Annotated in this window: 53 protein-coding genes and 1 riboswitch (1 of these 54 running past the window's edge); of the genes, 31 read left to right on the top strand and 22 right to left on the bottom strand. The window is 60.8% G+C overall.

All coding sequences use genetic code 11. The features are described from left to right. On the top strand, window positions 1-4 hold the end of the coding sequence (locus ASH01S_RS09585; protein ID WP_067927051.1) for a PspA/IM30 family protein. The gene continues 671 nt to the left of window position 1, outside the view; 4 of the gene's 675 nt are visible here — the last part of the coding sequence; its start codon lies beyond the left edge, outside the window; the stop codon is at window positions 2-4. Beyond that, the gene (locus ASH01S_RS09580) at window positions 1-1,251 is read left to right on the top strand and encodes a TPM domain-containing protein (RefSeq protein WP_067927049.1); all 1,251 of its coding nucleotides are present in this window, start codon (window positions 1-3) and stop codon (window positions 1,249-1,251) included. Before ASH01S_RS09585 ends, ASH01S_RS09580 begins: the two co-directional genes overlap by 4 nt. An 86-nt stretch (window positions 1,252-1,337) precedes the next feature. Beyond that, window positions 1,338-1,610: a hypothetical protein gene (locus ASH01S_RS09575; RefSeq protein WP_067927046.1), complete on the top strand. Its 273-nt coding sequence runs from the start codon at window positions 1,338-1,340 to the stop codon at window positions 1,608-1,610. Between the two features lie 56 nt (window positions 1,611-1,666). Here the strand turns inward: ASH01S_RS09575 and ASH01S_RS09570 are convergent, their stop codons facing one another. Further along, window positions 1,667-2,221 carry a spore coat protein gene (locus ASH01S_RS09570; protein ID WP_067927044.1) on the bottom strand — a complete coding sequence of 185 codons (555 nt, stop codon included), beginning with the start codon at window positions 2,219-2,221 and terminating at the stop codon, window positions 1,667-1,669. A gap of 166 nt (window positions 2,222-2,387) precedes the next feature. Between ASH01S_RS09570 and ASH01S_RS18870 the strand changes: the two genes are divergently transcribed. The 7 genes from ASH01S_RS18870 (at window position 2,388) to ASH01S_RS09535 (ending at window position 9,193) form a co-directional block, all read left to right on the top strand. Further along, window positions 2,388-2,780: a DUF2512 family protein gene (locus ASH01S_RS18870; protein WP_067927042.1), complete on the top strand. Its 393-nt coding sequence runs from the start codon at window positions 2,388-2,390 to the stop codon at window positions 2,778-2,780. A gap of 161 nt (window positions 2,781-2,941) precedes the next feature. Beyond that, a complete protein-coding gene (locus tag ASH01S_RS09560) occupies window positions 2,942-4,753 on the top strand; it encodes an AMP-dependent synthetase/ligase (protein ID WP_169794215.1) in 1,812 nt (603 codons plus the stop codon). A 66-nt stretch (window positions 4,754-4,819) separates the two neighbouring features. After that, window positions 4,820-5,239 (top strand): CoA-binding protein, encoded by a 420-nt coding sequence (locus tag ASH01S_RS09555; protein ID WP_245629018.1) that lies wholly within the window; start codon window positions 4,820-4,822, stop codon window positions 5,237-5,239. 200 nt (window positions 5,240-5,439) lie between these two features. Beyond that, a complete protein-coding gene (locus tag ASH01S_RS09550) occupies window positions 5,440-5,907 on the top strand; it encodes a DUF420 domain-containing protein (protein ID WP_157067075.1) in 468 nt (155 codons plus the stop codon). A gap of 124 nt (window positions 5,908-6,031) precedes the next feature. Next, a riboswitch (cyclic di-AMP (ydaO/yuaA leader) is annotated at window positions 6,032-6,179 on the top strand. 155 nt (window positions 6,180-6,334) lie between these two features. Beyond that, entirely contained in the window at window positions 6,335-7,468 is a 1,134-nt protein-coding gene (locus ASH01S_RS09545) for an ABC transporter ATP-binding protein (protein WP_067927037.1), read from the top strand. Further along, window positions 7,465-8,100, top strand: a complete 636-nt coding sequence (locus ASH01S_RS09540; RefSeq protein ID WP_067927031.1) for an ABC transporter permease — start codon at window positions 7,465-7,467, stop codon at window positions 8,098-8,100. Before ASH01S_RS09545 ends, ASH01S_RS09540 begins: the two co-directional genes overlap by 4 nt. 154 nt (window positions 8,101-8,254) lie before the next feature. Continuing rightward, window positions 8,255-9,193 carry a glycine betaine ABC transporter substrate-binding protein gene (locus ASH01S_RS09535; protein WP_245629017.1) on the top strand — a complete coding sequence of 313 codons (939 nt, stop codon included), beginning with the start codon at window positions 8,255-8,257 and terminating at the stop codon, window positions 9,191-9,193. A gap of 101 nt (window positions 9,194-9,294) precedes the next feature. On the opposite strand, the gene ASH01S_RS09530 is transcribed toward ASH01S_RS09535, so the two are convergent. Both ASH01S_RS09530 and ASH01S_RS09525 read right to left on the bottom strand, forming a co-directional pair. Beyond that, window positions 9,295-9,867, bottom strand: a complete 573-nt coding sequence (locus ASH01S_RS09530) for a GNAT family N-acetyltransferase (protein ID WP_245629016.1) — start codon at window positions 9,865-9,867, stop codon at window positions 9,295-9,297. Between the two features lie 150 nt (window positions 9,868-10,017). After that, window positions 10,018-11,382 (bottom strand): FAD-binding oxidoreductase, encoded by a 1,365-nt coding sequence (locus ASH01S_RS09525; protein WP_067927029.1) that lies wholly within the window; start codon window positions 11,380-11,382, stop codon window positions 10,018-10,020. A 164-nt stretch (window positions 11,383-11,546) separates the two neighbouring features. On the opposite strand from ASH01S_RS09525, the gene ASH01S_RS09520 reads away from it, so the two are divergent. Together ASH01S_RS09520 and ASH01S_RS09515 are read left to right on the top strand one after the other, a co-directional pair. Beyond that, complete coding sequence (locus ASH01S_RS09520; RefSeq protein WP_083517000.1) at window positions 11,547-12,536, top strand: cation diffusion facilitator family transporter; 990 nt, start codon at window positions 11,547-11,549, stop codon at window positions 12,534-12,536. A 144-nt stretch (window positions 12,537-12,680) separates the two neighbouring features. After that, a complete protein-coding gene (locus ASH01S_RS09515) occupies window positions 12,681-13,631 on the top strand; it encodes a L,D-transpeptidase family protein (protein ID WP_157067074.1) in 951 nt (316 codons plus the stop codon). 8 nt (window positions 13,632-13,639) lie between these two features. On the opposite strand, the gene ASH01S_RS09510 is transcribed toward ASH01S_RS09515, so the two are convergent. After that, window positions 13,640-15,685, bottom strand: coding sequence for a penicillin-binding transpeptidase domain-containing protein (locus ASH01S_RS09510; RefSeq protein WP_067927026.1), 2,046 nt, complete (start codon window positions 15,683-15,685; stop codon window positions 13,640-13,642). Between the two features lie 69 nt (window positions 15,686-15,754). Beyond that, window positions 15,755-16,219, bottom strand: a complete 465-nt coding sequence (locus ASH01S_RS09505) for a DinB family protein (RefSeq protein ID WP_067927023.1) — start codon at window positions 16,217-16,219, stop codon at window positions 15,755-15,757. A 169-nt stretch (window positions 16,220-16,388) separates the two neighbouring features. Between ASH01S_RS09505 and ASH01S_RS09500 the strand changes: the two genes are divergently transcribed. Next, window positions 16,389-17,303, top strand: coding sequence for an aldo/keto reductase (locus tag ASH01S_RS09500; protein WP_067927021.1), 915 nt, complete (start codon window positions 16,389-16,391; stop codon window positions 17,301-17,303). Here ASH01S_RS09500 and rbsK read toward each other — a convergent pair. After that, window positions 17,269-18,216, bottom strand: coding sequence for a ribokinase (gene rbsK / locus ASH01S_RS09495; RefSeq protein WP_067927018.1), 948 nt, complete (start codon window positions 18,214-18,216; stop codon window positions 17,269-17,271). The two genes, ASH01S_RS09500 and rbsK, sit on opposite strands and share 35 nt — an antisense overlap. Window positions 18,217-18,319: 103 nt before the next feature. Here rbsK and ASH01S_RS09490 point away from each other — a divergent pair, with 103 nt between their 5' ends. Then, window positions 18,320-18,859, top strand: a complete 540-nt coding sequence (locus tag ASH01S_RS09490) for a methylated-DNA--[protein]-cysteine S-methyltransferase (RefSeq protein WP_067927016.1) — start codon at window positions 18,320-18,322, stop codon at window positions 18,857-18,859. A gap of 76 nt (window positions 18,860-18,935) precedes the next feature. Here ASH01S_RS09490 and pstA read toward each other — a convergent pair whose 3' ends face one another. The 6 genes from pstA to ASH01S_RS09460 form a co-directional block, all read right to left on the bottom strand. Then, a complete protein-coding gene (pstA, locus tag ASH01S_RS09485; protein WP_083516999.1) occupies window positions 18,936-19,844 on the bottom strand; it encodes a phosphate ABC transporter permease PstA in 909 nt (302 codons plus the stop codon). Then, window positions 19,844-20,848, bottom strand: coding sequence for a phosphate ABC transporter permease subunit PstC (gene pstC / locus ASH01S_RS09480; RefSeq protein ID WP_067927013.1), 1,005 nt, complete (start codon window positions 20,846-20,848; stop codon window positions 19,844-19,846). The genes pstA and pstC overlap by 1 nt, the downstream gene beginning before the upstream one ends. A 96-nt stretch (window positions 20,849-20,944) precedes the next feature. Beyond that, on the bottom strand, window positions 20,945-22,141 hold the full coding sequence (gene pstS, locus ASH01S_RS09475; RefSeq protein ID WP_245629015.1) for a phosphate ABC transporter substrate-binding protein PstS: 1,197 nt from the start codon (window positions 22,139-22,141) through the stop codon (window positions 20,945-20,947). A gap of 242 nt (window positions 22,142-22,383) precedes the next feature. Continuing rightward, on the bottom strand, window positions 22,384-23,136 hold the full coding sequence (gene pstB, locus ASH01S_RS09470) for a phosphate ABC transporter ATP-binding protein PstB (RefSeq protein ID WP_067927011.1): 753 nt from the start codon (window positions 23,134-23,136) through the stop codon (window positions 22,384-22,386). 136 nt (window positions 23,137-23,272) lie between these two features. Continuing rightward, window positions 23,273-24,592 carry a sensor histidine kinase gene (locus tag ASH01S_RS09465; protein ID WP_067927009.1) on the bottom strand — a complete coding sequence of 440 codons (1,320 nt, stop codon included), beginning with the start codon at window positions 24,590-24,592 and terminating at the stop codon, window positions 23,273-23,275. Between the two features lie 4 nt (window positions 24,593-24,596). Further along, on the bottom strand, window positions 24,597-25,328 hold the full coding sequence (locus tag ASH01S_RS09460; RefSeq protein WP_281178208.1) for a winged helix-turn-helix domain-containing protein: 732 nt from the start codon (window positions 25,326-25,328) through the stop codon (window positions 24,597-24,599). Window positions 25,329-25,513: 185 nt separating this feature from the next. Between ASH01S_RS09460 and ASH01S_RS09455 the strand changes: the two genes are divergently transcribed. The 3 genes from ASH01S_RS09455 to ASH01S_RS09445 all read left to right on the top strand — a co-directional run bounded on the left by ASH01S_RS09455 (window position 25,514) and on the right by ASH01S_RS09445 (window position 30,656). Then, entirely contained in the window at window positions 25,514-25,981 is a 468-nt protein-coding gene (locus ASH01S_RS09455) for a MarR family winged helix-turn-helix transcriptional regulator (RefSeq protein ID WP_067927006.1), read from the top strand. Between the two features lie 43 nt (window positions 25,982-26,024). Further along, window positions 26,025-29,264, top strand: coding sequence for an MMPL family transporter (locus ASH01S_RS09450; RefSeq protein ID WP_083516998.1), 3,240 nt, complete (start codon window positions 26,025-26,027; stop codon window positions 29,262-29,264). Window positions 29,265-29,420: 156 nt separating this feature from the next. After that, window positions 29,421-30,656, top strand: coding sequence for a multidrug efflux MFS transporter (locus tag ASH01S_RS09445; protein ID WP_067927004.1), 1,236 nt, complete (start codon window positions 29,421-29,423; stop codon window positions 30,654-30,656). Between the two features lie 146 nt (window positions 30,657-30,802). Here the strand turns inward: ASH01S_RS09445 and ASH01S_RS09440 are convergent, their stop codons facing one another. Then, the gene (locus tag ASH01S_RS09440) at window positions 30,803-32,113 is read right to left on the bottom strand and encodes an ammonium transporter (RefSeq protein ID WP_217996310.1); all 1,311 of its coding nucleotides are present in this window, start codon (window positions 32,111-32,113) and stop codon (window positions 30,803-30,805) included. A 184-nt stretch (window positions 32,114-32,297) separates the two neighbouring features. Between ASH01S_RS09440 and ASH01S_RS09435 the strand changes: the two genes are divergently transcribed. Beyond that, window positions 32,298-33,026, top strand: coding sequence for a uracil-DNA glycosylase family protein (locus ASH01S_RS09435; protein WP_067926999.1), 729 nt, complete (start codon window positions 32,298-32,300; stop codon window positions 33,024-33,026). A gap of 99 nt (window positions 33,027-33,125) precedes the next feature. Beyond that, the gene (locus ASH01S_RS09430; protein ID WP_245629014.1) at window positions 33,126-34,535 is read left to right on the top strand and encodes an FMN-binding glutamate synthase family protein; all 1,410 of its coding nucleotides are present in this window, start codon (window positions 33,126-33,128) and stop codon (window positions 34,533-34,535) included. Between the two features lie 94 nt (window positions 34,536-34,629). Here ASH01S_RS09430 and ASH01S_RS09425 read toward each other — a convergent pair whose 3' ends face one another. From ASH01S_RS09425 to ASH01S_RS09415, 3 genes are read right to left on the bottom strand one after another with little or no spacing between them, the layout of a single operon-like run. After that, complete coding sequence (locus ASH01S_RS09425; RefSeq protein WP_169794214.1) at window positions 34,630-35,766, bottom strand: Ger(x)C family spore germination protein; 1,137 nt, start codon at window positions 35,764-35,766, stop codon at window positions 34,630-34,632. Next, on the bottom strand, window positions 35,763-36,866 hold the full coding sequence (locus ASH01S_RS09420) for a GerAB/ArcD/ProY family transporter (RefSeq protein WP_067926995.1): 1,104 nt from the start codon (window positions 36,864-36,866) through the stop codon (window positions 35,763-35,765). Before ASH01S_RS09420 ends, ASH01S_RS09425 begins: the two co-directional genes overlap by 4 nt. After that, window positions 36,863-38,317 carry a spore germination protein gene (locus tag ASH01S_RS09415; protein ID WP_067926992.1) on the bottom strand — a complete coding sequence of 485 codons (1,455 nt, stop codon included), beginning with the start codon at window positions 38,315-38,317 and terminating at the stop codon, window positions 36,863-36,865. Before ASH01S_RS09415 ends, ASH01S_RS09420 begins: the two co-directional genes overlap by 4 nt. A gap of 135 nt (window positions 38,318-38,452) precedes the next feature. On the opposite strand from ASH01S_RS09415, the gene ASH01S_RS09410 reads away from it, so the two are divergent. From ASH01S_RS09410 to ASH01S_RS09380, 7 genes are all read left to right on the top strand, one after another. Beyond that, window positions 38,453-40,090, top strand: coding sequence for a phospholipase D-like domain-containing protein (locus ASH01S_RS09410; protein WP_245629019.1), 1,638 nt, complete (start codon window positions 38,453-38,455; stop codon window positions 40,088-40,090). A 185-nt stretch (window positions 40,091-40,275) separates the two neighbouring features. Then, complete coding sequence (locus ASH01S_RS09405; RefSeq protein WP_067926985.1) at window positions 40,276-41,304, top strand: LacI family DNA-binding transcriptional regulator; 1,029 nt, start codon at window positions 40,276-40,278, stop codon at window positions 41,302-41,304. 325 nt (window positions 41,305-41,629) lie between these two features. Continuing rightward, the gene (locus ASH01S_RS09400; RefSeq protein ID WP_067926983.1) at window positions 41,630-42,901 is read left to right on the top strand and encodes an ABC transporter substrate-binding protein; all 1,272 of its coding nucleotides are present in this window, start codon (window positions 41,630-41,632) and stop codon (window positions 42,899-42,901) included. Between the two features lie 102 nt (window positions 42,902-43,003). Next, entirely contained in the window at window positions 43,004-43,834 is an 831-nt protein-coding gene (locus ASH01S_RS09395) for a carbohydrate ABC transporter permease (RefSeq protein WP_067927078.1), read from the top strand. Next, window positions 43,831-44,649, top strand: coding sequence for a carbohydrate ABC transporter permease (locus ASH01S_RS09390; protein WP_067926980.1), 819 nt, complete (start codon window positions 43,831-43,833; stop codon window positions 44,647-44,649). The genes ASH01S_RS09395 and ASH01S_RS09390 overlap by 4 nt, the downstream gene beginning before the upstream one ends. Window positions 44,650-44,706: 57 nt before the next feature. After that, on the top strand, window positions 44,707-45,051 hold the full coding sequence (locus ASH01S_RS09385) for a CHY zinc finger protein (protein ID WP_067926977.1): 345 nt from the start codon (window positions 44,707-44,709) through the stop codon (window positions 45,049-45,051). A 172-nt stretch (window positions 45,052-45,223) separates the two neighbouring features. Next, window positions 45,224-45,457: a hypothetical protein gene (locus ASH01S_RS09380; RefSeq protein ID WP_067926974.1), complete on the top strand. Its 234-nt coding sequence runs from the start codon at window positions 45,224-45,226 to the stop codon at window positions 45,455-45,457. Between the two features lie 82 nt (window positions 45,458-45,539). Here ASH01S_RS09380 and ASH01S_RS09375 read toward each other — a convergent pair whose 3' ends face one another. Continuing rightward, entirely contained in the window at window positions 45,540-46,082 is a 543-nt protein-coding gene (locus ASH01S_RS09375; protein ID WP_067926971.1) for a 1,2-dihydroxy-3-keto-5-methylthiopentene dioxygenase, read from the bottom strand. A gap of 394 nt (window positions 46,083-46,476) precedes the next feature. On the opposite strand from ASH01S_RS09375, the gene ASH01S_RS09370 reads away from it, so the two are divergent. Genes ASH01S_RS09370 through mtnB form a run of 3 tightly spaced genes read left to right on the top strand, consistent with a single transcriptional unit; the run spans window position 46,477 to window position 49,047 of the window. Beyond that, window positions 46,477-47,703 (top strand): 2,3-diketo-5-methylthiopentyl-1-phosphate enolase, encoded by a 1,227-nt coding sequence (locus ASH01S_RS09370; protein ID WP_067926968.1) that lies wholly within the window; start codon window positions 46,477-46,479, stop codon window positions 47,701-47,703. Beyond that, window positions 47,700-48,371 carry an MtnX-like HAD-IB family phosphatase gene (locus tag ASH01S_RS09365; RefSeq protein WP_067926966.1) on the top strand — a complete coding sequence of 224 codons (672 nt, stop codon included), beginning with the start codon at window positions 47,700-47,702 and terminating at the stop codon, window positions 48,369-48,371. The genes ASH01S_RS09370 and ASH01S_RS09365 overlap by 4 nt, the downstream gene beginning before the upstream one ends. Window positions 48,372-48,378: 7 nt before the next feature. Further along, entirely contained in the window at window positions 48,379-49,047 is a 669-nt protein-coding gene (gene mtnB, locus ASH01S_RS09360) for a methylthioribulose 1-phosphate dehydratase (RefSeq protein ID WP_067926963.1), read from the top strand. A gap of 296 nt (window positions 49,048-49,343) precedes the next feature. Here mtnB and ASH01S_RS09355 read toward each other — a convergent pair whose 3' ends face one another. Further along, the gene (locus ASH01S_RS09355) at window positions 49,344-50,018 is read right to left on the bottom strand and encodes a TVP38/TMEM64 family protein (protein WP_067926960.1); all 675 of its coding nucleotides are present in this window, start codon (window positions 50,016-50,018) and stop codon (window positions 49,344-49,346) included. A gap of 341 nt (window positions 50,019-50,359) precedes the next feature. Between ASH01S_RS09355 and ASH01S_RS09350 the strand changes: the two genes are divergently transcribed. Next, window positions 50,360-51,289: an ABC transporter ATP-binding protein gene (locus ASH01S_RS09350; protein ID WP_067926958.1), complete on the top strand. Its 930-nt coding sequence runs from the start codon at window positions 50,360-50,362 to the stop codon at window positions 51,287-51,289. After that, window positions 51,267-52,223, top strand: a complete 957-nt coding sequence (locus ASH01S_RS09345) for a DUF2705 family protein (RefSeq protein ID WP_067926955.1) — start codon at window positions 51,267-51,269, stop codon at window positions 52,221-52,223. Before ASH01S_RS09350 ends, ASH01S_RS09345 begins: the two co-directional genes overlap by 23 nt. Before the next feature lie 171 nt (window positions 52,224-52,394). Here the strand turns inward: ASH01S_RS09345 and ASH01S_RS09340 are convergent, their stop codons facing one another. The 4 genes from ASH01S_RS09340 to ASH01S_RS09325 all read right to left on the bottom strand — a co-directional run bounded on the left by ASH01S_RS09340 (window position 52,395) and on the right by ASH01S_RS09325 (window position 57,562). Next, entirely contained in the window at window positions 52,395-52,856 is a 462-nt protein-coding gene (locus ASH01S_RS09340; protein ID WP_067926953.1) for a hypothetical protein, read from the bottom strand. 110 nt (window positions 52,857-52,966) lie between these two features. Continuing rightward, window positions 52,967-54,439, bottom strand: coding sequence for a SpoVR family protein (locus ASH01S_RS09335; protein ID WP_067926951.1), 1,473 nt, complete (start codon window positions 54,437-54,439; stop codon window positions 52,967-52,969). Between the two features lie 21 nt (window positions 54,440-54,460). Next, window positions 54,461-55,624: a sporulation protein YhbH gene (gene yhbH / locus ASH01S_RS09330; RefSeq protein WP_067926948.1), complete on the bottom strand. Its 1,164-nt coding sequence runs from the start codon at window positions 55,622-55,624 to the stop codon at window positions 54,461-54,463. 39 nt (window positions 55,625-55,663) lie between these two features. Then, on the bottom strand, window positions 55,664-57,562 hold the full coding sequence (locus ASH01S_RS09325; protein WP_067926944.1) for a PrkA family serine protein kinase: 1,899 nt from the start codon (window positions 57,560-57,562) through the stop codon (window positions 55,664-55,666). Between the last annotated feature and the right edge of the window lie 109 nt (window positions 57,563-57,671).

Raw genomic sequence — 57,671 nt, 5'->3', positions numbered from 1 at the left:
ATGAAAGCCCGCCTGGCCGGTGGCGTCCTGGCCGCTTTGACAGCGGTTCTGTGCTGGGTTCAGACAGCCTGGGCGGCGCCTGAACTGCCGGCCAAGGAGGGCATCGTCACCGATGACGCCCACCTCTTCACCAGCGCTCAGGTCTCGCAGCTGGAACAGCGATTGGCGGCCGACAGTCGCTACCACTTTTATGTGCTGACCGTCCCGCACAACGAAAACTTCACAGCCTTGGCCGACCAGGTGTTCAGCGCTTGGGGCATGGGTGGCAATGATGTCTTAATTGCCATTGATGCGGCCGATAGACGGGTGGAGATTGTCGCCGAGCGCGGTTCTCCGGTGGACAACATCATTCGCAGCCGCGAACCCGGGGCGACCGTGGCCGACAAGTACCGCGCTCTGACCGACCATTACTTCGTGCCGGACGCCCGCTCCGGGAATTACGTGGCGGCGGTGGAGAAAACGGCAGCTGCGCTGAGCGCTCTCAAGCCCCGGTCGCAGGTCATCCTGCCGTACCTTATAGTCGCCGCCGCGGTGGTCGCAGGCATCCTCGGCGCGCTCATTACCCTCTCGCGCCGTCGCCGGCGACTGCAAATGCGCAAACGTGTAGACGCTGCAGAGCGGGAGTTGACAGACGTTCTCAGCTTGTGCATCGAACGAGAGCGACGGCTACAGGATGAGCTCCCGTTTGCAGACGGCGAAAGGCGCGAGCAGCTTGTGACCGAACGGGGGCGAATCGCCCAAGCCCTACCTCAGCTCAATGAGCTGCGTCGGCAACTGGCGCGTCCGGGACTGGGCGTCTTGCAGGTGGACCAGATTGAAGCCGAAGCGCGCCGTCTCCGCCGGTATGTACTGGGTGAAACGGCGTCTGCAGACGCGACAGCCGACCGCAGGGCCACCCTGGACCCGGATAAACCACTGCCCCCTCCCCGCTTCGCGCGTGACGGTTGGGGGGATGATGAACCCTACGAGCGTCCGGATAGGGACACGCACCGGACCATCCGTTCGACAGAGCCGACCACCGTCATCGTGGACAGATCCGGTCCGTCGTTCCTGGAGACCATGATTGGACTGGAGATGGCAGAGGCCATCTTGAATGACGACCGGCGGCCAGACGGATTTGCTGGCGACAACGGCGGCTGGGACGGTGGCGTGGACGCGGGCGGATCGGATTGGGGCGGCGGGTCAGATTGGGGCGGCGGGTCAGATTGGGGTGGCGGAGGCGATACCAGCGGCGGTGGATCCGACTGGTAGTCGAGCCCGTCTAAGCGTTTGTGGAAGAAAGCCACACATCACGTCCATACTAGCGGGTGACAGTTAAGACGTGAGGAGGAACAAGTGTGGCACACGACTCGACCAGTTTGCAAGCCCAGAGTCCGTTGGCGCAAGCGCAGGATTCCGCCGACAAAGCTCGCCGCGCGGTGGATCAGGCATTGTCTTACTCCAGCCGGCGGATGATTGAGCAAGCGGACAACGCGCTCGACAAGGCTTGGCGGGCCGCCGCTCAAGCAGAAGGGAGCGAGACGTGGCAGGCCGTGGAAGAAACCAAGGAACGCCTGCAAACGGCTGAGATGGATTTGGACAGAGCCCGCGCAGACAAGATGAAAGAATGAAACGGCAATCACCCCTCCACCTGCCCGGCGGAGGGGTGATTTGTCCGTCGACGAGCTTAGTGTACGCCCGCCATCTCGTGCACCGGTTGGTAGATCTTCGCCAGCTGAAGCAGATACGTGTTGCTAGCTGCTTCCGTCGGATAATACCCCTTTTGCGTCATCCACTGCGATACCTCAAGGGCATGGCGCGAACTCATGCGAAACGCGTCTTCGAGGAACTGGCGCAGCTGCGGATCGCTCATCTCAAAAGCCGCCCAGGCGTATTCCCGGCCCGCCCGTTTTAGCGTCAGCAGGTATGAGGTGGCAATCGCCCGGTCGTCCAGATTTGAGGCGTCGGGTTTTGGGGTTACCGGCTGCGGCGTTGGCGGCTGTGCCTGCGTCATTTTGGCCGGCATGGCCGGTACCGACAACGTTTGGTTGCACTGCTGCTTCGTCGCCCACTCGACCTTCATGTTGTAGTCCCTGATATGAGCGTCCATGTGCTTCTCCAGCATCCGCTTGAGCTGCGCATCGGTCGCGTGGTTCTTGAAAAAGCCCATGCAGTTGATGCTGTTCACACAGCTCAATAGCAATTCATTGAGATCAAACGCCTCATGTCCCTGCAGCGGCATACGCTTTCCCCCTTTGCCCTGGTGGCGCCGTGGCAACCGCCTCGACGCTTGGCCCCGCCGGTCACCCGGCGGCCGACCGTTCCTAGTGTCAGCCGCCAAAGCGGAGCTTATCCTTGCCATCAAACGGGTACACTCCAGGCATGCTGACAAACGAGGAGGGAGCAGTATGCCAACCGCGTTTCGCAGTTGGACCGTGTTCAATGCCGTGATGAAACTGTTGGGATATGGAAGCATATTCCTAATCGCAGACACGCTGCTGCCCAATCTCTACACCCGGGCTTGGGTCCCCGTTATCACTGTACTGTCATTGACGGCAGTGGGATTGGTGGCGGATTTGACTATCGTACCACGCCTCGGCAACCTGCCCGCACTGGGGCTTGGCTTTTTCGGCATGACGGGCATCATCTGGGCGGTCGCCCAGTTTGCACCGGGCAATCGTCTGGGCTGGGTGACGGCGCTGGCATTGGCGGTGTGCCTGGGGCCGCTCGAATACGGGTTGCACGAGGTGGTGCTGCGCGCCTTGGGATATCGCAGGTCGAAAGATCAATCAAGCATTTGACACCGCGTCCCATAGCAGGAAAACGGATTTGCATGGGGAATTCATTCATAGTGGGCAGGTCATAAAGGCCCTGGTGATTTCGTACCATTTTGATAAGCCTCGTTGCGATTGATCTCGCAGACAGAACCGAAATAGATTCCACGCAAAGGAAGTCGATGGCGGTGAATCTATTGGAACTGATGCACGCCGCGGTGGAACAGTTTACGAACCGAGAGTGTCTCCGCTACAAGCGGGACGGACAGTGGCATGCGCTGACCTATCAAGAGGTCTGGAACCTCGCCGAGCAGTTTGCCACCGGTCTGCGCCAGCTCGGCGTGAAGGCGGACGACAAGGTAGGCTTGCTCGCCACCAATCGTCCCGCCTGGCCCATCAGCGACCTCGCAATTCAGCGCCTCGGTGCTGTTGTTACCCCCATTTACCCCACGCTCCCGGCAAACCAGGTCCGTTTCATCCTGGAAAATGCTGATGTTCAATTATTGATTGTCGAAGACAAGGCACAGTTGGAAAAAGTCGAGCAGGATGGGCCACCCGTGCTGCAGCGCGTCATCACCATTGAACCGTTATCCGAAGAGCATGGGGACCGCGTCGTCTCCTTTCGGCGAGTGCTCGCTCTGGCCGACAAACCATCGACCCGCCGCGAACCCCTGCCAAACATCCATGATATTCCGGATGATCGCGTGGCAACCATCGTGCACACTTCAGGCACCTCCGGACAGCCGAAAGGCGTGATGCTCTCCCACGCTAACCTGGTCAGCAATGTGCAGTCCAGCCTCACCCTGGTTCCTGTATCGATGGACGACATCAGCCTCTCCTACCTCCCCCTCTCGCACATCTTTGAGCGGACCGTGGGACAGTTTGCTTCCTTGGTTAGTGGCTGCACCATCGCGTATGCAGAAGGGATTAACAAGATTCAGGAAAATCTGCTTGAGGTACGCCCCACCATCCTGATCACGGTCCCTCGGCTGTTGGAGAAGGTCTATGCCAAGGTACAGGAGCAGTTGGCCCGGGCTCCCGGTCCCGTCCGGCAGATGGTGCAGGCGACCCTGAAGAGCGGAAAAACCAACGGGATCACCTACCGACTGGTCGATACATTGGTGTTCAGCAAAGTCAGAGGAGCTCTCGGCGGACGGTTGCGGCTCATCGTTTCCGGCGGCGCCGCGCTCAACGCGGAGATAGCCTCGTTCTATGCGCAAGCCGGGATTCCCGTCTGCGAAGGGTATGGTATGACCGAATCGGCTCCGGTCATCGCTGTCAACCCGATAGGGGCCCAGCGCCCGGGAACCGTCGGCAAACCCATACCTGGGGTCGAAGTGAAGATCACTCAAGATGGGGAACTGCTGGTTCGCGGCCCCAACGTGATGATTGGGTACTACCGGCAACCGGAAGAAACCAAATCTGCGCTGGACGAGGACGGCTGGCTGCACACGGGAGACATCGCGGAGATGGACGACGGATACATCCGCATCATCGACCGCAAGAAACACATTCTCGTCCTGACAACCGGAAAAAACGTCGCTCCGCTGCCGATAGAGAGCGCGCTTTCCCTCGCTCCTCACATCGCCAGCGCCGTGGTCCTCGGCGACAGACGCAAATTTGTAAGCGCACTCATCGTTCCCGATTTTGAATCGATGCAGGGATTTTTGCGCAAAAGGGGAATCTCCGGCCCCGCTCAGGTCTGGATCCGCCATCCCGAGGTCGTATCCCTGTTTCAGAAGGAAGTCCGCGAGGCCGTGCAGGGGTTTGCTGACTTCGAGCAGCCGAAGCGGTTTGCCCTGCTGCCGGAGGATTTCACCATCGAATCGGGAGACCTGACACCAACCCTGAAGGTTCGCACCCGCATCGTCTACGATAGGTACAGGGACCAAATCGAGGCGATGTACGAGGGCGACGATTACATCCCTGTCTTTCCTGAATTCAACCAGTCCGCGCCACGACTGGCCTCGGATGGCCCCACACTGCCACCGCATGCGTAGCGGGCTTGATTTTCGCCCATACTGAAACGGAAACCGACGCATCGTCGACAAGGGAGGGACTGTCCTGTGACCGTAAGCGATGCCGATCTCACCCAGATCATGGGTTCTGCTCATACGATTGCTGTCGTGGGATTGTCGGACAACCCGGCACGTCCTAGTTACGAAGTCGCATCCTATCAACAGTCACAGGGATACCGAATTATTCCGGTAAACCCCAACGTGAATGAGGTGCTGGGCCACAAGAGCGTGCCGTCCTTATCCGCAGTTTCGGACCCCGTTGACATTGTGGACGTATTCGTGCGCAGCGACCGCGTCCCGCAAGTGGTCGACGACGCGATTGCCAAGGGTGTGCGCACCCTCTGGCTGCAGCCAGGGGTCCGCAACGAAGCAGCTGAACAAAAGGCGGCCGCCGCTGGCATACAGGTCATCCGGGATCGGTGTTTCGCGCGCGAACACCGGCGCCTGCTCGGCCGGGCCCCCATGTGATGGAGCCCTCGCGCCCACGAAATGTGGCGAAAAGCCAAAATTCATTCGTCCCTCCTCGGCTCGCCCACCGTCGGCCTAGCTCCGGTATCCCGCGCTCTGGTACAATACGGTCAGTATCTTTTTCCATCCAGGGACAACCGATAGAGCCTCGGCTCACGAAGAGGTCAGCGGTTCCAAGCGGAAGGAAGGCGACGGGCGATATGACCATCGTGGACAAAGTTCTGCCTTGGCTGAATGAGGCCTTCATCATTTCCAGCGCCATCGTCATGGCGTTTGGTTGGCGCGCAATTCGGAAGGGCCGACGGGAAACGCACCGGCGCCTGATGCTGACCGGATCGGTCCTGGCGGCTTTGTTTTTCATCAGCTATGTCGTCAAGACGGTGGTCGTCGGCGACACCTCGTTTGGCGGGCCCGCGCAGTGGCGCACACCGTACCAGGTCTTTTTGCAGGCTCACTCCATTCTCGCCACCGTGGCGGCGATTCTCGGCGTCATCACACTCGTGCTGGCGTTTCGCGCGTCGTTCCGGCGTCACAAACGGGTTGGGCCGTGGACGGTAAGTGTTTGGTTTGTCACAGCGGCCACCGGTTTGATGGTTTTTCTTTTGTTGTATATCATCTTCCCTCCCGGAGAAACGACCAACGTGCTGCGCGCATGGTCCGGTCATTGAAGGGGGCCGCGGGCCAGCCCATGGGCGGTGACTGTGCGCACAGGCACGCTTCGACGAAGTGTGTTATACTACACGCATACAGGGATTTTCCAAGCCCAAATTCCATTTTGACCCTAGGCAGTCTCGGACGGAAGGGCCGAATCCCGCAACATGCGGGAGCGGGGGAACCAGATTTTCGGGGTGAATTGGTTTTGGGCGCGCCCGCGCCCGGCCATAGGCGGCATCGCTGCCGAACCCGTCAGCTAACCTCGCAGGCGACTACGACGGATTGCGGATGTAACTCTCCATCTTGACCGTCATTCACATCCAGCGCTCGTATCACGGGCAACTGCATTTCTGTCTCCTTCCCCGCTGGGCCTGAACAGCCGCCCTCGCGGCCGGGCCGTTTGGCGCCTTGTCCGGGCTTGGGTCATGAAAGGAGACTGACATGACGCAAGCGGCCGTTGAATTCGTGAACGTCACCAAGACGTATGGATCGCACCATGCCGTGAAGGAACTCAATCTGACCCTGGAAAGCGGCAAATTGACGACGCTGATTGGACCGTCCGGGTGTGGCAAGACGACGACGCTGAAGATGATCAATCGGTTGATTGAGCCCAGTTCCGGGAAGCTGTTGGTGGCTGGACAGGACATCGCCAATCTCAATCCGGTGGAACTGCGCCGCAACATCGGGTATGTCATTCAGCAGATTGGTCTGTTTCCGCACATGACCATCGAAGAGAACATTACCCTCGTGCCGCGCCTGAAAGGCCGGGTGACCAACCAGTTACGCCAGCGGACAGAGGAACTCCTGGACCTGATTGGGCTCGATCCGTCCGTGTACCGCCACCGCTACCCGCGTGAGCTGAGTGGTGGACAGCAGCAGCGTATCGGGGTGGCACGGGCCCTGGCGGCCGATCCACAGCTCATCCTGATGGATGAGCCGTTCAGCGCGCTCGACCCCATCAGCCGCGAGCAGCTGCAGGACGAGTTGATCAAACTGCAGGAAACGGTGCAGAAGACGATTGTCTTCGTCACCCACGACATGGACGAAGCGTTGAAAATCGCGGACCAAATCGTGCTTATGAAGGACGGTTCCATCGTCCAGGTGGCCAGCCCGGAACAGCTGCTGCGCCACCCGAAGGACGATTTTGTCCGCGAATTTGTCGGCGAGAAGCGGTTCCAGTCGGCCGCCCTGCAGTCGGCCAAGGATGCCCTGACCACTGCGGTGACCGTGCGGCCGACGCGGGGCTTGGCGGAGGCCGTCAACCTGATGCGCCGGCACCGGGTGGACGGTCTCATCGTAACCGACCGCGAGGGCAAGTTCCTGGGCGTGGTGGCGACTCCCGAGATCTACGAGAACTACGGCAACGAATCGGCGCGGGTTACCGACGTCATGCGCGCGGACGTGCCGATTGTCCGCGAGGAAACGCCGATTCGCGAGGTGTTCCAGCACATGCAGAACACCGGCCGCGGGTTCCTTCCCGTAATCGCCAAGGACGACCGGCTGGTTGGCGTGGTGACCCGGGCGAGCATCCTGAACGCCATGGCCAACCCGTATGAACAGGAGGGCGTGAAATGAGTGTCTGGCAGATTTTTTTGAACCAATGGCCTGAGATCATCGCCAAAACGGGGCAACACCTGTACCTGTCCCTGATTGCGGTGGTCATCGCCTGCATCATCTCCATACCGCTCGGCGTCTTCTTGACTCGGCACAAGCGGTTGGCCACGCCCATCATCACCGTGGTCTCCATCATCCAGACCATTCCCAGCCTGGCCCTGCTTGGTTTCATGATCCCGCTGTTTGGCATCGGCACCACACCGGCCTTGGTCGCTCTGACGCTGTACGCCCTGCTGCCCATTGTCCGCAACACGTATACGGGCATCCTTGAGGTGGATGCTTCGCTGATTGAAGCCGGTCACGGTATGGGCATGACGCGACGGCAGATCCTATGGATGGTGGAGCTGCCGCTGGCCCGCAGTGTCATCATGGCTGGCGTGCGTACGGCGGCCGTGTTGACCATCGGCGTCGCCACCCTGGCCACCTTCATCGGCGCGGGAGGCCTCGGGGACCTGATTATCCGCGGCATCGACATGATTGACACGCCCATGATCTTGGCCGGCGCGATACCGGCGGCCGTACTGGCCATCGTGTTCGACTACCTGCTGATGTGGTTTGACCGCCTGCTCACGCCCAAAGGACTGCGCTCGTAACAAGACGTCGAAGCATCCAGTCTGGCGCGGACACTGGGCGTGGCGGCCTGTGCGCGAACCCATTCAAACGGAATGAGCATCGTGCAAACGGATCCTGAAGGAAACGGGCGTTGAGGAGGTTGTACGGCAGAACAAAACGGAAAGAGGGGATAGATTGAACGGCTTGCGGAAGTGGCACGCGGCGTGGATAGGGCTCCGCCGCTGTTGGTTGCGCGCGGCGGCCGCTGTGCTGATGGGTCTGGGTCTCACAGCCGCCACGAGCGGATGCGGCATCGGCGGCAACCAGGATACCATCGTCATTGGCGGCAAGAACTTCACGGAACAGGACATCATGGTGGACATCATGCAACTGTTGATTGAGCACGATACCAACTTGCACGTCAAGACGTTCACGTGGCTGGACAGCAACGTGATTTGGAACGCGTTCGAAAACCATAAGATTGACCTTTACGTCGAGTATACTGGGACCGGCCTGGTTAACATTCTAAAGCACAAACCGGTGACACAACCGGACGAGGCGTACGACATCGTGAAGCGCGAGTTTCAGCAGAAATACCAGGCGACTTGGCTGAAGCCCATAGGCTTCAACAACACCTACGCCATGGCGATGACAAAGCAAGAAGTGAAAAAACTGGGCATCCACACCATCTCCCAATTGGCGGCCAAATCGGGCAGTATGACGCTGGGTACGGAACAGGATTTTGTCGTTCGTCCCGACACCCTGCCGGCCATGGACAAACTGTACCACACCCACTTCAGAAAAGTGGTAACGATGGATGTGGGCCTCAAATACGAAGCCTTGGTACAGGGGAAAGTCGGCGCGATTGACGTGTTCTCGACCGACGGAAAAATCCCGGAGTACCACCTGCAGCTGCTTCAGGACGACAAACATCTGTTCCCGCCGTATTACGCGTGTCCTTTGATTCGCGACGACACGCTCAAGGAGCACCCGGAGCTCAAGGGAGTGCTCAACAAGCTGGCCGGTCGGATTTCGGACGAGGAGATGCAGAAGCTCAACATGCAAGTGGACGTGGAGCACAAACCGGCGATGCAGGTTGCGCGGGCGTGGCTGCAGCAGCAAGGATTGATCTAGCTGGTTTCATGACATGACGCGAAAGTCCCACGATGAGCCGGTGGACACCCGTCCACCGACTCCATGCGTCCAGCAACCGACAGAGAATCCGCGGCCCCGGCTCACGGCTCCCAATCCAGCACATCCTCCGGATCGGCCAGGAGACGGCCGTAGTACTTCATCGCCCTAAAGTTGTGGATTTCCCGGCAAACCTTTGCCATGTCAAACATCACCTGGCGTTCGGAAACCAGGTCCGGGTGCCAATAGTAGATGTCCATCGCATAGGATTCACCATCCTCGTCTCTGCGGGTGTAGACGATGTTGTCCGCCCGGTGAAACCCGTTCTTTTCATAGAAGCGAATGCGCCGCCTGTTGTCCTGGTCCTCGGCGTCCGGTGGTTCCACCTCGAGGATGATGGGTTTTCCCTTGCGTTTGAACCAGGACAGCAGTTTGCTGCCGATTCCCCTGCTACGGGCGGCCGCATCGACGAGCAGGTAGTCGATGAAAATGAAATCCGGGAATTCAGCGTAGGTCGCCAGATACTCCGGGGTCTCCAACTTCCGGTAGGCTGTATGGTGACTGAGCAGGTCCTGCATCTGGCGCGGGTCCTTCAGCTCATGTTCGGGAAAGTAGGCGGCGAGACGCGAAAACCAAGGTGGCTCTGCATACGGATGGTCGTCCATCTTGGGCTCCATGGGGCTGTGGTTCACCTCCGGCTCCAGATGGGCATAGTCTGTCGCCGCCTCTCCCCGCTTACTCCCAGAACTGCAGACGGTTTTCGGCGGATACATAGGATCCGCTGTGGACCATGCCCACTTTCGCGGTGCCCGGTGGCTTTGCACAGCTCAGATAAACACCTTGCCCGGGTTGAGAATGCCGTTGGGGTCCAAAACCGCTTTCATGGCCTTCATCAGCGGCAAAAGATCAGCGTGTTCGCGGGCGAGGTGTTTGATCTTGCCCAAACCCACCCCGTGTTCGCCGGTGCACGTGCCGCCGACCGCCAGCGCGTACTCGACAATCTCATCGTTCACCTGTTCGGCCACCGCCACCTCCCGCTCGTCGTCCGGATCCACCATGAAGCTGACGTGATAGTTGCCGTCCCCGACATGGCCCAGGATGGCGCCGTAGATGCCATGACGGTCAATCGTCTGCTGAGCGAATCGTATCGCCTCTGGCATTTTAGAGAGTGGCACGCAGACGTCGGTCGCTTTGTGCCGTTTGCCGGGAGCTGTCTGCATGATAGCCAGGGCGGCGGCGTGGCGAGCTTCCCAGAGGCGAGCCCGAGCGTCCCCCTCCGTCTCGAACACAAACGCCCGGCATCCTTCTTCCTCGCAGATCTCCTGAGCCAATTGAACCTCCGCTTGGACGGCAGCGCGGCTGCCGGAGAACTCAAGAAACAGGGTGGGGGTTTCCTCATAGGCGGTTTGCTTGAACCGGTTGACTGCAGCCACCGTCCGCTCATCGACCAACTCCACCCTCCCCACTGAGATGCCGGCGCCGATGATGCCATAGGCGGCCTGACAGGCAGCGTCCAGATTGGCAAACACGGCCCGGGCGGCGACGGTCTGCTCCGGGATGCCGTAAACGCGCAGGGTCAACTCAGTGATGACGCCCAGGGTTCCCTCCGATCCGATGAACAGGTGTGTGAAGTTGTAGCCAGCCGACGTTTTCATGGTCATACCGCCGGTGCGCACCACGCGTCCATCCGCCAGGACCACCTCCAGCCCCAGCACCTGGGTGCGCATGGCACCGTAGCGCACCGCGGTCGTGCCGCTGGCGTTGGTGGCCGCCATGCCGCCCAGGGAGGCGTTGGCGCCCGGATCGACCGGGAAAAACAGGCCGTAAGTCTTCAAGGTGGCGTTCAACTGCTCCCGGGTCACACCCGGCTGGACGCGGACCAGGAAATCGTTTGGACAAACCTCCACAATCTGGTTCATCCGATTCAGGTCTAGGCTGATGCCGCCGTGGACGGGAATGATGTGGCCTTCGAGGCTCGAAGCGACCGCGAAGGGGACAACCGGTACGCGATGGGTATTGGCGAACTTCAGAACCTCTGACACTTCCCGCGTCGATGTGGCAAACACCACCACGTCCGGCAGGTGCGGGTGGTGATAGCTCAGATCGCGCCCGTGCTGCTCACGGACCGAAGGACTGGAGCTGACCCGTTCGGGGTCCGGGATGATGGACATCAGTGCTTCTTGTAGGTTCATGCGCATCCTCTCCTCAGATCACCCAAGCAGAGTATAGACTCATAATACGCCATCTTGCCGGAGCCCGAAATCTTCAAATATGGTCGTCCGCCTGGGACAGAGAGAAGCAAGAGGCGTACACAACGGGTATAATGAGGAAAACACGAAGCACGAGGGTACCCATCATGTCCCATCTGTCGCGTTCAGACTGCATTCACGCACATGCTCACAACCATGACCACCAGCACGGGCCCGGCCTGGTGCATACGCACGCGCCGGTCGACCGGTTGAAGGCCGCGTTCTGGTGGACGGTTTTGATTTTGGTCGTGGAGGTCGCCGGCGGAATCGCCTCCCATTCGCTCGCCCTGCTCTCAGACGCTGGACACGTGCTGACTGATTTGGGGGCGATTTCCCTGAGTTGGTACGCCCTCAATCAGTCACGAAAGCCGGCCAACGAAGCGATGACCTTCGGTTATCACCGCGCCGGCATCCTGGCGGCGATGATCAACGGTGTCACACTCTTGGGGATCGCCGTCGTCATACTATGGGAGGCATACACAAGGCTGCTCCACCCAGCACCGGTTCGCGGCACGTTCATGTTCATCAGCGCCGCCGTCGGATTGGCGGTCAACCTGTATCTGGGACTCGGATTGGGCCGTCCGGCGAGTCTCAACCTGCGCGCAGTTGCCCTGCACATGCTCGGTGACGCGGTGGCGTCCGCCGGCGTCATCGTGGGCGGGCTCCTCATCCTCGGCACCGGCTGGTACTGGGTGGATGCGGTTCTGAGCATCCTCATCGCGCTATTCATTGGCTTTGGCGCTTGGCGGCTCATTCGGCAATCCAGCAGCATCCTGATGGAAGGGACGCCCAATGACGTCGACTTGCGTCAGGTGGTGGCCGAGATGCGGGATGTCGACGGAGTGTACGACGTTCACGACGTACACGTGTGGAGCATTTCCGACGGACGCAACGCGCTCTCCTGCCATGCGGTTGTGGACGGCGGCTTGACGATTGAACAAAGTCAGGCCATCCTGCGGGAAATGGAAGACCGCTTGGTGCACCTGGGAATCGGCCACGTGACGATTCAGACGGAAGACCGCGGACACCCGCACGACGACTCGGTGCTCTGCGGGCAAGCGGGTCCGGCGCGACATGGCGATAAAGATGTCGATTGATGACCGATTTGCCAACATCTCTGAAAATCAGGTACAACATGATCATCGGGCTTCGACATAATTGGGCGAACCACAGCATACGGGATCTCATGTTGTCGAGACACAGTGTCCGGTCGGTGTGCATCGAGACAGCGAGTGGGAAGGGTGAAAGGCGTGCACGGGTCCAAGCTTTGGGCAGCATTGGCTATCTGCATCCTGCTGACCGGCTGTGGTTCCGCCTCATGGCACCTGGCGACGAAACCAACGGCTGAGAAAACTCAAGACCGCCAAGCAGTGGCCCAAGGAACTGACATCAAGAATACGGCTGGTGACACCTCGAAAGGGGAGACCGCGACCGACGACGCGTTGACCGTCCGCCCGGCGGAAATCCAGTACCCAACCCTGCACCTGGGTGATGCGTCGAACGCGGTCGTCCGTCTGCAGCAGATTTTGGCGCGGCTCGGCTATCTACCGGTTGTCTGGAACGGAAAAGACACAGCCAACGACGCCTACGGGGACGAACTCCTGGCGCTCAAAAACCCGCCTAAAGGGACATGGGCTTGGCGATATTCGGACACCCCGTCAGCCCTGCGCAGCCTGTGGGCGCCTGGCCAGTACAATGTCATGATGCAAGGAGCCGTAATGACCTTTCAAGAGGTGCATAATCTGACCATCGACGGCATCGCCGGCCCGCAGTTTTGGCAGACGTTGATTGAGGCGGATATGAATAACGAGAAGTGTCCATACCCGTACAGCTACGTGTACGTCAGCAAGGACCTGCCGGAACAGCTGACTTTATGGGAGAACGGGCAAACCGTCCTGCACACCAAGGCCAACACGGGTGTCGCAGCTGCCCCGACGCCGACCGGCACCTGGCCCGTCTATCTGCGCCTGCGTTCGCAAACCATGACCGGCCGCAACCCGGACGGCAGCGTCTACAGGGACCCGGGTGTCCCTTACATCAGCTACTTCTACAAAGGCGACGCCGTGCACGGCTTTGTCCGCCACGATTACGGCTGGCCGCAGAGCGTTGGCTGCGTCGAGCTGCCCGTCGACGCAGCCAAAACGGCCTGGGAACACATGCACTATGGCACGTTGGTCACCGTCGCCGACTGAGACCGATGCTATCTCTCACCCAGCGCTTGCAGGAAATCTGCCACCTTATGCACCGCCTCGTGACTACCCTGCTCATGCTGCGTATGATCCAGCGCCATGACGATGAGGTAGCTCGGCTTGGTCTCTCCCTTGCGTGTGGCGGCGGCTGCGAACCAGCCCCATTCGTCGCCGCCCGCCTGCTTTTCGGCTGTGCCGGTTTTCCCCGCCACAGTCCAATCCGTAAGCCCGGCGGCCGCGTGAGCGGTGCCCGTGCTGTCCGCCACCACTTGACCCAGGTCCTGTAGGAGGATTTCCCGCGTTTTGTCACTCATGACCTGGTTCGCCAATACTTCCGGCTTTCCTTGGCTGACCGCTCCACCCGCCGCGTTCTTGACCTGCTGAATCAGGTACGGGCGCAGGACGTTGCCCTGGTTCCAAAACGAGGTATACATGCTGGCCAGCTGCAGCGGGCTGACCAAAACTTGCCCCTGCCCATAAGCGCTGTCCGCCAACTGCTCCTCGTTCTTGATCCGCTCTTTGTCGGCCACCTGCGACGCCTCTACGGCCAGGGGGAAACTGAACGATTTACCGAAACCAAATCGCTCCAGGCCGCTGGTGAACCGCTTCTCACCAAGCGCCAGTCCAACCTGCGCAAAGTAGATGTTATCCGACCAGACCAGCGCCCGCTCCAGGTTGACCGTGCCGTTCGGGTGCGGGACCCGGCGGACGTAGTGATTCCCCCAGGATTTGTCCTTCTGCCAAGTCAGGTGATTGGTGCCTGGAAACGTGGTGCTCGGCTGAATGGCCCCGGCGTCCAGGGCAACCGCGGCGACCAGCGGCTTCAGGGTCGATCCGGGCGGTATTGCGGACAGCGCGCGGTCGACGAACGGCGGGTCCTTGGCGTTCGTCAGTTTGTTCCACTGTTCGCTCGACACCCCAAGAGCCAAGTCGTTGGGATCAAAGCCGGGCCGACTCACCATGGCCAACACCGCGCCCGTCGTCGGGTCCAGCACCACCGCACTCCCGACCTGGCCAGACAGGGCCGAGTCCAACGCCTTTTGCACCTTCGCGTCAATCGTCAGGCGCACGGTATCGCCTTTGACCGGTTGGCGCTCGGCAATCACCGCCCGCTCCTTGCCGGACGCATCGGTGACCCAGATGCGCCCTCCCGGTTGCCCGCGCAGTTCCTCCTCCAGAGAGCGCTCCAGTCCCTGCTGCCCAATAACGTCAGAGGCGGTGTAGCCGGCCCGCTTCTTTGCCGCGGTGAGCTGCTGAGCTGTAATCGGCCCGACATACCCGGTCAGGTGCGCCGCGGCCTCACCCAGCGGGTAGACGCGCACCGGCGTCGACGCATCGACAATCTCCACTCCCGGGATGGCCAACAGCTGCTTTTCCAGACCCCGCTCCTTCGAATCGGGCAGCGTCCGCACTGGCACAAACAGCCCCGGCTTGACCCAAGACTGCTTCAGGTCCTGGTTCACCGTCGTGGTGTCAATGCCGAGCACCTTGGCCAGCCGCTCGGCCGAATCGTGCTGTGTCTTGCCCGGCACCAGTCCCACCTGTTTGGCTGCTTCGTTGGCCGCCAGCGGCTGTCCGTCGCGGTCCAGAATTTCTCCGCGCTGGGCCGGCTCGCTCTCCGCCCGCACCTTCCATCCCGACCGGAGTTGTGGGAAGATCAGCCGCGGCGTCCAGTCGACGCGCCAGCCGTCATCCTCCTTGACCAAGCGCACATGATATGTCTCTTGAAACGATCCGGCCGTCGTCGTCGACCACCTGCCGGTCACCCGGAGGGTCACCGGTTGTTGGCCGCTGTCCTGATAGGTCTGGGCGGCCTTCAAGGACAGCCCGGTGGTGCCGATTCCCTGCTCGATGGCCCGGTAGCGACTGACGAAATCTTTTTCAGATACCTGTTTCTTGGCTTTGGCAGACAGCAGGTTGTACATGCCCCGATAGTCCTGCTTTTCCCAATCTGTCAGATACTGTTTCAACACATCGTTTGGACTTGGCGGATGGCTGCAGGCCGCACACAACCAAGCGAGTGCGACAGGAGCCGTCCATCCGAGCCAGCGCCGCACGGCAGACCCTCCCCCTCCTCGCTCTTTTTCACTCTGTGGTTGCTGTATTGCATGAGAGCACGTAACACATCAACGTTTGCTGAAGAACGGTACCGATTCCGCGCCGGCCATGCGGGCGTAGACAAACAACTGGCCCTTGTGGTGGATCTCGTGATCCAAGGCGCTCGCCAAAAATACCGAGCCAGGGGCCGAGAAACCGAACACGGCCTGCCCGTCAACGATGTCGGTAAGGTTGGCCGGGGTCAGACTCTCAAGGCGCGCCCGGGTTTTGGTGGTGTACTCGTCCAGGATGCGCCTCGCATCGGCCAGGGTCTCCGCCTGGGGCCTGTCCCAACCAGGCTCAAAGCGCCCGTTGGCGACGCTGTCCACAAACTTGTACGCACTACTGGCGATATGCATGGCTAGCTCTGTGACGCTCATCGCTTTCTCCCACGGGCGAAAATCCGCCTTGTCCTCCGGGATCGCCTGCAATAATTCCGACAACACCTGCCGATGGCTCCACCAGTGCTGGACAAACTGTTGGACATCGTTCATGGACTATCCCTCCCACACGACCGCACGCAACGGCCACAATCTACGGTATACTCGGTTCAGGCGACGCAACCATCGAAACAAAGCGCTTCCAGCAGGGATGAATTCGCCAACGAACGGTGTTCTCCTGTCATGTTTTCCTGGCAAGTGAACGCAAAAGGAGGTGCGCGTCTTGCGCCAAAACCGACTCGGCCAGAGCGACCTGTTCATCAGCATAATCGGCCTGGGCTGCATGTCCTTAGGAACGGAACCTGCGCAGGCCATCCGGCTGATTCACGCAGCCCTCGAGCGTGGAGTCAACTTTCTCGATACGGCCGATTTGTACGACCAGGGACTGAATGAGGAGCTGGTCGGCAAGGCGATTGCCGGCCGCCGTCAACAGGTCATCCTTGCAACCAAGGTCGGCAACCACTGGCATCCGGGTCAACCGGGATGGTTCTGGGACCCCTCGAAAACGTACATTCTACAGGCGGTCAAAGACAGCCTGCGCCGCCTTGGCACCGACTACATCGACCTCTATCAACTGCACGGCGGCACCATCGATGACCCTATCGACGACACCATCGAGGCGTTCGAACAGCTCCGCCAAGAAGGGGTCATCCGTTATTATGGTATCTCGTCCATCCGTCCCAACGTGATTCGTGAATATGTCCGGCGATCGAACATGGTCAGCGTGATGATGCAGTACAGCCTGCTCGACCGCCGCCCTGAGGAGTCGGTCCTGTCGCTGCTCCAACAGCACAACATCAGCGTCATCGCGCGCGGTCCACTGGCGCGGGGCCTGCTGACCCAGAACGGCGTACGAAACATCCCGAGCGAGGGCTACCTCGACTGGCCGGCCCCGGAACTGGCCGACGCATTGCAGCGGCTGGCCGACTACGCTGACGCCAGCGGCCTGTCGCTCACTGCGTTGGCTCTGCGCTACCCGCTGGCCCACCCGGCAGTGGCAACGGTCATCCCAGGAGCCAGCCGCATGGAGCAGCTGACGGAGAATCTGTCCGCGCAGACGGCGCCGCCCCTGACACGCGAGCAAGTGAACGCGCTGCAGCGGATCACCCGGGCAAATGTGTATGCTCAGCATCGCTGACCTGGCTGAGAAACGATTCGATTTCGCCCCGCTCCGGGATGGATTCCTGCGCCCCCGCGCGGGTCACCGTCAAGGCAGCGGCGGCACTGGCAAAGCGCAGCGCCCGCGGCAGGTCGGCATCGGCCTCCCAAATGGCAGCCAGGGCGCCAATGAACGTGTCCCCGGCCGCGGTGGTATCCACCACCTCGACCGAAAACGCGGGCACCCGCAGGCTGCGGCCGGCTTTGTCCTGATACACGAGCCCATTCGATCCGAGTGTCAACACGACGCCCTGGCAGCCTTCGCCGAGCAGGCGCTGGCACGCGGTTTCGGCCCTATGCGGAGTGTCGACCTGGATACCCGTGATGACCTGGGCCTCAGTCTCGTTGAGCACGAGGACATCCACCATGCTCAGGGTCTCCCGCCCCACCCTGCGGGCGGGCGCCGGGTTCAAGAACACCCGCTTGCCGAATTGGTGCGCCCACTGCAGCGCGGACTGGGTCACGGACCACGGAATTTCGTTTTGCAACAGCACGGCGTCGACATCCCGCAGACCGGGCGCAGCGGCTTCCACATCGGCCGCCGTCAACCTCCCGTTGGCCCCGGCAGAGAGGATGATGTTGTTTTCGCCGCTGCTTGCGACCGTGATGAACGCCAAGCCGGAAGACCCAGGCTTGTGCGCCACCCAGCGCGTGTCTACCCCGAAGCCCTGCAGCGCGCTGCGCAATTCCGGGCCAAAGGCGTCGTCTCCGACCGCGCCCACCATGCATACCTGGGCGCCGGCGCGGGCGGCCGCCACCGCCTGATTGGCTCCCTTTCCGCCGGGACTGTAGGCGGTGCCCAAGCCGTGTATGGTTTCGCCCGGCTGGGGATGGCGCTCCACCCGGTTGACCACGTCCATGTTAATGCTGCCCACAACAGCGAGCTTGCGCATCCGTGTCACGCCCCTTTCGGCTGTGGCATGAGGCTGCAAACCTAGTATACCAAATCTTCACAGCGCCGGTTCGCCCCGGTGCGGAAGAAGGGAGACGAACAAGATGCCAGGGCCAGCGATTGTGCACTGGACACGGCTCACCCACGGGCAGTGGACGTTCCACCTGGCCGCAACGCCGCGAGGGTTGTGCTGCATCACACTGCCCAATGAGACGTTGGCCGACCTGGAGGCCTGGGTGACCCGGCGCGTTCCGGGGGCCGTCCTAGAACGGGACGATGACCGGCTTCAGGATTTCCGCCAGCAGATTGTTGAATACCTACAGGGCCAACGACGGGCGTTCTTCCTGCCACTGGACCTCATCGGCACCGATTTTCAACGCCGGGTGTGGCGTCGTCTGGCCGACATCCCCTACGGGCGCACCTGTTCGTATCGAGATTTGGCGGCCGCCGTCGGCAAACCCAAGGCGGTGCGGGCGGTGGGGATGGCCAATCACGCCAATCCCCTGCCGCTTGTCATTCCCTGCCACCGCGTCATTGGCGCCGACGGCAGCCTGGTCGGCTATGGAGGCGGTCTTGCGATGAAAGAAGCGCTACTGCGCTTAGAAGGCGCGTGGCCCGTGGCGAGAGATGGATATCGAAGCTAGGAATATGGGTGCAACAAGGGGCCCTGTTGCCCTGTTTCGCAGACATGGGCCCCTGCCCGGCGATGTGAACGGAACCCTAGTGGGCTGGCGCCCCGCCTCCCCAGCGGCGCACCAGTATCCGCACGAGGACGTGGATGCACACGATGACCACCAGCAAGAGGAAAGCGGCGCTGTACGCCAGCGCATGCGCCTCCGGGTACGGCTGCTCGATGTACGTCCAGACCACATACGTCAGGTAGCCAACCTGGCTGTGCGTCAAGCGCCAATCCGGGTTGTAGGCGGACCAGCCGGCGGTGTAGAGAAGCGGAGCGGTCTCGCCCAATGCCACCGCAATCGATGTCAGCAATCCGGTCGCAATGCCCCCGGCGGCCGGGCGCCAGACGACGCGGCTGACGGCCTGAAACCGGGTTAACCCGAGGGCCCAGGCCCCTTCGCGCAAGCTCCAGGGCACCTGCCGCAAAGTGGAGTCGGTGCTGGTCACAATATAGGGAAGCATGATGATGACCAGAGCAATGCCCGCCGCGAGGGCCGAGAAACCCCAACCCAGCCCCAATACCAGCAGCAGGTAGACAAAATAGCCGACGACAATGGACGGTACCCCGGAGAGCACTTCCGTCCAAAAACGTACTGCACGCGCCCAACTCGTCCGGGCGAATTCGGCCAGGTAAACGCCGCCCAGGATTCCGACAGGAGCCGCGATGACGATGGCAATGCATACCAGCCACAACGTCCCCAAAATGGCGTTCTGGAGACCGCCGGCGACGCCGTGGGTGACTGTGGTCAGCATATCCCAGCGGAAAGAGGTGACCCCTTTGATGATGATGGTCACCAGCAGGTCGACCAGGGCACCCACCACCAGTCCGGCGCAGGCCCAAGCCAGCCCCCAGCCGAAAAAGGAAGATAGGCGCCGGCGCCTTGCCAGCCCCACGCTCTGTTCCTTTCCAGTCGAAAAGACCACCGCCGTCTCCGGAGATTTTACCGACATCACACCCTCACCCCCGGAACAGTGGTCGACCGCCCTACCCGGTTGACCAGCAGACGAGCCACCAGGTTGGTCGCCACCGTGAGCACCAACAAGAGCGCCGCCAGCTCCGCCAACGCGTGCACCGCCATGTGCGAGGCGTCGGTGAGCGCGCTGTCCAACTGGTTGGCAATCACGGCCGCCATCGTGGAGATGGGGCTGTACAGGTTCTCCGGCAGCTGATTGAGCGCACTGCCCCCCACCATCAGCACCGCCATCGTCTCGCCCATGGCGCGACCCCAACCCAGGGCAACAGCGCCAATGAGACCTTCACGGACGATGGGCAGACAGACGTGGCGCAGCACTTCCCAGCTGGTCAAGCCGAGCCCAAACCCGCCTTCACGGTACAGCCGCGGTACCTGCATCAGCAGGTCGCGGACCGCCGCCGTGATGATGGGAATAATCATCAATGCCAGCACAAGCCCGCTGCTCAACAGGCCCAGACCGGTGCCGGCAGCTCCGCCCAAGAACGGCACCCAACCCAACACATGGGCAATACCAGGCCCCAACTGGCGCCCCACCCAGGGCGCAAGCACGAGGATGCCCCACAATCCAAACACGACCGATGGAATCCCGGCCAGCAGCTCCACCAGGAGTGAAAGCAAAGACTGCAAGGGGCCGCGGACTTGGTAGGCCAGCACCGCCGCCGTCAACACCGAGACGGGGACCGCAATCACGAGGGCAATCGCCGACGACGCCAGGGTACCCACCAAAAAGACCAGGGCCCCGTAACTAGCCCCTGCCGGCGCCCGCACGCCACCGTGCACCGATATCGCTCCATACAGATTGCCCAGATTCCAGGTGATGCCGGTGATGAACTGCCAGCCCATGTAGCGGATGCTGGGCAGAGATCCCGCCACCACCACCGCCAAAATGGCGGCCAACAGCACCAGCGGCATGGCCGAACAAACTGCCGCCGTGCCCCGAAAACCGATATCTACCCAGCGCGAGGCGCGCCCCCGCGACATCACATCCATCTCCTCCCCGTCTCATGGATCCTTTCTGTATCTGCGTCATGTCGAGAACAGGCGGCCCGCCTTCCGGCAGGACACCCGTCCCCGGAGTCAGCCTTCAATCTTGTCAATCTGCGCCTTCGTCTTGCCTTCCAAGTCCTGCGGAAGCGGCTGGAAGTGCACCGGCGAGAGGTACTTGGTGTCGTTGCCACCCTGTGGGTCTATCGCCCATTGCAGGAAGTTCTTCAGCGCCTTGGCGGTGGCAGCATCCGACTGGTGGCTGCGGACAATCGCGTACTCAAAGTTGATAATCGGATACGAGTTATCCCCCGGTGCGTCAATCAGCGAGATCCGCTCGTCATCCGGCACCTTTCCCACCATGGCCGCAGCCGCGCTCTCGATGGAACTGGCGGTTGGTAAGGCAAACTGTCCAGCCTTGTTCTTGAGCGCCGCATAGCCCAATCCGCCCCGCGTCGCTTGACTCAACCAGCTGATGCCGACATAGCTGATGCTGTACTTGTTCTTTTCCAGCGCCGTGACGATGCCGTCGTTGCCCTTGGCGCCAATCTCTCCGCTGACCGCCGGCCAGGACACATCCGTGCCGAACCCGTACTTCGATTTCCACTGCGCATTGTTGTCCGAAAGGTACTGCGTGAACAAGAACGTGTCTCCGCTGCTGTCGGATCGCCTGACCACAACGATCTTCTGGTGTGGCAGGTGGATACCCGGGTTCAAGCGCTTAATCGCCGCGTCATCCCAATAGGTGATTTGGCCCATGTAAATCTTGGCGAGCACGTCCCCGTCCAAGTGCAGGTGTTTCCCGCTCGCCTCCGGCAGATTGTACATCACCTGCTGCGCCGAGACCGCCAGCGGAATGTTGAGCATCGAGGAATCCTGCTGCATCTGCGCATCCGACAGATAGGCGTCCGACCCGCCGATTTCCACCAGGCCCTGCATGGAATCGGAAATCCCTTCCCCGCTTCCCGTGGACGCCGCAGACAGCTGTACGTTCGGGTGCTCGCCCTGGTAGGCGGGAATCCACTGCCCGTTGAACAGCGGGTACAACAGGGAGGATCCCGTCTCATCCAGTTTCACCGTCTTCGATCCGCCGCCGGATGCGCCCGTCTGATTGCTCGAGTTGCTCGTGTGCTCGGCGCCGCTTGTCGTCTGGTTGGCTCCGTTGTTCGATCCGCCCGAGTTCGTGCCGCAGCCAGCCACCGTCAACACCAGCGCGGCCGCCGCCGCGCCCCCCATCCAAGTCCGCGTCCGAATGTCCATGCGCATCACCTTGTCCCTCCATGTCTTCACATATTTGTAACTCCTGTCGATTGTCATGATAGGGCTGGAATGTAAACACACCGCGAAGCCAGGTTCAAGAGTTTGTAAAGGCACGGTGAAGACTCCATGGACGTATCTCCTTTGTCGCCGGTCAACTCGCCAGCGCCTGCTCCGCCGCATGGGGCGCACGGGCGCCGGGACGCCAGAACGCGCTGCCGGCACGAGCACCCCCGCCCCCGGGGCCCGGCAGGCCTGCGCCAGGCCCCAAGGCTTCAGCCAAAACGGCCGGAGATGTAGTCTTCCGTCCGCCTGTCTCGGGGATGCTCGAACACCTCTGAGGTGTCCCCGAACTCAATCAGCTCCCCGTTGAGGAAGAAGGCGGTGCGGTCGGCCACCCGGATCGCCTGCTGCAGGTTGTGGGTGACGATGACTATCGTGTAGCGGCTCTTCAACTCGCGAATCAATTCTTCAATGCGCAGGGTGGACACGGGATCGAGCGCCGAGGCGGGCTCATCCATCAGCAGCACCTCCGGCTCCACCGCCAGGGCGCGGGCGATGCACAGCCGCTGCTGCTGCCCGCCGGAGAGCGCCGTCGCCGGGTGGCGCAGCCTGTCTTTGACCTCGTCCCACAACGCGGCCATGCGCAGGCTGCGCTCCACCCGCTCGGCCAACTCCGACCGCCGACGCACGCCGGAGAGGCGCAGCGCCAAGGCGATGTTGTCAAAGACGGAGAGCGTCGGGAACGGGTTGGGTTTTTGAAACACCATGCCGACGATGCGCCGTACATCGACCGGATGCATCCGGCAGAGGTCTCCCTCCTCCAGCTCAATTCGCCCCTCCATGCGGGCGCCCGGCACGGTCTCGTGCAGGCGGTTGAGACAGCGAACAAACGTGGACTTGCCGCACCCGGACGGACCAATGACAGCCGTAGCGGTGTTGGCCTTTAGCTCTATGTCGATGGATTGGAGCGTCTGTTGATCTCCATACCAGGCCGACAACCCGGCCACGGATATGGACTTGCCCATCACGCCACCCCGTTTCTGTCGCAATCAGGTTCCGAATCAACGCCAACGGACATCCACGCTCAGGGTAGCAGGGGGATATGAAGGGGTTGTTGGGATTTTGTTAAGAAGGTGTAAAGAGGCGGGAGCGGCGGCCCCTTCAGGGCTTTGGCGGCACCGGCGCCCCTGGCACGCGACCTCCCGTCAGCCGCGCCAGCGTGAACCAGAAGTCGCTGCCTTGGCCGGGAGCGCTGGTGAGACCCAGATCTCCGCCATGCAGTCCGACAATGTGCTTGACAATGGCCAGCCCCAATCCGGTGCCCCCGGTCGCTCGGCTGCGGTCCTTGTCCACCCGGTAAAACCGCTCAAATACCCGCTGCTGCTGGTCCTCGGGAATTCCGATGCCGGTATCCTGAACGTGCACGCGCACGCGGTCGAGAGAAACCTCGCAGCGGACCTGGACCTGGCCGCCGGCGGGGGTGTAGTGAATGGCGTTGGTCAACAGATTGAGCAGCACCTGCAGAATGCGGTCGGCGTCTGCCCACACCAACACGTCACAGGCAGGGGCCGTCTCCAGGCGAATACCGTGACGGGCAGCCTCACTCTGCACCCGAGTGAGCGCCTTGTCGATAACCTCGTCCATGGCCACAGGCGCCAATTCCAGCGCCGCGTCGGCGGTTTCCAGACGGGACAGGGTCAACAGGTCGGCGACCAAATTCTCCATACGCTTGGCCTCGTCGACAATCACCCGCAGGAAGTCACTCTGCACGTCCGGTGTGACACCGTCTGCCAGGAGCGTCTCGGCAAAACCGCGGATGGAGGTGATGGGGGTCTTCAGCTCATGGGAGACATTGGCCACAAAGTCGCTGCGCATCCGCTCCAGGCGCTGCCACTGCGAGATGTCGTGGAGCAAAATCAGGGCTTCAAACGGGCGCTGTTCGGCAAAGCGAGGCGTCATCGCCAGCGGCAGGGGCACCACCCGCACCTCCACCGTGACGCCGCCTTCGACCACCAGCGCGTCCTGCCACGGCTCCCCGTGAAACAGGGCGCGCGTCAAGGCGGCGGCAACTTCCGGGTGGCCGCGAAACACGGTCCAATACTCCAAACCCAGGCACTGGGCGCGCGGCCGCCGCAGGAGGCGCGCACCCGCCTCGTTCATGCGTTCGATGCGCCCCAGGTGGCTGACAAAGACGACGCCGCTGGTCAGGTGCTGCAGGATGTGTTCCAGCAGGTCCCGCTCCGCGCGCAGTCGCTCCTGGTGCTCGGCGAGCATGTGAATCATGTGGTTGACCGCGTCGAACACCACCACCTCGACGCGGCCCTGGTGGCTGGACAGCTTGGCGTCAAACTGGCCGTGCGCAAGCTGCCTGGCGACGTCCGCAATGTGACGGAGAAAGCGATTCCTGCGCGCCACATCCAGGCGCCACAGCGCGCACGTGACCAGCCACACCGCCAGCGGCAAACCTATCCACCAGACCACTCACTCAAGCCTCCTTTGGGCTGAACTTGTAGCCGACGCCGCGGACCGTGTGAATGAAGCGAGGGTGCTTGGGGTCCCGCTCAATCTTTTCGCGCAGATGGGACACGTGCACATCCACAATGCGCGTGTCCGCACTGGCCCAGTAGCCCCACACCTGATCCAACAGTTGATCGCGCGTCAGCACCCGATCCCGATGCTCCATGAGGTACCGCAGCAGTTCAAACTCCTTCGGGGTCAGGGCCAGCCCCTCGCCGTCCAGCGTCGCCTCATGGCGAACCACATCCACCACCAATCCGTCCGCCGACAGCCGCGGCGCTTCGTCGGACCGGCCGGCCTCCGCCGCCAATTCCCCGCGCCGCAGTACGGCCTTGATGCGGGCCACCAGTTCACGCGGGCTGAATGGCTTGGTCACGTAGTCATCCGCGCCGATTTCCAGTCCCAGCACTCTGTCCAGTTCCTCATCCCGCGCTGTCAACAAAATAATCGGCACCACCACCTGCTGCTGCCGCAGGCGCCGGCAGACCTCCATCCCGTCCATGCCCGGCAGCATGACGTCCAGAATCACCAGGTCATAGTGAGTCGGATCGGCCATGACGCGTTCGTACGCCGTCCGGCCGTCCGTCACCGTCTCGGTTTCAAAACCTGCCCGCTGACAATTAAACTCCACCAGTTTGACAATCGCCGGCTCGTCATCGACGATCAACAACTTCTGCGCCTGCAAGGGTGAATGGCCCACCAGCTACCCGCCTCCCGTATCGTGACCGTACCTAGTATAAAGATTGTACATCGGATCGATGAACGATTTGTAAAGGGCGTGTAAAGGTTCCTTCCAGGAGTTGTTACGACTTTTGTCATACTCTGCCAAGCATTTATCTTCATGATAAAGATAATTTCCGATATACTGAACCCCAGGTGATACCATTGTGCGCTGAAACCACGAGCCAGCTGGAGATTGCCAAGGAGCTGTGCGGCTTGGGACCGGACCTGGTGCGGCAAGTCGTCCGTTTCATGGCCCCCTTGCACGAGCAGTTTGACCTCACCCCAGCTCAGTCGTTCCTCTTGACCCATCTCTATCAGCACGGGCCGGCCACGGCCAGTACGATTGCCGAGTGGATGGGCATCACTTCGGGACCGGTCACCAATCTGACCGCCCGCTTCGTGCGCCGCGGATGGATTGAACGCAGGCCGGATGAAGCGGACAAACGCATCAGTTGGTTCACGCTGACCGAATCTGGACGCCTTTTGGCGCAACGGTTCATAGCGGCCAATGAGGAGCTGTGGCGGCGCGTCATCGCCGCCATGGATGCGCGGCTGGTGGCACAGGCGGTGCCGCTGCTCAAGGACCTATCCACCGTCCTGGCCGGCTTGACGGACACGGCCGTTTCATGAGCAGACCTCATGCGGACCCTGTGCGGACAAAGGAGGCAGACAGATGTATGCGCGATTAGGCCCGTTCATCCACCGGTTTCGCTGGTGGATTGTGGCAGCCTGGCTCGTCATCACCGCCGCATCGTTGATAGGGCTGCCCAACCTGAACACGGTGGTGTCCCATACCAAGACCGACTACATCCCGCAAGACTCGTCCGTCATCACAGCGAGCAACCTGGCCAAACATGTAGACCCCAAGCATCAGGCCCAGAGTACAGCGGTGATTGCCGTCCACAATCCCCACGGACTGACAGCCGCTGACAAGGCGTACTTTGACAGGCAGCTGAAACAGATTGAAAACAACAAACAGCACTACGGCGTGACGTACGTGCAGGACCTGGAGAACAGCGGATCGGACAGCAAAGGGGTATTCCTCAGCCGGGACGGAAGCACCGAAATCGCCATGGTGGGCCTGCGCTACGACGTCGCCAGCGACGCCATCAAGGGAGCTCTGAACAGTCTGCATCAGGTGTTCACCCACCCGCCCAGCGACGCCAGGGTCTATTTTACCGGCGACGCGCCGCTGCAGCAGGACGAAATCGCGGTCTCCATGGCCGGCGTCGAAAAGACCGCGTACATCACGGTGGCGCTGGTGCTCATCATCCTGTTGTTGGTTTTTCGGTCGATTGTGGCGCCCCTGGTGACGCTGTTGGCGGTGGGCCTGACGTATCTCATCACGACCGGATTGGTCGCCTGGTTGGCCGGGTTTGGCCTGCCCGTTTCGAGTTTTACCCAGACCTTCTTAATCGCCGTCTTGTTCGGCGCCGGCACCGACTACTCCATCATCATCATGAACCGCTACCGAGAGGAACTGGGGCGAAAGCCGGACGACCCCGCGGCCGCCCTTGCGCACGCCGTGGCGGCGATTGGCAAGACGGTCCTGTTCAGCGGACTGACGGTGCTCACCTCGTTCGCCGTCCTCTACCTGGCCCACTTCGGGCTGTACCGCAGCGGCGTCGGTGTGGCGGTCGGCATGGCAGTGTTGATTGTGCTGTGCTTCACCTTCATTCCGGCGTTGATTGGCATCCTCGGGCCATGGCTGTTCTGGCCGCGCCGCATCGGCGCCGCCAACGCCCATCGCCCTTCCCGCGTGTGGGGATTTACAGGCGGCGTGGCGGTGCGGCGGCCTTGGTGGACGCTTTTGTGCCTGCTGGTCGTGCTCACCCCGTTGGGACTCTTGTTCACGGATCCCCGCTCGTTTGATCCACTCGGGGACATCCCGGGGGCCAACTCTGCGCAGGGGTTTCGCGTCGTCTCGCAGGCGTTCGGCCCCGGTACGGTGATGCCGCTCAACATTGTCCTGCATACGGATCGAAACCTGCGCACATCGGCCGGACTTGCGACGATTGAACAGGTGTCCGAAAGCGTCGCCGCCCTGTCCGGGGTGCAAAAGGTCGACAGCGCCACCCGGCCGGAGGGGCGCGTCATCCGCGATTTTCAATTGGCGAACCAAAACCAGCAGGCGGCCTCGGGTCTCAGGTCGGTGCAGAAGGGGCTCGGGCAACTGGCCAGCCAATTGCAGACAGCCGCTGGCGGTCTCCAACAAGGCGTGACGGGCAGTACCCAGTTGGAACAGGGAGCGCGGCAGGTGCAGTCCGGCGCCAGCCAGCTGGACAGCGGCCTGTCCACAGCCGCCAGCCAGACCAAGAAGCTGGCTGACGGGGCCAATCAACTGGCGGCGGGCACCTTGGGGCTAAAGCACGGTGTGGAGCAGTGGCAACAAGGGGCTAGCCAATTGAATGCAGGCGCCAAGAAGCTGGCCGCGGGCACGCGGCAGCTCAGCGCCGGGTTGAACGGACCGGACGGGTTGGCCCAAGGCAGCGCGAAGCTGGCCGAAAGTCAACAGCAGCTGGCTGGCCTGAACAGCCAGCTCGCCGAGACGCTGAACGATTGGGTCAAGGCGCACCCGACGGAAGCGGCCGATCCGTCCGTGCAGCAGATGCTGCAGTTGGCGAATGCGGCCGCAAACGGCGAGCAGCAGGCGGCCAGCGCGAGCAAACAGCTGGCGGACGGGACGCAGGCGGCAGCAAAGGCGGCCACGCAGGTGGACCAAGGGGCGCAGCAGGTAGCCAGCGGCCTCGACCAACTGTCCGCAGCAGCCGGCCCCTTGGCCAACGCGACTCTGAAACTGCACCAGGGCGCGCAGCAGCTGGCAGGCGGCAGCCAGGCCTTGGCGGATGGTCTGTCGCAACTGAGAAGCGGCGCCAAGTCCCTGTCCAGCGGCAGCGCCCAGTTGGCAGACGGGGTGGATTCCCTGGCCAATAGCCTTCAAGCGGCGCCTGGCGGGCTGAGCCAGGCCAGCACAGGGGCGAACAAACTCTCCTCCGGCGTCTCCCAGGTGCAGAGTTTCCTGCACGGCTCGGCCGAGGCCGGCAGCGGCCATGGCAGCCCGGGATTTTACGTGCCGGAGAGCACCGTCGAGAACGACCGGCAGTTGGCGAAAGCGATGGACGCGTATATCTCGCCCGACGGCCATACGGCAAAGTTCTCCGTGATCCTGCGAGACAACCCGTATTCCAACGCTGCCATCCGCCTTGTGCCGAACGTGGAACAGGCGGCGCGGACCGCCCTGGCGGCCAGTCCGATTCAGCAAGGGCAGATCCTGTCCTATGGGACCACCGCCCAGCAGGCGGAGTTGAACCGCATCTCGAGCCAGGACTTTACCCGCACGGTGGTGCTCATCCTCGGCGTCATCTTCCTGCTGCTGGTGCTGATGCTCCGCTCCATCCTGGCGCCGCTGTACATCATCGTCTCGCTGGCCGCCACGTACTTTGTCACCATGGCCGGCTTGCAGCTCATCTTTGTCGGCATTCTGGGCAGAACCGGGCTCAACTGGGTCGTGCCGTTCTTCGTCTTCCTCATCCTCGTGGCATTGGGAGTGGACTACAGCATCTTCTTGATGACTCGTTTTGAGGAAGAACAACGGCAGACGCGCAGCATAGGCGAGGCGATGCACACCGCGATGAAACACATGGGGGGCGTCGTCTTCTCCGCCGCCGCCATCATGGGTGGCACCTTCGGATCGATGATTGCCACCGGCGTGGCCTCCCTGGTAGAAATCGCCACTGCCGTGATGCTGGGGCTGGTCTTGTATGCCCTGATCGTTCTGGCCTTCTTGGTCCCGGCCTGCGCACGGGTGATTGGCGCAGGACACGGTTGGCCCTTCCGGTCTGTCCAGCCACAAGCCGACACACCCGGGCAGGGTCCACCGGAACGCGTTCCCTCGCAGTGGCTGCCTGAATGAGACAGCCACAGCCCCATCTCCCAGCTTGAACAGAACCCGGACCCCATGCGTCCGGGCTCTTCATATTTATCCCATTTTCACGCCTTTCGGTTGAGCGTATAATAAATCCGAGGATTGATTCAGGAGCAAAAACTTTTTGGAATCGAAGGGATACCCATGGCTGTCTGGAAACGAAACCTGTTTGTCGTTTGGTTTGGTTGTTTCGCCACCACCGCTGGCATGAGTCTGGTCGTGCCGTTCCTCCCTCTTTACATTGGGGAACTGGGCGTCCATAACACGGCCGCAGTGGAACAGTGGTCCGGTGTCGCTTTTGGCGCCACGTTCCTGCTGGCGGCCATCGTCGCGCCGGTGTGGGGCCGTATGGCCGATACCTACGGACGCAAGGTGATGCTGCTGAGGGCGAGTCTGGGCATGGCCGTCATCATGACCCTGATGGGGTTTGTCCAGAACGTCTGGGAATTGGTTGGCCTGCGCCTGCTGATGGGCGGGGTATCCGGATACATCTCGGCTGCCATTACCCTGGTGGCCACCCAAGCCCCCAAGGAGAAGTCGGGATGGGCGATGGGCACGCTGAACACCGGAACGGTAGGGGGCTCTCTGTTGGGTCCGCTGTTTGGCGGCCTGCTGGCCGATGCCCTCGGTTTGCGCCACGTCTTTTTTGTGACGGGCGCCTTTATGTTTATGGCCTTTGTGGTCACCGTACTGTTTGTAAAAGAAAGCTTTGTGCGGCCCAGCGCCGAGGAACTGAAAAACAGACCGAAGCTCACGCGGCGCGAGGTGTTTGCCCGGTTGAGCAACCCGCGCACAGTGTGGGCCATGTTTGTAACCACATTCATGCTGCAATTGGCAATCATGTCCATCAACCCGATTGTCACCGTCTATGTGCAACAACTCAGTCCGCACAGCCGCCACATCGCGCTCATGGCCGGAGCGGTGGTGGCAGCCGCGGGATTGGCCAACGTACTCGCTGCGCCCACGATTGGCAAACTGGCCGACAAGGTGGGTCAGCAGCGCGTCCTTGTGACCTGCCTGGCCGCCTCGGCGGTCGTGTTCGTGCCGCAGGCGTTCGTCCAGAACGCATGGGAACTGCTGGTCCTGCGCTTCGTTTTGGGTTTGTTCATGGCGGGACTGCTGCCGTCGGTCAACTCGTTGGTACGCCGTCTGGTTCCGGACGACATCGCGGGACGCATGTTCGGCTACAATCAGTCCGCCCAGTATTTGGGCAACCTCTGCGGGCCCCTGCTCGGCGGCCAGCTCGCCGCAGCGTTCGGAATCTCCGACGTGTTCTTTGTCACCGCGGCCTTGTTGTTCATCAATGCGGCCTGGGTCTGGTTTAACCTCGGCAAACAGCCCCTGCCGCAGGTCCCCAGGCTGCGCCACTCGCACAAATGAAGGCAACCGACAGCGAAACCCGGGAGGGTCACACCCCCTCCCGGGTTTCATTTCAATCCACTGCCGGCCCACCCAGTCGGGACCCTTGAACGGTCCGTCCGCGCCCGCACAGCCTGCTCATGATAAGGCTGCAAGCGCAGCCGCGGCTACGGGCTGGCCTTCGCCGCCACAGGCGTCTCCGCGCTCTCGACAGGGCTCTCCGCCAGGTGTTTCGCCCACTCGTCTGGAGACAGAAGATCGGGATAGGCCGACTCGTTGTGGAGCACCGCGTCCAACCCCAGCTCTTCTTCCTCCGCGGTGACGCGGAAGCCCATCACCTTATCCACTATCCAAATCAGAATCAGCGTACCGATGCCCGAGAACAGCCAGGTGGCCACCACGCCGCACAACTGCAGCAGCAGCTGGTGCGGATTCCCATGGAGGACACCGTTGGCCCCTGCCGAATTGACAGCCGTGGTGGCGAACAAACCAGTGGCCAAGGCGCCCCAAGTGCCGCCGATGCCGTGGCCGCCAAAGGCATCCAGGGCATCATCGTAGCCCAGCCGCCCCTTCATGAACGTGCAGGCTAGATAGCACACAATGCCCCCAACGAAACCGATGACCAGCGACGCCCCCGGAGTGACAAATCCGGCCGCTGGGGTGATGGCCACCAACCCCGCCACTGCACCTGCGCAGGCGCCGACCAACGTGAAGTGACCCGTCCGTAAACGCTCGGTCAACATCCAACCCAAAGCCGCCGCCGCGGTCGCCGTGTTGGTCGTCACGAATGCGCTGGCCGCCAACCCGTTTGCCGCCAAGGCGCTGCCGGCATTGAACCCAAACCAGCCAAACCAAAGCAGGGCCGTGCCGAGCAGAACGAACGGCACATTGTGCGCGCGGATGCTGTCCGATCCGTAGCCCACACGCTTCCCGAGGTAAATCGCGGCCACCAAACCGGCCACGCCGGAGCTGATGTGAACCACCGTGCCGCCGGCGAAATCCAGCACACCGAGGTCGCGCAACCAGCCGCCGACGCCCCAGACCCAGTGTGCGAGCGGATCGTAAATGAAAGTGGACCAAAGCAAGATAAAGACGAGAAACGAAGAGAACTTGACCCGCTCGGCCAGGCCGCCGACAATCAGCGCGGGCGTGATGATGGCAAACATAAGCTGGAACATACTGAACGCCCCGGCTGGTACGGTGGCCGCATAGTCGCTGTTGGGAGCAGCGCCTACCCCGTGCATCAGGAACCAACTGAGATTACCGACCACGTGGCCGGCGTCGGGACCAAACGCCAGGCTGTAGCCGAAGACCACCCATTGGACTGAGACCAGTAGGATGACGGCAAACGCCTGAAACATCGTGGTGATGACGTTCTTCTTGCGAACCAGGCCGCCGTAGAAAAAGGCGACGCCGGGCGTCATGATGAGGACGAGTGCGGCCGACGCCAGTACCCATGCCGTATCCCCCGGATCGATCTTTGGCATAATACTTTACACCCCTCTCTGGTTTCTGCTCACAATGTATCCTCCCTGGCTGGTACTTTCAATGATTTTTGTTATGTTTAATGACATTCCTAACTGAACTTGCAATCGATCGGAGTCGTCATACCCTCTCGCGACTTGAACGAAACATGATAGAATACAATTGGGAGGTTATGCGATGAACGAAGCGGACCTGGACTACCGTGAAGCCTTTGCGGCCGTGCGGGCGGAACTCGGTAAACACTATGAGGTTCCGGACATCGTGCGTCCCAGTTCGCGCTTTGTGTTCCTGCTCGAATCTCCGCATGTGCAGGAGCTTCGCTACCGAGCCCCTGTCTCCGGGTCTTCGGGCGCCACCATGAGCCGACACCTGTTTGGCGAACGCTACGCACGCTTTCCACTCGGATGGCTGGTCAAGAAAAACGCGGACGAGGAAAAACACAGGCCGAGCCTTGACCGAATCGGCCTCATGAACGTGTCCAACATCCCCATGCAGGCAAGCGCCTACCGCAACCGCGACGTCCACAAGCGGTACGGCCAATGGCTGCAGGCCCTCGAGTTTGTGCGCGCCAACAACCACAGGGAGCAGTTCGACCAACCGATGGCCCAGGCGGTGCAGGACGTCTTGGTTGAGTCCCTGCGCGAAAAGTTGCACCAGCTTACCGCCCGCTCGTGCGTGTTCGTACCCTGCGGACGGTTTGCCCAGAAGTTTTTCCGCCTGGCCGGCGTACAGAGCGAGCACTGGCTGGTGATTTGGGACGTGCCCCACCCGTCGTATAACTCCTGGGATCGCGCCCGCTATCAGCCGGCCATCGAACGCCTGCGCGAAGCCTGGAACCGTTCGGCTGCGTATGCAACCGCTGCCGCTGCCAACGACAGTCCCGATAGCGACGCGCGGCCTGTGTGAAAGAAATCCCTGCCCCCGCCGTCATGGGAATACACGCTCGGTATAGGGGGAAACTCGGGATGCAGAGCGATGTGTTGTGCGTCGAGGAAGGGATGTCCCATGGGACCACATGCGCCGTGGCTTGTCGCTTGGATGGCCTTGGTACAATCCGTCGTGTTGCTTGGCCTTGGCCTGCTCTCCGTATTCACAATGCCTTGGTGGGGGCGCGTGGTGTTTGGGCGCGTCTTTCGCGACGCGGTGACCAAGGTGTTCGCGGAGCCTTACACGCAAAACCTTGCGGAGGGGCTCACCGCGCTGCGCAAATTCGGGGTGCAGTGGACCATCGAAAGCGAACTGCGCGCGCAGGAAGGCATGCCGCTGGGCAAGCCCATCGGCACCGCGCGCGCGTTTCCCCACTTCGACGGGCTGCTGTTCTCACCCGCACAGCTGCGGCGGCACGCTCTCGACAACCACATCCCGGTCTCCACCACCACCATAATCGGGAGAAACACGAAAAAACCGCTCGTGCTGTCCATCCCCATTCTGGTGACCGCCATGGGATACGGTGTGGCCCTGAGCAAGCCCTTCACCCGCGCCCTCATGAAAGGCGCCGCCTTGGCCGACACCGCCAGCAACACGGGACAGGGGCCGTGCCTGCCGGAGTTTCGCCAGCTGGCCAAGCACCTGGTGGTGCAATACCACGCCTCTCCCTGGCGGCCCACCCCAGACACCCTGCGGCAAGCCGACATGATTGAGATTCGCATCGGCCAAGGGGCCAACGCCGGCTGCGGAACCTTCATCCCCCCCGACCACCTGACGCCGGAAATGGCCGCCGACATGGGATTGTCGGGGACTCGGCGACAAGGCGGTTACATTCCCGCGGGCGTTCCCGAAGCCAAGAACGAGCGCAGGCTGCGCCGGTTGGTACAGTCCCTACGCCAGCTGAGCGGAGGAGTCCCGATTGCCGTCAAGCTAGCCGCCAACCATGAACTGGAGCAGGACCTGCTGATGGCTGTCCGTGCAGGCGTTGACGTAGCGGTGCTGGATGGGGCGCAGGGTGGAACCCAATCCGCAGCGGCCATTCTCGTCGATGATTTTGGCCTGCCGACCCTATCCGCTTTGTGCCGGGCGGTTCAATTCTTGCGATCCAAGGGTTGGCGCGACAAGGTCGACCTCATCATCTCCGGCGGCCTGCGCACCCCCGGGGATATGCTGAAAGCCCTGGCTTTGGGTGCCGACGCGGTCTACATTGGGACCGCCGCCCTGTTTGCGACGACCCACACGCAGATTGTCAAGGCGATCCCGTTTGAGCCTCCGACCTCCCTGGCCTGGGCCACTGGCGCCCATCGCCAGCAATTTGATGAAGAGGAGGGCGCGCAAAGCCTGGCAAGATTCCTCAACAGTTGCGCGGAAGAGATGAAAACGGGTGTTCGCGCGTTAGGGAAGAAGTCGGTGCACGACGTCTGCGAAAGCGACCTTGTGGCATGGAACGCGGACGTCGCCCGCATCACAAAATTGCCGCTCATCTAGCCTCGTCACGCACCGGATTTCCGAACAAAGGCTCAGGTCCGCTCACCGCGGACGGGACCAGACGCCAAACGACGCGTCGGGTTACAGTCGCGCCCTATACGTTGTACGTCTGTACGTAGTGGAGTCGCGCATCAGCCTTGATGTCGAACTTCAAGCTCCGGAACTGTTTGCGCCACTGTTTGTCGCCAGGCCACTGATCTGGGTGTTGCCTGTACAGGGTGAGCCCGAGTCCGAAGATGTCCGTTCCCCATCGCCGTTGACTGGTCGCGAGGCTCTCTCGAACGAAGGTTTGCACTTGTTTGGACACGGCGCGCTCCAATTGCTTGCGACGCGACGTCGATTGCAGCCTGGCGCAGATGCCCCCTTCGATGTCGCCGACGAGGCGGGTGCGAATCTGCACCTTCTGAAACCCGGATGCCGCCGTGGGAAAGCGAATGTCGGTGTGTACCGATTTGATGTTCACCGTAAACCTTCCGTCTCCCTCCGGGCACCGGAAATCGGTAACCGTCCGTGAACACTGATTCTCGACAAATGTCCAGCCCAAAACAAGCTTGTGGGACAGGGTGCCAACCAGTCGGTTCCCTTGAAACACGGCGAGCCCGTGGATTCGCGGCGACGAGGACGGGTCATCCGCAAAGACCGCGAAAGAATACGGCTCCACGCCGGGAGTGACCAAACGCTGGTGAAAACCGCCCACAGATCCTTCATAGGGGCGGTCAAGGAGGATGTCGTTAGTAAAAAAATTGGTCAAGTAGCGGGCAGGAATCGGGTCCGTTGGCGGATTGAACTTCGTTATCTGCTCCGCAGAAGCGAACGATATGCACAACCACGCATTGCGCGGCACAATCCGCGATTGGACCAGAGGATTGAGAACCGGACTAATCCCTTGCCGGGCCAACTGCTGATTCACAATCACGGCCTGCAGATGGCCAAAGAACAACCTCCGGTCCACCGAAAGTTGAATTCGATGCACCGCCTCTCCGACACTGGCCCCAGATTGACTGACGGTGATGGTCTTGCCCTGATTGGCGCCCCCCTCACCGCTGGTGATGGTTCCCAACTTGTGCGGCAACGCGATTTGCACCGATACCGTCACCCCCCCATGCTCTGCCGGATCGATGCCGAGCAAGAGGACAATGGCGCGCTTTTGCAATTCCACACCGTCCCAACAGCCAGACAACGGCAAAACCAGAGCCAACAACACAGCGATAAACAAGACCCTCTGCCTCACCGCCTGACCAGGCTCCCCGCGCCGCTCCGCTCGTGACGGACCGTTAACCACACACTCAAAGCGACCACGAGCACACACCCAAAACCGATGCTGCTGGCCTCATAGAGTTTCGATGTGCCTACGTAAACATCCGCAATCCACGCCAGGCTGCCGCAGGTCCCCAGGACAAGGCAACCGCGCGCGACGCTTGGCATCCGAATGTACGGACGGATCAGCATATAGGCCCCGAAAACACACAAGTTTAACAAACCGGAGACGGCAATCAAGATGGGAATGAGGTTGATGACGTCCAGGCGTATGCCCAGTTGCATCCGCATGGCCTCAATGACGGGCCACTGCAAGGCGGCGCCTTCGAAAGCGCCAAAGTTCGCCAAAACCATGCAAAAGTCCAGGGCCATAAGAAGCAACACTCCCCCACCACCGAACAAGTAGGCACGGAAGGCTGTTCCGGGGGACAGCCACGCTTGGAACAACGGCGTATACAGCATAACCAGCGACCATCCGGGAAGCAACTGCAGTACGTGCGGCAAGGCGCCCAGCCATTGTCCTGCCTGCATTGGATTTGCCAAGGGGAATAAGTTGGCGAAATCCGCCCGGCGAAAGCACAACATCGACATGGCCAGGCCGAGCAGCAGAGCAGGCCAAAACAAAACCGCACAGTAACGCAACAGGGCGTCAACCCCCCCCACCAACAATTGAAGCGGAATGAGCAGGCCCAACACAATCAACACCGACGTCGGGGTGTAAGGCAGGACATCGTAATGAATCAGCTCGATACCCGATTGCAGCACCCGTGCCCCGTACAGGCAAAGAACGAACGCCCACAGGAAGTTCGCTAGGCGGCCGCCCCATCTGCCCAGCATGGTTTCCAGCATGGAGGCGGTATGGAGCTGGGGTGGGCCGTGGTCGCGATTTATCGCCATTACGGCCACAGTCAACCGGCCCAAGACCACCGCCAAGAGCCACCAGGCCATGAGCAGCCACCACACATTTGTGCCCGCGCCCTCCAACCAATCGGGAAACCAGTCGAAGGTGGCCGGGCCGAGCAACGGGATGAACACCAATATGCCATACGTCTGTGCATTTCTTCCGCGCATCATGACGGACGGCGTTTCCTTCCCCGCTGGGGACGCCAGCCGACCGCGACGCCTCCCAATGGACTCTGGTAGGTGGCCGGAACCGTCACTTTGCCAATCAACGGAAGGCGCACAAACGTGTCCCTCCATTCGCGGGATATTCCTTGGGCGAACGGCGTCAGATACGGGACACCGAACGATTTCAGGGTGCACAAATGGGCGGCCACCATGAGGGCGAACCAAAGCGTGCCCACAATGCCGAAAACAGCTGTGACGAGAAGCATGGGAAAACGAATCATGCGGGTGATAAACGCTGCCTCGTAATTCGGGATGGCGAAAGCGCCGAGCGCAGTCACGCCGACGACAACAACCATGATGGGACTGACGATGCCCGCCGTGACAGCGATGTCTCCGAGCACCACGCCGCCGACAATGGTGAACGATTGCCCCACCTGCTGCGGCATCCGATTGGCGGCCTCCCGCACCAGCTCCACCATCAACTCCATAAAGGCGGCTTCAAAGACGATGGGAAACGGGATGCCTTCGCGACTGGCGGCCAGTTGCAACAACAGATTGAGCGGGATGAGTTCCGGGTTGTACATGGTGAAGGCCACGTACATGGAAGGTCCGAAGATGGATACAATGAGCGCAAAGAGACGAATGAGGCGAAGGGCAGACCCGGACAGCCAACGGTGATCATGGTCATCGGCGGTGTGAAAGAAGGTAATCATCACGGCAGGCGCCAACAGCACAAACGGTGTTCCGTCCACAAGCACGACCACACGTCCCTCCAGCAGGGCGGACACCGCCTTGTCCGGGCGTTCCGTCGCCTGCACCTGCGGATACGGCGACCACGGCATGTCCTCAATCCATTGCTCCACCAAGCCGCTGTCCAACACGCCATCGACATGGATCCGCTGAATGCGCCGGGCCACCTCCTCCACGATTTCGCCATTGGCCACACCCTCTAGATAGAGGAGCACCGTCTTCGTCCGCGTACGGGTCCCGAGTATGAACTCGCGCATGGCCAAATCGGGATCCCGAAGGCGCGAACGGATCAGTGACATGTTCGTTTCGATAGATTCGGTGAATCCGTCGCGCGGCCCGCGGACAGAGACTTCGGCCTCCGGTTCTTGCGGAAGCCGCCGATCCGTGGCCGTCACGTCCACGACCACATAGTCGCGCTCCAGACACAGAACCGCCTTGCTGTCCAACAGAGCGCACATGGCTGCCACTGCGTCCTTCTCTATCTGAATTTGCCCTAGTTCCAAGGTGTTTTGTAGCCAGAGGTGAGCTTCCCGACCGTGGTGTCGCCGGCCCTGGAGCAACAATGGCCGCAACAGCCGTTCTTCCACCCGGTTGTGATCCACAATGCTGCCAATGTAGACCACGTCCAGGTGAGCGGGGGGAACAGGTCGAACCACCACGTCAAACGCAGGATGAATCTCTCGCAGCAAGGCGCGTGTGGTTCGCATCATGCCGACCTCCTTCCTGCCCGAGCCTGCCCGCGGCGTAGTCTGTCCAACTGCTCAGATATCTATGCCCGTTGGGTATAAACCGCAGACATCCGACCCATGCTAGGTGCAAGCTGGGGAGGAATCACATTGCTCGTGCTCATTTTGGTGTACATTCTTGAAACTGTGGCTCTCATGGCGATTGCCCTGCGGGAGGCCACTCGACCTCAGCGCGCCCTCAGTTGGCTGGTCATCGGCATCGTCGCACCCGTGATTGGTCCCCTGTTGTACCTGGCTTTGAGCTGGCCTGTCCGCATCCACCGCCAGGGTGTCGGTCGATCCGCTCGCCAGCGCACAAGTTCGGAACAACGAGGCAACGACACACCCGCGCCTGACGCACCTGCGGACAGCTTGGTCTCTGCATGGGCAGCGACCGAAAATCCGTCCTCGACCGGACCGTTGTCCGCAGCTTTAACCCGCATTACGGGGCAACCGCCGCGGCCTGGTCGTGTGCGCGTGCTCACCAACGGCCCAGAGACCTACGAGGCGCTGGTCGACGCGCTGAAATCTGCCCAGCGCCGCATCGACATGGAATATTACATATACCGCGCGGATCATGTGGGGCGCCTGGTCACGGCTACGCTCATGGAGCGAGCCCAAGCCGGCGTCAAGATACGATTTGTCCGCGATGGAGTCGGCAGCCGGCAATTCCCCAAAGAAACTGTGGCAGAAATGGCCGCGGTCGGCATTGCGTGCCGAACGCTGTTTCCACTGCGTTTTCCGTGGATTGGTCCCCGACTGAATTACCGAGACCATTGCAAGATCGTTGTGGTGGACGATGAGATCGCGTTTTTGGGCGGCATCAACATCGGCGACGAGTACACCGGACTCAAGCCTGGAATCGGCCACTGGCGAGACACGCACCTGTGTTTGACCGGCGAAGGCGTATCCGCGCTGACCGAGGTGTTCGAGATGAACTGGTCCATTGCCACCGCTGACTCGGCAACCCCGGAAGACCGTGCGGCCGTATCGGACACAAATCACCGGCGTCAAGCCCGCTGGCGCTGGCGTGGGCGCTTTGCTGGAATGCGCGCCATCCGCCGCACCCGGCCGGCTCTCTCGGTTGAGTTCGCAGACCTTGACGGTGGGGACTTGACGCAGAGCCGGGACCCAGGCCCAGCCGGCTCGGAACACCGCGAAGGCGCTCAGGGGCCAGCGGCAGCCGGATTGGCCGGCCAAGGCTCGGAAGCCCTGGTGCAATTGATTGCGAGCGGGCCGGACAGCCCGTCCCCGACACAGAAGGAGCTGTTCTTTCTGTGCATCACGCTGGCCGAGCGGCGGGTAGAAATCACGACACCATACTTCGCCCCCGATGCGGATCTGATCATGGCGATGAAAACCGCCGTGGCGCGCGGAGTGCGCGTGCGCCTGCTGGTCCCGAAACATCCCGACCACCGTTTGGTGGAACTCGCCAGCCAAACCTATTATGGCAGCCTGCTGGAGTCGGGGATTGAGATCTACCAATACGAGCCCGGAATTCTGCACGCCAAGGTGATGACCGTGGACGAAAGCGTGGCGGTGGTCGGCGCGGCCAACTACGACCCGCGCAGCTTCCGCATGAACTTCGAAGTCTCGGAAGTGATCTACAGCCAGGCTGTAAACGAGCACCTGCGCAACCAGTTTGAACGCGACCTCGAATCGTCGACGCCGCTCCACCTGGCGGACCTGCGCCAGCGACCGTTGTGGCAGCGCGCACTCGACCGGGCAGCCCGCGTGTTCGCTCCGCAGTTGTAAGCGCATGGGCCAGTTCACTGCATACGTCTTCGCGCCGAGCGACAATCGCGGCGCGTCTTGCCCTTGGACTCGAAGCACTTTGACATACGTACATCAAAATTATGAACCCTATCCATCATTTTTGATTGACAAGCACGAGACCCATGGATTATAACAAAGTTACCACACGAAAGGACCTGTGCTCGATGAAAGCCGATTCAAGGGTGACAAAGAAACAGATTGCCGAGCAAACAGGACTCTCCCTGTCGACCATCGACCGGGTGCTCAACAACCGCGGGCACGTGAAACCGGAGACGTATCGCCGGGTCATGGAAGCTTGCAGGGAGTTGAACTACCAGGTCAACCGTTCAGCCAGCCTGCTCTCGCGCAAGCGCGATATCATGATTGGCATCGTCTTGTTCACCTATCCGACATTTTTCTGGGATCAAGTAGAGAGAGGCGTCCAGAAGGCTTATCAGGAGCTACGCGACTACGGGCTGCAAGTCGAGGTGATGAGGATTGACAACACCCCCGACGTGGATGTGGACAGGGTGCGGGAGGTCATTGATTCCGGCCGCTTTGCCGGACTGGCGCTGGTAGCCAGCGACGATCAGTTCATCGGTATCATTGACCGCTGTATCGACACGGGCTTCCCGGTGGTGACACTGAACACAGACGCTCCTGCGAGCAAACGATTGTTTTATGTCGGATGCAACTACACTCGAGCCGGCCGGCTGGCAGCAGAACTGCTGTGTAAGTTTGTCGGCCGGAAAGGGAAAGTCACCCTGATCACCGATTCCTGGACGTCGTTTCAGTCGCACCAAAAAATCCAGGGGTTTCGCGAAGCCCTTGCGGAATACCCGCACGTCCGCATGGTGGGTCCGCTCAAGTTCGAATTGGCGGATGCGGCCAATACCATTCAGGCGCTTGCCGATGACCTGCGAAACGTCGACGGCATCTATGTCTCAAGTGCCGAGTTGGTGCGCGTAGCCGACCTCAAGCAGGAGATCAACCCGGAGGCCGTTCTGATTGGCCACGACATGAACCCGGAGATCTACACGCACCTGCAGTCTGGGGCCATAACCGCGGTCATCTGCCAAGACCCAGAGGCGCAGGGGTACCTTACGGTGACCAAGTTGTTCCACCGCATAGCCCTGAGCGAAGATGCGGACGGTCCCGAGCACATCACCAGACTGGACGTTGTTGTCAAAGAGAACGCGCGCTTCTTCATTTGATCCAATGGGAAGGGCTGACTTTTGGGCGCAGAGACAGCGCGTTCCCTGCGCTTCCAGCGAATTCAGCCACCCGGCTCAGCGCTTGCGTGGTCAGAACGCGGTTCCCGACCGGAGAAACCGCAAGCGGGAAGTAGTAGTCCATTTTGACGTACGTACATCAGAATTTGATGCAAAAAATAATCAAAAACAACCACTCATTGGTCATCTTCGGCCGTCAACTGAAAGGTGGTGAGGCCTACCTGCGCCACAGACGCCCTGCACAGGAAGCAACCGTATAGACTGGTATTGAGCAGCTATTGAGGAGAGAACACGAGGGGGAGCGATGATGAAAAAATTGTCTCTGGCCGCAGGCAGTGCCCTGGTCTTGGCTGCAGCCGTGACGGGTTGCGGCAGCTCGGGAACATCGAATACTTCGAATACGGGCGGATCGACGGGCACGGTGAGCCTGAACTTTCTGCAAAACAAGCCGGAAGTCGTCGACCAATGGAATCAGTTGATCAAAGCTTTTGAGAAGCAGAACCCGAACATCAAGATCAAGCAGATCAATCCGCCCAACACGGATACGACGCTGCAGTCAGACCTGGCAAAGGGGCAGATGCCGGATATCGTGGCGATGGGCGCCGACGCGACGTTCATCCAGATGGCGAAGAACGGGGTCTTCAAGGACCTCTCCAACGCTCCAGAGTTAGACAAGGTGTCTCCCGTGTACTTAAAGATGCTGGAGCAGGAAGTGGGCAAAGACACACCGTACGCCCTGCCCTACACGGTCAACGCGGTGCCTATCATCTACAACGTGGACCTGTTCAACAAGTATCACCTCAAAGTCCCGAAAACCTGGGACGAGTTGATGAACGAGGCCAAGCAAATCCAGGCTGCTGGCGGCACACCATTCTACAACGGGTTTAAGGATGCGTGGACCCTCGCCCCCATCTGGAACGCACTGGCCGCCAACACGGAGGGAAGTTCGTTCATCCAAGATCTGAAGGCCGGTAAGACCACGTTCGCCAAGAGCGATCTGACGGCCGCCAAGTCGATGCAGGAATTCGTGAAATATGGGCAGTCGAACCAGTTCGGCGTTGATTACAATGACGCCAATGTCGGTTTCGCCAAAGGGAAGTCGGTGTTTTACGCGCAGGGCATCTGGACTCTTCCGGTCATTCGCCAGGCCAACCCGAACATCAAACTCAGCACGTTTGTGGTGCCGGCGACCAACGACCCCAGCAAATTGAAGATGGTCTCTGGTGTCGACTCGCTGCTGACCGTCACCAACAGCGGCAACACGGCCAAGGAACAGGCCGCCATGAAATTCATCGATTTCCTTCTGGAGAAAAAGAACGCCGCGCAGTACGCCAATGCGGCAGGTCTGTTCTCAACCGTGAACGGCGTCAAAAATTCGGATGAAGCCTTGAAGCCGCTGCAGCCGTACATTGACCAGGGCAAGGTGGTCGATTTCGACGACCACTACTACCCGCCCGCCATGGCTGCCGGCAACCAGTACGAATCGGTGCTGCAGGGAGCCCTGTCGAAGAAGCAATCGGTGCAGCAGTTGTTGCAACAGCTCGACAGCCTCTATCAGCAGAGCGCGTCTCACCAGTAAAATCGACGAGTCCGGGGCGGAGCGAGTCAACCGCCCCGGGCGCCAGATGAGGAAGTGTTGAGGTTGCTCAAGTCAGTGCGCCGGTCCTGGCCGTATCTGTTGATGACCATTCCCGCGCTGGTGCTGTTTTTCTACTTCCATACCTGGCCTGCCCTGCACGGGATATTTCTCAGCTTCACCAACTGGAATGGGTTTGGCCCCTATCATTTCATCGGGCTGAAGAATTACGTCGACCTGTTCCACGACCATCAGGTGCTGCACGCATACGGTTTTACGTTCCTGTTTGCGTTTGTCACCACTGTACTCGTGAACGTAGTGAGCCTGCTGATTGCCCTGGCGCTCAATGCACGCATCAAGCTGCCGAACACGTTCAAGGCCATCTTTTTCCTGCCATACGTGCTCAGCACGCTGATTGTCTCGTTCATTTTCAACTACCTGTTTTCGAATGTTATCCCCGACGTGGCGACTCAATTGCACCTGACCGCCCTGTCGCAAAATCTGTTGGGCACTCGTTGGGCTTGGGTGGGCATCGTCATCGTCTCCGTGTGGCAAGGGGCTGCATTCAACACGCTGCTATACTTGGCAGGTCTGCAGACCATACCGGATGACGTCTATGAGGCTTCCAGCATCGACGGGGCGTCCCCGTGGATGACATTCTGGCGCATCACCCTGCCGCTCATCGCACCCTTCCTGACGATAAACATGGTACTGGCGGCGAAAAACTACCTGCAGGTGTTCGACCAGGTGGTGGGCATGACCAATGGCGGGCCGGGCACGGCCACACAGTCCGTCTCGTTCGTCATCTACACTAACGGCCTGGGTGGCGGCGAGCTGTCCTACCAGTCGGCGAACGCGGTCGTGTTCCTGATTGTGCTCGTCATCGTGGCACTGGCGCAGGTCCGCCTCATGCAGGGACGGGAGGTGCAACTGTGAGAACGCGCACCAATTGGCCAGCCATGATCTTTCTGATCGTTGGAGCCTTGTTCATCCTGTTTCCGATCTACATGGCCATCGCCGTCGCCGTCAAATCGCCACAGGAGTTGGCCCAGTCGGTGCTAGGGTTCCCCAGCCACATTCACTGGGATAACTTCCGGCAGGCGATGAGCATCACGCACTACTGGCACACCTTTGGCAACAGCCTGCTCATCACCTTTTTCGCGGTCGTCCTGACCGTGCTGAGCAACTCGATGGTTGCATACGCCATCGCCCGCAACATGCACACACCGCTGTTCAAGGGCATCTATTACTACTTTTTCGCCGCCATGTTTGTCCCGTTTCCCATCCTGATGCTGCCGCTGGTTCACCAAATGAGCAGTATCGGACTGGCCAATCGGGTGGGGCTGATCATTCTCTACATCGTGTACGGCATCTCGTTCAACGTGTTTGTCTACATCGGTTACCTGAAGTCCATTCCGCTCGAACTGGAAGAAGCGGCGCTGGTGGACGGCGCCAGTCGCTGGCGGATCTTCTGGCAAATCGTGTTTCCCCTGTTGGGACCCATGAATGCCACCGTCGCCATTCTGACCGGCCTGTGGGCATGGAACGACTTCATGCTGCCCCTGGTCATGCTGTCCGATCCGAACCAATACACGCTGCCCTTGGTGCAATACGCGTTCCAATCGCAGTACAGCACCAACTATGACCTGGCGTTTGCATCCTACCTGCTGGCGCTGTTGCCGATGATCATCGTCTACCTGTTGTTCCAACGTTGGATTGTCAGCAACGTGACCAAAGGGGCTATTAAGTAAAGGGCGGGGATGCGATACACTGAGAGCAGCCTGAACCCAAACCTAGGGGGCAAGCAGATGGTCCGTGTGCATGGCATTTCGGTGCACGGGTGCAGCGTGGACGCAGAGACACGCTGCGCCCACTACCACAGCGTGCTTGACATCATCGCCATCAAGTTTTTCTGCTGCCAAATGTATTATCCCTGCCATCTCTGCCACGAGGCTGTGGCAGATCATCCAGCGCAGACTTGGCCGGCCGACCACTTTCATGAAAAGGCCATCCTGTGTGGCGCCTGTGGGTCCGAACTCACCATAGAAGAGTACCTGGCGTGCGCCAGCCGCTGCCCCTACTGCCGCACTCGCTTCAATCCAGGCTGCGCCCGGCATGCCCCTTTGTACTTCGACACCCCCGTGATCCGCTGACTGCGGGAGTGTGATCTTTCGCACTGTTCCCGCACAAATTGATGACATTTTTTCATCAAAACTGTGGCATATCTGTGACAAACCGCGTATACTGAATATTGACGGACGATTCCGACTTTGCGCAACCTGAATGGCGCTCCGTCTCCTGGTCAACGCTTAAGGAGGAATGGATATGCTGCCGGAAGAGCGCTCGGATAGGGTTCGCAAGTTTAGACTCGCGGCATCCGAATCAGCTGCGCCAAAACCGTTCGGCCGCGTGGTACACGTGCCCGCCCGCCGATGGCGGCGATACAAGCGCCGCGACGCGCGCACCCCGGAACAAAGACGGGACCTGGTGTTCATCACCGTCTTCCTCGCGCTGCTTGCCTTGATGACGCTGCTGCCGGACCTGCGGGGCTTCGCCTGAACTCGACTTGGCGCACAGGCTCCCGTCCCCGCCCGAATGGGAAAAGGCCGCCTGCCCCAGGCGGCCTGTCTTTGTTCACGGTTCACGCCGACTGAAACTCCGGGTCTTCGTAAGGGTGCGCCACCCACCCAGACGGATCGATAAACAGCCGGATGGCGACAACCTTGCGCTCATCAGTCAGGGTGAAAAAGTGCGGGTTATTCTCGGGAACGGAGATGACGTCTCCCGCCTCCAGTTCGACATCGAAATAGCCCGTGTCGCCCTGTCCCTTGATGACGAACACGCCGCTGCCCGCCACGATGGCCCGCACCTCGTCCTCGGTGTGGGTGTGCACCTGCTCGAATTTCTTGAGCAGCTCCTCCAGGTTCGGAGTGGATTCGGACAAGGAGATCACGTCCCACTTCACATAACCGCGGGCTTTGGCCAACTGCTCGATGTCCTGTTGAAAAGCGGCGAGCACCTGCTCCTGCTCCGCCTCGTTCAATACAAACCGGCCCCGCAGTGAAGCCGGCAGCTTCTCCGCCTGCCAATGATCGTAATAGACCTGATTGGCGTCCAAAAACCGACGCACCGCCGCCTCTTCAGAAATCGTTTCTCCCGTGTTTCTCACACGAATCTTCGCCATCTGCTCAACCTCCCGATGGATGCACAGCATCAGCCTTGCAGGTTGCCCTCATCATAGAACACGCCGCACACAAAGTCCATTGACAGCCCCGGGACGCGTCTATATATTATGGATATCTCGCCTTGGACAGATAAGCCGCCAGTGACCATTCCATCACCCTATCCGGAGTCGTGAAGGGACCGGCCGATGTGCTCGGCAACCGGCCCTGCCATGGGTGCGGGGCGGATTCCTTGCAGACTTTCTTGGAGGATAAGGATGACCGCCGCGGGTGCGTCTCTTTCTGACGGAAAGGGGCGCTTTTTTGCTGGGTTTGCCACTTGATCCAACCTATCCAACCGTTGTCCGCAGCCCATTTGCACGCAGGCGGCCCGATATACCGGAGAGGAGGCTCCATATGGACAACCATACGGCCCCGTATGTGCTGGCAACCTACGAATTGGAGGACAAGCCGAGCGCCTTGGAAAAGCGGGCCGAAGGCATCGCAGTCGGCCTGACCGTCGGGTCTTGGACCGACCTGCCCGCCGCGAAACAGGCCTCCATGCAACCGTATCGTGGTGTGGTGGAAGGAATTGAAATACAGGAGGAACTCACGGCAGACCGGGTCCGCGCCCGCATCACCATCGGCTACCCCGTCGCCAACCTGGTGCCGAGCATCGCCGCGCTATTGACCACGGTCTTCGGCAAGCTGTCGATGGACGGCGTCATCCGGCTCGTGGACCTGCGATTGCCTACGGCCTACGTACGCCAATTCCCCGGTCCTAAACTCGGCGTCCAGGGTGTGCGCGAACGCCTCGGCGTCGGCGAGCGCCCGCTGGTCATGAGCATCTTCAAGTCCTGCATCGGCCAGACCCTTGAAGAGCTGACCGGGCATTTTCGCGAGCAAGCCTTGGGCGGCGTGGACCTCATCAAAGACGACGAGATTTTCTTCAGCGAAACCCTGGCGGCACCGGAGGCCCGGGTGCAACGTTTCCGCGAGGCAGCCGCTGAAATTGAAGATGAACTGGGCAAACCGGTGTTGTACGCGGTCAATCTGAGCGGCCCCATCTTCGACCTGCGGGACAGGGCCCGACGTTTGGTCGAGCTGGGAGCCAGCGCCCTCTTGCTGAACGTCGTGGCCTTCGGCTACGATGCGCTGCAGCACCTGGCGGCAGACCCCGAAGTGGCGGTGCCCATCCTGGCCCACCCCGCCATCTCCGGGGCCCTCTACGGCGCTCCCCACCACGGTATCGCCTCGCACATCGTGCTCGGTCAGCTGATGCGCCTTGCCGGCGCCGATGTCGCCATCTTCCCGTCACCGTACGGATCGGTCACGCTGCCGGTCGAGGAGGGACAGGCGCTGGTCGCGGCCCTGCGCGAAACCAACGGTCTGCGGACGGTGTTGCCGGCTCCGTCGGCCGGCGTGCACCCGGGACTGGTACCGAACATCGTGCGCGACTTCGGGCACAACGTCATTCTCAACGCCGGCGGGGCCATCCACGGCCATCCCCAAGGCGCCACAGGCGGCGGTCGCGCGTTTCTCGCCGCGGCGGAGGCCGTGGCCCAAGGGGTGCCGCTGGCAGAGGCGGCGGAGGCCAGCGAGCCCCTGCGCCTGGCGCTTGAGCGGTGGGGGTTGCCGGCATGAGGGGCGCCCCAAGCCTCGCCTTTTACTGCGACTTTGACGGCACCATCGCCCAACAGGACATGATTGGTGCCATCGTCCGCCACTTCCTGCCCGAGACCGGGCAGGCGATTGTGGACAAGGTCACCGCTGGCGAGTGGTCCGTGCGGCAGGGGGTTGAAGCGATGTTTGCCGAGATCCCGTCCCACCTGTTGCCCCAGATCCAGGCGTTTGCCCGCCAGGAGACGCGCGTCCGCCCAGGCTTCGCGGAATTCGTGGCGACATGCCGCCAGCGCGGTTGGCGGCTGACGGTGGTCAGCGGCGGTTTCGACTTTTTTGTTCATCCGGCGCTGAAGCCGTACCAGGATGTGGTGTCCGTCTACTGCAATCGTCTGGATGATGCGGGGCCCTACCTGCGGGTGGTCTGGAGTGTGCCCTGCGATGAGGCGTGCGACGGCGGCTGCGGGTTGTGTAAACCCACCGTGATTCGCCGCACCCGCCGCCCTGGCGAGCGCGTGGTGGTGATTGGCGACGGCGTGACGGACCTGAAGCAGGCGCAACTGGCCGACTTCGTGTTCGCCAGGGACAAACTCCTGCAGGCGTGCCGCAGCCTCGGCCTGAGGCATGCCGCCTTTGAGACGTTTTACGACATAATCGGCCACTTGACGACGGACCTTGTATGGAAGGAGTAATCGGGGCATGGCATTTTCGGTCGATCCGGCCGCGCCTGCGGTGCGCGCGGCGCGGCAGAAGGTCTGCCAACTGGCCGGCGAGCTGGCCGCGCGCGGTTGGCTTCCGGCCACCAGCGGCAACCTGTCGGTGAGGGTCACCGACGCCCCGCTGGTCATCGCCATCACGGCGAGCGGTTGGGATAAACAGCACCTGTCGGAGGACGGCGTGATTTTGGTGGACGAGCACGGCCAACTCGTCGAAGCCAGCACAGAAAAGCCCTCGGCCGAGACGGCGGTTCACACGCAGCTGTACACCCGTATGGGCTGTGGCGCGGTGCTGCACGTTCACACGCTCTACAACAACTTGGCGTCCGACCTGTATTTCTCGGCCGGGGCGGTCCCGTTGCAAGGCTACGAACTGCTCAAAGCGCTCGGCCACTGGGAGGAAAACGCGCGGATTGAGGTGCCGATTGTCGAGAACCACGCGGACCTCAACCGGCTGGCCGGCGCGGTCGCCGCCGTCGCCCACCCCGATGTCCCGGGTGTGCTGGTGCGCAACCACGGCATCTACGCGTGGGGACGGACCCCATCTGACGCCAAGCGGCACCTGGAGGCGCTGGAGTGGTTGTTCGAATACCATCTGCTGCGGCTTCAGTACGCCCTCCCGAAAGCGACCGATGCGCGCATCGCAGACTGAAACCGCTGCCGGCCGAACAGTTCGCTGACAGCCGGGCGGAACAGGCGGCCAGCGACAGAACGAGAGAGACTGGCCGCAGACATGGAAGAGGAGAATGCCCATGAACAAATAGTTAGTGTACGCCGGTCGGACGGAAGCCGAGCACACGTTAGGCGTACAGGGCACCCCCATGCAGTCCAGTTCAGAAGCGGACTCCATGATCTTCAAGACGGAGCCAAGCGCCTATCCTGGCAGGAGCGATGGCTGGCCTGTTGGAGCAGGAGCATAACGTCCTCGCGGGGCTACCTCGGCCTGGCTCAATGAGCCCACCGTTTCAGTTTGCGCACATGGCGGTTGAGCAAATATCCGCCTATCCAAATCAGGACGATGACAATCCCGCCGATGACGAGCCAGATCAGGTAGCGGCGCTTGGAGACGCCGAGAAACACCAGAGCCGCTCCCACGTAATAGGGAATGCCACCCACCGCCGATGTCCAGAAGTAATCCCATGTACGGACCGACTTCATGACGCCGGCGGTATAATTGACGACGATGAATGGCAGCGGAACCACGCGCGCCAACAACAGGCCGAGCGGCCCGCCGCGGCCAATCCACTCATTCACCTGCTGAAACCGCTCCTCGGTGATGAAGCGGCGCAGCATCTTTCCCCCGTAACGGCGGGCCAGCCAAAACGTCGTCATGGCTCCCAGCATGGAGCCCGCCCAACTGTACAGGCTACCCAGCCACGGTCCGAAGATTTTCATTAAGATGACGATGAGAAACTCCGAGGGCACCGGAATGATACAAAAGATGGTCATCAGGATGATCCCGATGACGCTGGCAAGCGGACCAGAGGCGATGATCAGCCTGGACAGCCTATCCGATTGGTCGTAGTGAAAAAACGCCACAACGCAGGCCACACCTACCGCAAACAAGACAACCGTCACCGCAATTTCGCGTAACCCGACTACCTTGGGCCGGGGTACAGCCAAATGACGCCCATCCGCGGCCCCAGAACCCCCAGACTGGCGGCCAGCTGTTGCTGTCCATGCCTCGGCGCGCCCACGGCCGACTTTCTGCGATTGGGCGCTACCACCTTCGTTTGACGCGGCCTTCCCGGTCGTGATGGGACACCTCCCCACGAACACCCAAATCCCCTAATATAAGATAGCATAACCGAAACAGCCGCGTTTCAGGAATTCCTGACCCCAGAACCCATGTCCGCAGCCAATCTTCCTCGCCCCTTCGACAAAGTTCTCAACCATAACATACAGAACTATGCTATGATGGACCCTGCATCCAAACAAATCCCGATACGCAAGGAGGTTGAAGCATGCCGGCGGCAGTCGAAATCCGGGAATTGACCAAGACCCTCGGCCGCAGGCCTGTGGTGGACCACCTCTCGCTGGACATCCAACCCGGCGAAGTGTTTGGTCTGCTGGGCCCCAACGGGGCGGGCAAGACCACGACCATCCGCATGATGGTGGGACTCATCTCTATCACCCACGGACATGTGCGCATCCACGGCCACGATATTCGCACCGAGTTTGAAGAGGCAATCCGCCACGTCGGCGCAATAGTAGAAAATCCTGAAATGTACAAATTCCTGTCCGGCTACGACAACCTGCGTTTGTACGCGCGCATGCACAAAGGGATAGGCAAGGACAGGATTGACGAGATTGTACGTTTTGTCGGATTGGAATCGGCCATACACAAAAAGGTGAAGACCTACTCGCTCGGCATGCGTCAACGTCTCGGTCTGGCGCAAGCGTTGCTGCACAACCCGTCTGTCCTCATCCTCGATGAACCCACCAACGGGCTCGATCCGGCCGGTATCCGCGAACTGCGTGATCACCTTCGCCACCTGGCCGAGGATCAAGGGGTGGCCGTTATCGTGTCCAGCCACTTATTGACCGAGATGGAACTGATGTGCGACCGCGTCGCCATCATCCAGAACGGCCGCTTGGTGCAGGTGCAGACGGTGCGGGAGCAGGCCCATCAGGAGGCCCAGTTGGTGGAGTTTGAGGTGGATGCGGCCGACATCGCCAGACAGGTGTTGGCGGATTGTGGGCAGACCGAAGTCGAGGTGAGCGGGCAAACGCTGCGTCTTGCCGCCGCGCGCGACGATATCCCGGAGATCAACCGCCGGTTGGTCGAGCACGGTGTCGCGGTGTACGCCATCCAGAGTCGGACCAAGAGCCTGGAGGACCAATTCCTCGAAGTGACAGGAGGTGGGCAGCATGCTGCAGCTCATTCACAATGAAAACGTGAAAATCTACCGCCGGCTGCGCACCTGGATTTTCGGCGCCCTCCTGTTGCTCGCGGTCATCGCGATGGCTGCGCTGACCGACAAGGCGTCCCACTCGCAAGCCACGCATACGAGCTGGCGGCAGGAGTTGAAACAGGAGAACCAGCAATTGCAGCAGACCCTCGACCGTTCCGGGGACAAGCTCCCAGCCAGCACCAGAACCCAATTGCAGACTCAGATCAACGAAAACCAGTACCGGCTCGACCACGACATCCCTCCGGCCAAGAACTCGGCCTGGGATTTCACCAATAGCGCCGCTTCGTTGATGGTGCTGGTCACCTTGTTCGCCGCGGTCGTGGCGGCGGACATCATCGCCAGCGAATTCTCGTCCGGGGCTATCAAACTGCTGCTCATCCGGCCGGTTCGTCGCAGCAAAATCCTCATGGCCAAGTACGCCGCCAGTCTCTTGTTCGCACTCGCCTTGATTGTGGAACTGGCCGTCGCCGCATGGCTGGTCGGCGGCATCGTGTTTGGCTTTGATGGCTTTGCCACCCCGTACCTGTACGCGGACACGTCCGGCCACATTCATCAGATGCCGATGTTCGCGCATGTCCTTTCGACCTACGGGCTCAAGTGCGTGAACCTGCTGATGATTGTCACCATTTCGTTCATGATTTCCGTCCTGTTGCGCAGCAGCAGCTTGGCCATTGCCATCTCGCTCCTGCTCCTGTTCGTCGGCAGTACGCTGGTGGAAGTTCTGAGCAACCACACCTGGGTCAAATTCATTCTCTTTGCCAACACCGACCTCACCCAGTACATGGAAGGGACACCGGTGGTGAAGGGGATGACTCTGACCTTCTCCATCATCGTGCTGGCGGTGTACTTTGTCATCTTCCATGTGGTTTCATGGTTGACCTTCACCCGCCGCGACGTATCCGGAAACGGGTGATGCCTGCCGCACAAGCGGATGCCAGCCGCTAAGCCGCGCGCGCCTTGATGTCGGCGGTGCGGCTTGGCGCAGCATCCACCAAGCGCTGAACCACTGAGTTAGTTCCGATCTCCCACCGCCCCACGGTGACATTCGTATTGGATGGCTTATGAATCCGGCGCCCAGGCCTGCCTACTCGCGGTCCTCGTCGACCATCCGCCGTGTGGTCGATCCGCCCAGCCACGCCACAATCAGTCCGACAATGGCCCACACCACAATCATGGTCACAAGGGAAATGAAGTGGGTGGTCGTCGAGTTGGCCAAGGCCACCGCTTTCTCGATAGCATCCTGAGACAATTGCCCATGGGAACTCTTCTGCAACTGCTCCGCCGTTACATGGGTGAAAAAACCGGCCAAGCCGCGAAACACCCCATACACCGCCCCCACCCACGCGCCTGTCCACACCGGCCGCCAGGCGTGCTGTTTCGCCAGTCGCCCCGCCCAAAACAGCAGCACAAGCAGGAGGATGTTGATGATCCAAGCCGCCACCGTCACCACACCGCCGCGGTTGCCCAATCCCGCCTGCACCAGCAAACCCGCAATCCCCAGCACCGCCGCCGCTACCGCCAATGCTCCCCGTGATTGGATGCGCAATGCATACCCTGCCTTCCATTTCTATCGTTGTTTGCAGTATAACATGAAAGCACGGGAATCAACCGAATTTAATGGACGGTCCATCCACTCGACTCGCCGGCGATATGGGGTTACAAAAACTTGCGCTGCACCCGCCTACCGTCGTAACTGAACAGGACCGCCCGGTCGTCCACCACCGTCTCCAGGTGGCAGCCGCGTCCCCACAGCCGGTGCACGTACGGCAGCGTCTTCTCGACGTGCTTGAGGTCCAGTTCCACCCCTTCATAACCGTGCTTCAGGTACAACTCACCGTTGTTGTGGTAATCCCCGTCCGCCACCCAAATCACCGGAATGCCGCCATTGACCCGCGAGGCGCAGAGGTGATCGCGCACCTTTTCCCAATCGGTCTCCACAACCTTCCATTCATTTCCTATCTTCTGGTACAGGTACAGATCCAGGTCTTCAATCAGTTCCTTGGTCAAGTAGTTGCGCAGGAAAGAAACGTCCGTCTCCGTCTCGCGCACCTCAAACATTTTGTCCCGACCCTGGCCCGGTTCCCGACCAAACCGTTCCCGCTCCTCCTCTGTAGGGTCATTCCAACGCTTCTCAATATCCTCCCAGATGGCCAGTCCCAGTTGATACGGGTTGATGGTGGTGCGCGAAGGAAGCACGACACCGGCGTGCATCTGCGCGAAATCGACGGCCTCCGCGTCCGTCAAATCCATCTCGCGCATGATGCGCAGGTGCCAATAGGTCGCCCAGCCCTCGTTCATGATCTTGGTTTCCAGCTGCGGCCAAAAGTACAGCATCTCTTCCCGGAGCAGGGAGAGGATATCCCGTTCCCACTCCTCGAGCACCCGGCTGTAGTCGATGAGGAACAGCATCAGGTCACGTTCCGGGACCAGCATCCGTTGCGCTGAGCGTCGGGCATAAGCGTCCGCCCCCGCCTCGTCGCCCCCATGTTTCGCTTGCCCATCCGTCCCGTTCCATCCGTTCTCCTCGCCAATCTGCCACAAATCGTCGTAAGGTCCCGTGCGCGGGCGCGCCCGCTGCCACTTGTCCTCGCACAGGCGTCGCATCCGCTCGCGCCGCACCGTATCCGCGTGCCACGAGGCGTCCACATGCTGCTGCAGGGCGATACCGGCGTCCAACACCTGTTCCACCCGCTGCCGCCCGTACTCCAGCTCGTACCGGCGCACCCGCTCCGCGTTCGCCGCCATCCTCTCCACCATGTCCCGCGAGGTTTGGGCAAAGGCGATATTGTTCTTAAAGAAATCGGAGTGGCCGAGCACGTGCGCACAGACCGTCTTGTTCTGCAGCAGCGTGTTTCCGTCCAGCAAAAACGCGTACGACGGGTTCGAATTGATGACCAGCTCGTAGATGCGGCTGAGGCCGAAATCGTACTCAAGCTTGAGGCGATGGAACGCCTTCCCGAAACTCCAGTGGCTGAACCGTGTCGGCATGCCGTACGCGCCGAACGTATAGATGACATCGGACGGGCACACCTCGTACCGCATCGGAAAGTAATCGAGGCCGAACCCGTCCGCAATCTCCATGATCCACTCTATCGAGCGCTCCAGTTCCTTCAGCTCCGCGTCGTTCATCCAAGCCCCTCCCCATCGCCGTCACGCCGGCCGCGAGGTGTCGTCGCGGACGCTGAAAAACGCCTTCAGGGCTTGGTAGATTCCAGCCTTCTCGCGGATCACGACGGTCCGGAAATACGGGTGATTGATCTTCCCGAAGGCGTTCATCAGAGTGGACCCGCGACCGTACTGATTGACTTCCGCGTAGCCAAACATTTGCGATTGTTCGCACAGTTTTTCCACCAGCCGCACACACCGCTCATTGTCCGAAGTCAGATTATCCCCGTCCGAGAAGTGTATCGGGTAGATGTTGTACCGCTGCGGCGGATACTCTTTCTCGATGAGCGTCAACGCGTACTCGTAAGCCGATGAGCAGATGGTGCCGCCGCTCTCCCCGCGGGTGAAGAAGTGCTCCTCGCTGACCTCGCGCGCCTCCGTGTGGTGGGCGATATAGCGGATTTGCACCGTCTCGTACTTGGTCCGCAAAAACCTCGTCATCCAGAAGAAAAATGTGCGCGCGCAGTACTTCTCGAACAGCCCCATACTGCCTGACGTGTCCATCATGGCGAGCACCACAGCTTGGGAATCAGGCTCCTCCACGTCCTCCCAGGTCTTGTAGCGCAAGTCGTCCGGGCGTATCCGCCAGTTTAGTCCATCCTGGCGAGCGGATTCCCGCTGGCTGCGACGAAGCGATTCCAGCAGCGTGCGCTTCTTGTCGATATTGCTGGCCAGGCCGGTTTTTCGCACATCGCGGAAGTCGATGTCGCGCGCCACCACGTCATCCGGCGACTTGGGCTTGAGGTTGGGCAGGGTCAACTCGGAAAACAGCTCCGCTTCGATGTCCTCCAGCGCCACCTCCGCCTCCACATAATCCACGCCGGGCAGGTTGCCGGCTCCCTGCCCCTGTCCGGGCTGCGGCGGCCCATCGGAGGCAATCACGTCACCCACCTGGGAGTCCCCCTTGCCCGTGCCGGCCTGCTTGCTCTTGTTGAAGTTGTAGCGAAACCGGTATTCCTCCAGGGAACGGATTGGAATCCGGACAATCTGCCGCCCATCGCTCATGATGATGCCTTCGTCGCTGATAAGGTCTGCCAGATTCTCCTTGATGGCCTGCTTGACCTTTTCTCGATGCCGTTCCTGGTCCTGGTACCCTTTTCGGTGCAGGGACCAGTCTTCCTTGCTGAGGGTGAACTGCGAGGCCGCCATCACGCTCCCTCCTCTCACACCAGGGTGCTCGAAAACCGCTCATCGGTTGAGCAGGCTGCCGGTGTAGCGCAAAAGCTCGTTCGCGCAGACCGCGCAGTAGCCGTGTTCATCAATCAACCGGGCCACGACCTCGTTGACCTTCTTCAGCTGCGATTCATCCGGGGTCTTGGTCGATGTCGTGATCTTCACAATGTCCTTCAAATCAGCAAACAACTTCTTCTCTATCGCCTCGCGCAGCCGTTCATGCGAGCGGTAGTCGAACTTCTTGCCACGCCGCGCGTAGGTCGAAATGCGAATGAGGATCTCCTCGCGAAAGCTGCGCTTCGCGTTCTCGGAGATGCCAATCTGCTCTTCAATCGAACGCATCAACTTCTCGTCCGGGTCCATCTCCTCGCCGGTCAACGGGTCCTTGATCTTCTGCCAACTGCAGTACGCCTCGACATTGTCCAGGTAGTTCTCCAGCAGGGTTTTGGCCGATTCCTCAAAGGAGTAGACGAACGCCTTCTGCACCTCGGTCTTCGCCATCTCGTCATACTCCTTGCGGGCCGTCGCAATGAAATTGAGCAAGCGCTGTTTATCCTCTTTCGAAATCGACGCGTGTTGATCCAGCCCGTCCTTAATGGCCCGCAGCACGTCCAAGGCGTTGATGCAGGTGGTGTCCTGGCGGACCAGGGCGGTCGAGATGCGGTTGATGATGTAACGCGGGTCCAGCCCGAACATGCCCTCGTCCGGGAACTCTTCCTTGAGCTCCTTCACATCCGCGTCCTTGATGCCCTCCACAACTTGGCCGTTGTACACATACAGCTTCTTCAGCAGATCGATGCCCTGCTTCTTGGACTCGCGCAGGCGGGTCAAGATCGAAAAGATGGCCGCCGTGCGCAGAGCGTGCGGGGCAATGTGAATGCCTCGCAAATCGCTTTGCTTGACCAGCTTCTCGTAGATCTTGACCTCGTCGTCCACTCGCAGGTTGTACGGGATGGGCATGACAATCATGCGCGACTGCAGCGCTTCGTTCTTCTTGTTGGCGATGAACGCCCGGTATTCCGCCTCGTTAGTGTGGGCGACAATCATCTCGTCCGCGGATATCAGAGCAAACCGACCAGCCTTGAAGTTGCCTTCTTGGGTCAGACTCAGCAAATGCCACAGGAACTTCTCGTCGCACTTGAGCATCTCTTGAAACTCCATCAGCCCGCGGTTTGCCTTGTTCAATTCGCCGTCAAAACGGTATGCGCGCGGATCGGATTCCGATCCGTACTCCGTGATGGTGGAAAAGTCGATGCTGCCGGTCAGGTCCGCGATATCCTGGGACTTGGGGTCAGACGGGCTGAAGGTGCCGATGCCCACGCGCTTGGTTTCCGACAGAATGACGCGCTCCACGGGTACCTTCTCGATGTCCCCGCCAAAGTCCAGTTCCAAGCGCAGCTGGCAGGCAGGGCAGAGGTTGCCCTCAATGCGGACACCGTACTCGGCCGCAAACTCATCGCGCAGCGCCTCCGGAATCAGATGCAACGGCTCTTCGTGCATCGGGCAGCCTTTTATGCCGTACAGGACGCCCTGCGGGGTGCGGCTGTACCGCTCCAGGCCGCGCTTGAGCATGGCGACAATGGTGGATTTTCCGCCGCTGACCGGTCCCATGAGCAACAGGATGCGCTTGCGCACCTCGAGCCTACGGGCCGCAGCGTGAAAATACTCCTCAACCAACCGCTCTATCGTGGCGTCCAGGCCGAACAGTTCGCGTTCAAAAAACCGATAGTGGCGGCGTCCGTCCGCGTCGGTCTCAATGCCGGCGTCCGCAATCATATCGTAAATCCGGTTATGGGCCGTCTTCGCCACGTCGGGGTTTTGGCGGACAATCTCCAGGTAATCAAGAAAGGTTCCTTCCCAGCGCAACTCCTCTTCTTCGGCCCGATACGCATTGAGACGAGAGAGAAAGCTCATGACGTCATCCCCCTTTTGTCCGGGCCCGAGCCCTCGTGGTTCATCGCCTCGAGTAACGAGACCTGCTCGCCAACACTGTCCCAGTATCCGAGGATACGCGCCGTATTTA

Source organism: Alicyclobacillus shizuokensis NBRC 103103 (genome assembly GCF_001552255.1).
GTDB classification, from domain to species: Bacteria; Bacillota; Bacilli; order Alicyclobacillales; family Alicyclobacillaceae; genus Alicyclobacillus_G; species Alicyclobacillus_G shizuokensis.
This window is presented reverse-complemented; position numbering and strand designations above follow the sequence as displayed.

What these genes read in the sequence shown, in the direction of transcription:
- ASH01S_RS09580 (WP_067927049.1), top strand. Translation starts at nt 1, where the DNA reads ATGAAAGCCCGCCTGGCCGGTGGCGTCCTGGCCGCTTTGACAGCGGTT.
- ASH01S_RS09570 (WP_067927044.1), bottom strand. Translation starts at nt 2,221, where the DNA reads ATGCCGCTGCAGGGACATGAGGCGTTTGATCTCAATGAATTGCTATTG.
- ASH01S_RS18870 (WP_067927042.1), top strand. Translation starts at nt 2,388, where the DNA reads ATGCCAACCGCGTTTCGCAGTTGGACCGTGTTCAATGCCGTGATGAAA.
- ASH01S_RS09550 (WP_157067075.1), top strand. Translation starts at nt 5,440, where the DNA reads ATGACCATCGTGGACAAAGTTCTGCCTTGGCTGAATGAGGCCTTCATC.
- ASH01S_RS09545 (WP_067927037.1), top strand. Translation starts at nt 6,335, where the DNA reads ATGACGCAAGCGGCCGTTGAATTCGTGAACGTCACCAAGACGTATGGA.
- ASH01S_RS09540 (WP_067927031.1), top strand. Translation starts at nt 7,465, where the DNA reads ATGAGTGTCTGGCAGATTTTTTTGAACCAATGGCCTGAGATCATCGCC.
- ASH01S_RS09530 (WP_245629016.1), bottom strand. Translation starts at nt 9,867, where the DNA reads ATGGAGCCCAAGATGGACGACCATCCGTATGCAGAGCCACCTTGGTTT.
- ASH01S_RS09525 (WP_067927029.1), bottom strand. Translation starts at nt 11,382, where the DNA reads ATGAACCTACAAGAAGCACTGATGTCCATCATCCCGGACCCCGAACGG.
- ASH01S_RS09520 (WP_083517000.1), top strand. Translation starts at nt 11,547, where the DNA reads ATGTCCCATCTGTCGCGTTCAGACTGCATTCACGCACATGCTCACAAC.
- ASH01S_RS09505 (WP_067927023.1), bottom strand. Translation starts at nt 16,219, where the DNA reads ATGAACGATGTCCAACAGTTTGTCCAGCACTGGTGGAGCCATCGGCAG.
- rbsK (WP_067927018.1), bottom strand. Translation starts at nt 18,216, where the DNA reads ATGCGCAAGCTCGCTGTTGTGGGCAGCATTAACATGGACGTGGTCAAC.
- ASH01S_RS09490 (WP_067927016.1), top strand. Translation starts at nt 18,320, where the DNA reads ATGCCAGGGCCAGCGATTGTGCACTGGACACGGCTCACCCACGGGCAG.
- pstA (WP_083516999.1), bottom strand. Translation starts at nt 19,844, where the DNA reads ATGTCGGTAAAATCTCCGGAGACGGCGGTGGTCTTTTCGACTGGAAAG.
- pstC (WP_067927013.1), bottom strand. Translation starts at nt 20,848, where the DNA reads ATGTCGCGGGGGCGCGCCTCGCGCTGGGTAGATATCGGTTTTCGGGGC.
- pstB (WP_067927011.1), bottom strand. Translation starts at nt 23,136, where the DNA reads ATGGGCAAGTCCATATCCGTGGCCGGGTTGTCGGCCTGGTATGGAGAT.
- ASH01S_RS09450 (WP_083516998.1), top strand. Translation starts at nt 26,025, where the DNA reads ATGTATGCGCGATTAGGCCCGTTCATCCACCGGTTTCGCTGGTGGATT.
- ASH01S_RS09445 (WP_067927004.1), top strand. Translation starts at nt 29,421, where the DNA reads ATGGCTGTCTGGAAACGAAACCTGTTTGTCGTTTGGTTTGGTTGTTTC.
- ASH01S_RS09435 (WP_067926999.1), top strand. Translation starts at nt 32,298, where the DNA reads ATGAACGAAGCGGACCTGGACTACCGTGAAGCCTTTGCGGCCGTGCGG.
- ASH01S_RS09430 (WP_245629014.1), top strand. Translation starts at nt 33,126, where the DNA reads ATGGGACCACATGCGCCGTGGCTTGTCGCTTGGATGGCCTTGGTACAA.
- ASH01S_RS09420 (WP_067926995.1), bottom strand. Translation starts at nt 36,866, where the DNA reads ATGATGCGCGGAAGAAATGCACAGACGTATGGCATATTGGTGTTCATC.
- ASH01S_RS09415 (WP_067926992.1), bottom strand. Translation starts at nt 38,317, where the DNA reads ATGCGAACCACACGCGCCTTGCTGCGAGAGATTCATCCTGCGTTTGAC.
- ASH01S_RS09405 (WP_067926985.1), top strand. Translation starts at nt 40,276, where the DNA reads ATGAAAGCCGATTCAAGGGTGACAAAGAAACAGATTGCCGAGCAAACA.
- ASH01S_RS09400 (WP_067926983.1), top strand. Translation starts at nt 41,630, where the DNA reads ATGAAAAAATTGTCTCTGGCCGCAGGCAGTGCCCTGGTCTTGGCTGCA.
- ASH01S_RS09395 (WP_067927078.1), top strand. Translation starts at nt 43,004, where the DNA reads ATGACCATTCCCGCGCTGGTGCTGTTTTTCTACTTCCATACCTGGCCT.
- ASH01S_RS09385 (WP_067926977.1), top strand. Translation starts at nt 44,707, where the DNA reads ATGGTCCGTGTGCATGGCATTTCGGTGCACGGGTGCAGCGTGGACGCA.
- ASH01S_RS09380 (WP_067926974.1), top strand. Translation starts at nt 45,224, where the DNA reads ATGCTGCCGGAAGAGCGCTCGGATAGGGTTCGCAAGTTTAGACTCGCG.
- ASH01S_RS09375 (WP_067926971.1), bottom strand. Translation starts at nt 46,082, where the DNA reads ATGGCGAAGATTCGTGTGAGAAACACGGGAGAAACGATTTCTGAAGAG.
- ASH01S_RS09370 (WP_067926968.1), top strand. Translation starts at nt 46,477, where the DNA reads ATGGACAACCATACGGCCCCGTATGTGCTGGCAACCTACGAATTGGAG.
- ASH01S_RS09365 (WP_067926966.1), top strand. Translation starts at nt 47,700, where the DNA reads ATGAGGGGCGCCCCAAGCCTCGCCTTTTACTGCGACTTTGACGGCACC.
- mtnB (WP_067926963.1), top strand. Translation starts at nt 48,379, where the DNA reads ATGGCATTTTCGGTCGATCCGGCCGCGCCTGCGGTGCGCGCGGCGCGG.
- ASH01S_RS09350 (WP_067926958.1), top strand. Translation starts at nt 50,360, where the DNA reads ATGCCGGCGGCAGTCGAAATCCGGGAATTGACCAAGACCCTCGGCCGC.
- ASH01S_RS09345 (WP_067926955.1), top strand. Translation starts at nt 51,267, where the DNA reads ATGCTGCAGCTCATTCACAATGAAAACGTGAAAATCTACCGCCGGCTG.
- ASH01S_RS09335 (WP_067926951.1), bottom strand. Translation starts at nt 54,439, where the DNA reads ATGAACGACGCGGAGCTGAAGGAACTGGAGCGCTCGATAGAGTGGATC.
- yhbH (WP_067926948.1), bottom strand. Translation starts at nt 55,624, where the DNA reads ATGGCGGCCTCGCAGTTCACCCTCAGCAAGGAAGACTGGTCCCTGCAC.
- ASH01S_RS09325 (WP_067926944.1), bottom strand. Translation starts at nt 57,562, where the DNA reads ATGAGCTTTCTCTCTCGTCTCAATGCGTATCGGGCCGAAGAAGAGGAG.